This is a genomic window from Shewanella livingstonensis (assembly GCF_003855395.1).
Classification (GTDB): Bacteria; Pseudomonadota; Gammaproteobacteria; order Enterobacterales; family Shewanellaceae; genus Shewanella; species Shewanella livingstonensis.
This window is the reverse complement of sequence record NZ_CP034015.1, coordinates 2,187,126-2,244,796: the sequence shown is the minus strand read 5'-3', so window position 1 is coordinate 2,244,796 and position 57,671 is coordinate 2,187,126. Positions and strand designations below refer to the sequence as shown.

Here is a 57,671-nt window from a genome sequence, read left to right as displayed (position 1 = left end):
ACCTGTGCTTGGGGTGGGTTTGTGCTTTAAATGCGATGGCATTAAGTGTGGTTATCATAGTGTCCCCAGCCCTACTTTGTCCGGACTATGTCTCTGCTTAATACCTAATATAACTGTCAGCTCCTTTGCCATGTACAAGGCTTTCCCTTGCTCAGACTACTACGGGCTGATCTGACTTCCAAAGGGTCATCGTTCGCCTCGCTTTTAACTAGACTTCTCTACCATCGTCCTGATGGAACACCTTTGGATCTCTCAAGTTCCTGAAGCATCTCTTTATGCATGCCACGGCTTGATAACTCCGCTGACTCGCCACAACCTCACCCTTCATTTACATGAATAACGGCTGCTTTGCATGGACTTCGATGGCGTTACAAACCTCGTCAGTCAGTTCTAGTATTTATCGGAGCGATACCAGCACTTCAGGGCCACGACAGCCCCTATGGCCTACATAATTCTCTGTGTACGCTTCACCAATATTGTTCGCGTGATGCAGTCCTCACTGCTGAAAAGCATCTGCTAATCTCACACTCCGCCAAAGGTGCAACACTCGATACAGGTGGTTGGTTAAACCTTACCTGACAGGGACTTACACCCTGCAAGATGCATCAAGCTTTGCTTGACGCACTAACGCCGCCATAAGCGGACTAAAATTGTTGGCTATAATGTGTAGCGAAGCGAAACTAAGCCAACTGTTTTAGTTCCGTTTAATGGCCTTGTTAACTGCCTTTTTGGACAACATTACTGCCAGCACTAACTTGCTGATATTCGGTAACTTTACATTCTTTAGCGTTCAGAAACTAGTTCAATATTTTGAAAATATGACACATTCAATATTTAACAATCAGAAACTAAAAACAGAATTTCCGCTAGTGACCAAAACCAAGAAAAACGGAGCCTTAATCTACTTTGCATTCCGATATTAAAATTTACACTGGCGACTGTTAGTAAATAGTCTGCTTCAACGGAATGGGCGTATTTAGAAAAACCACAACGCACCAATTTACGAACGAAACACAATTCACTGAAACTCAAATACACAATTCAAAAACTAATACGTGCTATAGATTAGAGGCATTTAACGCCCAAATAACAGGCTAAAAATAGTGGGCTAAAATGGAGCGAAGCGAACAGCCCGCTGTTTTTAGTCCTTGTTTATTTGCTTGTTAGAGCTACTTACCAACACTGCAAATTTACCAGTTACTCTTTGTCCTTTCTGTTTAGAACAGATAAAAGAATATAAGGGATAAGAAATAGCCGAACTTATAAAGCTACTAAGGAAAAAGCCAACAAGCATATAAACAGCCATCCAAGTATTTAATGTTGATTCATTAATACCGGGTTCGGTTGTTGTAATAACTATTGTGCGAAGAAATACAGTTACGATAATTGCAAAGGTAAAACAAATTATCGAAGCTATTTTCATATAAGAAATAAAGCTCAGTTGAACCCTAGCTTCATAACCATATATTTCATTCAATTCCCTAGAATCCATCACCATCCTCTTGGTAGCTCTAACAGCTTATTCAACGGCTCGCCCAATAAAGCCGGCCGTTTAAGTTATTGATTAATATCATCCTACATTCTCTATCTCATTGATGTAAAGCCATTTAATGAAACGTAACCTCTGAGATAAAACTTCGATTGCGCGTTAAAAGTGCCAAAATTAAATACTAAAAAAATTAATCACCTAATATCAATAGATTAGATTTTATCTATTTATTCATCTCTAGCACTTTAGATTGCTTTTTGTACACGTTTTATTGTAATTCATTCAAAATCCATTATAACTGTATGGATGTACAGTACAGGTAACGTAAAGGGGGAAGTGATGGCGGGATCGGGATATACAGAGCAAACTATCTCCAAAACTCTCTTGGTAGCCGCTGCAATTAAATCTTATTGGCTAAATCGATTAATTTTATTCAACAAACGCATAAATTCATCCTGTTCAGCATGATTTAGCGCAGTTTAAAAGCGTTCATTTACCTACTCGGCTTCGTGTACTAAGTCTTGCTATAGTGCTTTACTGTTGTCAGTTGAAAAGCCCGACGATTGTCGGCCTCTTAATGGCAGGTAATAAACCCTTGAATTTGTAGATTGTCCAAAAGGCGCGTCATGGTGTAGTAGGCTATATCACAACGTTTAGATAACTCAGTTTTGCTCAAGCCTTCTTCTTGCCATAGTGCAAACAATATCGGCCAAAGTTTACAGTCCAACTCATAACGCTTTAAATGTGCATCGAGCTCTTGCTGTAAGGCAATATTAAGATGAGAAATCAGCTAACTTAAACTTTCAAAGCGTTTCAAATGATACCTCCTACATCGTCAGTGAGATAAATTGACTGTGTTAAAAAATACTAAGCCTACACTGAAATTCAGCCACACTTGAACAAATTTTAGATGACTATCTCTACAGGTTAAGAAAAGCTCTTTTAGTCAAAAGATAAGTACTGATTAATGTAACGATAATAGCAGGCTCGGTTTAATTGCCCTACCAAGCCCCGAACTAACGGTGCATAAATTCCCTCGTCTGTGACGATAATACCACTCGCGTCAATTGCCGGTAGTTGTGTGCCTATGCTGCTTGTAAAGACCAATTGAGTTAGCTTGTTCGCGGTTGCATCAATAACGTTTGCTTGGTAATCCACCAGCAATAAAGGGTAAGCTTCAACTGTTACTTTGACCTTTTCGACTGGTGTTATCAAAAAATACTCTGCATCAATACAATGCAAAATACTACTGAACAGGGAAGCAAACTTTGCAGGCAACGGACTGCCTAAATACAACCAATCACCATTGGCTTGAATATGAAACAGCGCATCATCACTGCACAATGCCATACCATCTGGCTGGATAAACGAACTTAATGCTGCTGTTTCATCTGTCATTATACTTATCCTTATGCCAGCAACTTAAGTAATGCTTCTATTGGATGTTGCGGTTTAAAACCAGCAAAACGTTTCACCTGGCTACGACAAGAATAACCTGATACCAATACCTGGCTGTGTTCAGCAATTTTTTCAATGCTGGGCTGCCAAGACATTTCAAACAGTTTTTCTGAACGTTCAAGATTTTCAAGTTCATGACCATAAGTGCCAGCCATACCACAACACCCCAAATTAACACTGTTCAACTTAGCGCCAAAATGACTAAAAATAGCTTTCCATTCATTCGCTGTATTTGGCTTGGCTGTAGATTCGGTGCAGTGACTAAACCAGGTATATTGTGGAGCATCTTTTGCTAACACTGGCGCTTCACATCGGCTAGCGACAACATCTGTTAACCATTCATTGGCTAATAACACCTCAAATGGACCACGGCGCTGACCTAATGCTTCTTTATATTCATCGCGATAACACAATACCAATGCTGGATCGATACCGACCATCGGCATACCAAGAGCATAAACAAGATTTAAGAAATCAGCACTGTTTTGTGCGGTCTTAGCAAACTTGTCTAAAAAACCTTTAATATGCGTCGGTTTACCATTAGGTTTAAACGGTAATAATATTGGTTTAAAGCCGAGCTTTTCGATTAACTGAATAAACCGATAAACTAATTCAGCGTCATAAAAGCTATTAAACGGGTCTTGTACTACCAGCACATATTGGCTGCGCTGATTTTCTGGGATGGTATACAAGGAATCTAAATCGTATCCACGGCTTGAATGACCGTCTAAACGCTGCTTAAGTGTTGGAACAGATAATTTTGGTGCATCGACATAACCAATGGCTTTTTTAATCACCCATTGACTCAGTGGATTTTGCGAGGCTAAGTTAGTTAATTTTGGCATTGCCGCCATCAGTGGCAATGAGTCTTCAATACCTGCCACTAAATAATCTTTTGCAGGCCGTAAATAACGTTTGTAATATATATTAAAAAATTGTGCTCTAAATTTGGGTACATCAACTTTAACCGGGCATTGACCAGAGCACGCTTTGCAGGCCAGGCAACCTTTAAGCGACTCCATCACTTCGTGTGAGTAGTCATAGTCGCGTTCGTTGTTGATGGTATTCTGAATCCGTTGCATCCACCCTAACGGTTTAGATTTTGCTAACGCGTCAACATCAACACCCTCAGCTTCAAGTAAGCGCAACCATTCACGCATTAAACCAGCACGGCCTTTAGGTGATTGCACTCTGTCACCAGTGACTTTAAACGACGGACACATTGGTGAATAACTGCTGTAATTAAAACATAAGCCATTGCCATTACAGTTCATTACATCAGGAAAAGCATTACGCACTTGCACAGGAATTTGCCGGTCGAAACTGCCGCGTTTGGCGCTGTCGACATTAAACATTAATGGGCCTGACTTTGGCGGCGCCACTAACTTGCCAGGATTAAGGCGGTTATCTGGATCAAACCAACCTTTAATTTGCTCAAGTACACCATAAAGCTCATCACCAAATACCGCTGGTCCGTATTCACCACGAACCCCTTTACCGTGTTCGCCCCACATTAAGCCGCCATACTTAAGCGTTAATGCGGCAACTTGATCTGATATCACTTTCAGTAATTGCTCGTCGGCAACATCACACATATCTAATGCGGGTCGCACGTGCAACACACCAGCATCCACATGACCAAACATACCGTATTGCAAATTATGGCTATCGAGCAGCGCACGAAACTCCATAATATAGTCGGCTAGATTTTCTGGCGGTACCGCAGTATCTTCAGCAAACGCTAACGGTTTACGCGTGCCTTTGGTGGCGCCTAATAAGCCAACGGCCTTTTTGCGCATGGCATAAATACTGTCAATATCATTTCTGTCGGTAATAATTTGAAAACCGACTAAGCCAACTTGCGGTTGTTTGAGTTGGCCACTGAGCATCTCTTCTAGTAACACAACCTTATGTTTTACATCAACATCTTCGCCAGCAAACTCAACCATATTAAGACCTTCAATAATCTTATTAGGTACGGCTTTAATTTGATCGGCAACCGAGTGCCAAATAATATCTTCGCGCGCAAGGTTAAGCACTTTAGAGTCTACGGTTTCAACAACGGTGGCATTGGCTTGTACTAATGATGGAGCATGACGTAATGCTGATTCAAATGAATCATATTTGATGTTGACCATCATGCGGGTTTTCGGCAATGGAGTCAGGTTTAGCTTGGTTTCGGTGATCACCGCAAGCGTACCTTCTGAGCCCGTTAAAATACGCGACAAATCAAACTGACTCAGGTCATCGTTCCACACATGTTTTAAATCATAACCGGTTAAAAAGCGGTTCAATTTAGGGAAGCGATCAATAATAGTGTCACGTTGTTGTAAGCAAATAGCCGCCACTTGGCTGGCGATACTATTGCCAAGTAAATTAGTGCCAAAAGGTTGTTGGTCAACCTTGTCATGATTAATCGGCATTGTGGTCAATACACTGCCATCGATGAGTACACTGGTTAGCCCTAACACGTGATCCGAGGTTTTGCCGTAAACCAGTGAGCCAGCACCAGAGGCATCGGTATTGACCATGCCGCCAACGGTAGCGCGATTAGACGTAGATAAATCTGGACTGAAGAAAAAACCATGTGGGCGTAATGCATCATTTAGCGCATCTTTTACCACACCAGCCTGTACCCTCGCCCATCCCTCTTTGGCATTAATCTCCAGCACTTGGTTTAAGTGGCGTGACACATCTAAAATTAATCCGTGAGTTAATGACTGGGCATTCGTGCCGGTACCGCCGCCGCGTGCACTAAAAGTGACTTGTTTGTATTGCGGTTGCGCTGCTAACGATAACACCAGCTCAACATCTTGTTGATGCAGCGGGTAAATCACCGCTTGTGGTAAGAATTGGTATACCGAGTTATCGGTTGCCTGAATAAGCCGCGCACTGTAACGCTTGTCTATTTCACCTTCAAACTCGCTTTGCTCAAGCGCGTCAAGATACTCAAGGTAGATAGGTTCTAATGTTTGTTTATGTGATAGCAAAGGTAACATAGAGGACTTATTATTTATTGGCACGTTATAGCCATTATAAACAAAAAAAAGCCGCTAAAAAGCGGCTTTTCTAACTACTTGATAAAAAGTACAGGTTTGAGACTAAAACACCTGTAATTTCAATGAAAGTTATGCGTTATCTTTGGCTAAATATAACCAAGTATCAATCACGGTGTCAGGGTTAAGTGACACGCTATCGATACCTTGTTCAACTAACCAAGATGCAAAATCAGCATGGTCCGATGGGCCTTGTCCACAAATACCAACATAAGCGCCTTTGGCTTTAGCCGCTTTAATGGCCATAGACAATAATGCTTTAACGGCATCATTACGCTCATCAAACAAGTGACTGATAATACCTGAGTCACGATCAAGGCCTAGTGTTAACTGAGTTAAGTCATTTGAGCCGATAGAGAAACCATCAAAATGCTCAAGGAACTGGTCTGCTAACAAAGCATTCGACGGTAGTTCACACATCATAATGACGCGTAAACCATCTTTACCGCGCTCTAGACCTTGCTCTTTGAGTAATTCAATCACCTGAGATGCTTCACTTACGGTACGAACAAATGGGATCATCACTTCAACGTTAGTTAAGCCCATTTTGTTTCGAACGCGTTTAATCGCTTCACATTCAAGCGCGAAACAATCGCGGAATGCTTCAGAGATATAACGGCTAGCACCACGGAAACCCAGCATTGGGTTTTCTTCGTCTGGCTCGTAGCGATCACCACCGACTAAGTTTGCATACTCGTTTGACTTAAAGTCTGACATACGCACGATGACTTTTTTCGGATAAAACGCCGATGCGATAGTAGCAATACCTTCAACAAGACGCGCAATGTAGAACTCAACAGGTGAGTCGTAACCCGCGATCATTTCGTTTATTTCAGTTTGCAGCTCAGCAGTTTGACCATTAAAATCAAGCAACGCTTTAGGATGAATACCAATCATGCGGTTTATGATGAACTCTAAACGCGCTAAACCAACACCTTCGTTAGGTAAACGAGCAAAATCAAATGCACGATCAGGGTTACCGACGTTCATCATAATTTTCATTGGTAAAGGCGGTAATGTATCAACACGGTTAGTGATGATTTCAAACTCTTGGGTACCAGAGTAAATTAAACCGGTATCACCTTCTGCACAAGATACAGTAACAATGTCGCCGGTTTTAATACGGTCAGTCACATCACCACAACCGACAACAGCCGGTACACCTAGTTCGCGTGCAATAATCGCAGCATGGCAAGTACGGCCACCACGGTTAGTCACAATCGCACTAGCGCGTTTCATAATAGGTTCCCAATCCGGGTCTGTCATGTCAGTCACCAGTACATCACCAGGCTTAATTTGGTCCATCTGATCAATCGAGGTTAATACCTTGGCAACGCCGGTACCAATCTTGTGGCCAATAGCACGGCCTTCACAGATTACGTCACCTTTAGTTTTTAAATGATAACGTTCAATTAACTGCACGTCTTCACGACTACGGACAGTTTCAGGACGAGCTTGAACAATATACAACTTACCGTCGTTACCGTCTTTTGCCCATTCTATATCCATCGCACGGCCATAATGCTTTTCAATAACCACGGCTTGTTTAGCAAGCTCCATGACTTCTTCATCATTAATAGAAAACATGCGACGCTGCTCAGCAGCAACATCTTCAATTTTAACTTGCTTGCCATGAGCCGCATCATCAGAGTAAACCATCTGAATCAACTTACTGCCGATATTACGACGCACAACGGCCTGATGCCCTTGCGCTAAAATCGGTTTGTGCACATAGAATTCATCTGGATTAACAGCACCCTGTACAACCATTTCACCTAAGCCAAAAGATGAAGTGATAAATACAACGTCATTGTTACCTGATTCAGTGTCCATGGTAAACATGACACCAGAAGCGGCTTTGTCTGAACGTACCATACGTTGTACGCCAGCAGATAAAGCAACGCCTTGATGTTCGTAACCTTGATGAACACGATAAGAAATTGCACGGTCGTTAAACAATGATGCATAGACATGCTTAATCGCTAGCATGACGGCATCAAAGCCTTTAACGTTTAAAAATGTTTCTTGTTGGCCAGCAAAAGATGCATCTGGCATATCTTCAGCTGTAGCTGATGAACGCACTGCAAATGATGCCTCTTTAGTTTCGCTCGACAATTGCTCGTAAGCTTCTCGAATAGCGACTTCTAATGCTGGTTGAAAAGGGGTATCGATAACCCATTGTCTGATCTGAGCACCTACTTTTGCCAGTTCATTGACATCATCAACATCCAATGTCGCCAGAATGTCGAAAATCTTCTGGTTAACTCCGCTTTGTTCAAGGAACTCATTGAACGCATGCGAGGTTGTTGCAAAACCGCCAGGAACTTGAACCCCTGCATTAGCCAGATTGCTGATCATCTCTCCAAGGGATGCGTTTTTTCCGCCAACCTTGTCTACATCACCCATGCCTAATTCTTGATACCAGAGTACGTATTGCTGCACAGTTTTATCTCCGCAAGTTTTTATTTCAGTGGCCACTTCACACGAGGGCAATAGCATCTTACACTCCCATACAAGACGCGTAAATCTATAATTTTATTTGTAATTTTATTACTACAAGAGGTCAGAATGACACCAAAAGTATTCTACATTTCAGATGGGACCGCGATCACAGCAGAGGTTTTTGGTCATGCCGTACTATCGCAATTTCCTATAGAATTTGAAGCACTTACGATTCCATTTGTGGAAACAATTCAAAAAGCCCAAAAAGTTAAGCAACAAATAAATGATTGTTTTATTACAACAGGCGAAAGACCACTTGTGTTCCACTCGATCATTAATCCAGAAATTCGCAATGTGATTTTTTCGAGTGAATGTGTTGATTACGACTTTTTGAACACCTTTGTTGCGCCACTCGAACAACACTTAGGTGTGCAAGCTAAACCTTTATTGCACAGAACTCATGGTAAAAGTAACCACGGTTACGAAACCCGTATAGATGCAATTAACTACACTATGGAAAATGATGACGGTCAAACCATGAAACATATGGATAAAGCCGACATTATTTTATTAGGCGTGTCGCGTTGCGGTAAAACCCCATCAAGCTTATATCTGTCAATGCAGTTTGGTATAAAGGCGGCAAACTACCCTTTTACTGAAGATGACATGGACAATCTGCATTTGCCTGAAGCATTGAAGCGCAATAAGTCTAAATTATTTGGCTTAACAATAGACCCGCATCGCTTACATGAAATTCGTCAAAGTCGCATGGAAAACAGCCGTTATTCATCATTAAGACAGTGTCGACTTGAAGTAAAAGAAGTCGAGATGATGTATAAAAAAGAGCGTATTCCGTTTGTGAATACCACGAATCATTCGGTTGAAGAAATTGCCACAAAAATTCTCGATATGACCGGTTTAGAACGCCATATGTTCTAATTTATAAACAATCATTTTTGACCTGAAATAGAATAAAAAACCTGCAAAAGACGAACTTAACCTAGGTTGATTCGTCTTTGTCTTTTACGGCAATCTGTTTTTTAACCGATAGAATCCGAGGCTAAGCCTCGCATCTTGAACTTCTTTGGGTATATAATCTCAGACAATATGATGCAGATGCATCTCACGATTTCTCGGTAATATGCATGACAATTAAAACAGATGAACTACGAACTACCCTTTTAAGCAAAGTCATTTCACCCGCTCAGCTGGCATCAGAATACCCTTTGACTCAAGATGCAGCAGATTATCTTGTCGCCCAGCGCCGAGAAGTTGAAGCGATTATTGCCGGCGAAGACCAACGCTTATTAGTGATTATTGGACCGTGCTCAATCCATGACACTAAAGCCGCACTCGAATATGCAGAGCGCTTATCGGCATTACACCACGAGTTAAAAGATGACTTATGCATTTTAATGCGTGTCTACTTTGAAAAACCTCGTACTATTGTTGGTTGGAAAGGATTAATTTCTGATCCCGATTTAGACGGCAGTTTTAGCCCAAATAAAGGCTTGCGCATGGCGCGTCAGTTATTACAACAAATCACTGAACTCAAGTTACCTATTGCCACGGAATTTTTAGACATGGTGAACGGTCAGTACATTGCAGACCTTATTACCTGGGGCGCCATTGGTGCTCGCACTACAGAAAGTCAAATTCACCGTGAAATGGCTTCTGCTTTATCTTGTCCTGTTGGTTTTAAAAATGGTACTGATGGCAATATCAATATCGCAGTTGATGCTGTTCGCGCAGCACAAGCACCGCATATTTTTTATTCCCCAGATAAAGATGGCGCTATGGCGGTTTATCGTACTCATGGCAACCCATTTGGGCATATTATTTTACGTGGTGGTAAAACGCCTAATTATTCAGCCGATGATATTGAAGTCGCGCGTGCCCAGCTTGAACAAGTTGGCGTAACACAACGCATGGTGGTTGATTTTAGCCATGGCAATAGTGAAAAGCAGCACAAAAACCAATTGAATGTTGCCGATAGCATCATCGCGCAGCTACGCAGTGGTAGTACCGCCATTGCCGGGATTATGGCAGAAAGCTTTATGATTGAAGGTAATCAGAAAGTCGTTAAAGGCGAGCCTTTAGTTTATGGCCAAAGTATTACCGATGCCTGTTTACATTGGGCTGACTCTGAAAAACTGTTGCGCGATTTAGCTCAAGCATCGAAAGAACGTAAAGCATTACTTGCAAAATAACCGCTAACGATCTTATTTACAGTGAAATAGCTTTTAACAATACCAGTCATTTATGACTGGTATTGTCATTTATAACCATTCATTTATAACCCTTCTGTTCTCGCTATTCAGTCCTCGCTATTCGTGAATTAGCCTAAACAATAAGCTTAAATGTCTTCCTGTAAAGACGCTTTTGATAACACGCCAAATTGTTCACTAATCACTAAAAAACTGTCGACCAATTTAGGGTCAAAGTGTTTACCTCTGCCTTCAATAATAAGCATCATCGCTTCTTCATGGCTAAAAGGCCTCTTATAACATCTTGGTGATGTTAACGCGTCATAAACATCGACAAGGGCAACAATTCTAGCCGACAAGGGAATAGACTCCCCGATTAACCCAACAGGGTAACCACTACCATCCCATTTTTCATGGTGAGCGCCTGCAATATCTCGTCCCATTCGAATAAAGGAACACTGAGGCGCATAGGCCAATAAACTATTAAGCACTTTTTCTCCAATCACAGGATGAGCCTTAATCTGTTCAAACTCTTCTGCTGTAAGGCGTCCAGGTTTTAATAGAATATTATCTGCAATACCCACTTTACCAATATCATGCAAAATGGCTGAAAGACTGATATCTTGAATAAAAGCTTCGGTTAACTCTTCGGGAACATGTTCATCGGTTAGTCTTTGTCTGGCCAACATATTGGCATACTGCTGCATTCTAATAAGATGCGCGCCGGTTTCATTATCACGGTATTCAGCCAATTTCGCTAACCCCATGACGGTCGCTTTACGTGACGCTAAGGTAGACTCTAAAGAGTGGGTTAGTTTACCCAATAAATATGACGTAGACTGAGTAACAATCGCATTTGTTACGAGAAAGTTAATCACTACGACATACCAAATTAAAGTCGAAAACCCGCTTATATTCGGCCAATCAACAAATTGGTAATGATAGGCAAGACCAATTAACAATAACGAAACCCCATTGGTTATTTGGGCCACTATCGCCATTTTCTCACCGAGCAAAATACTGCACAGAGGTGGAAATACAAATAGCCAAAAAAAACCAGCACCGGATGGGCCAATAGCAAGTAAAAAACCAATGCCAATACCAAATGAAAGATAGCAACCAATGGTAAACTTTTGTTTGTCGCTAATAGCAGGATAATACAAAATAAATAATAATATCGCGTAAGCTGCAGTATCAAATACAGCCATACCCCACAGGTTTTTAACCATACACAAATAAACGCTGGTGATATAAAGCGGAATAGATAACAACGCTAACACGCTAAACAGTCGCTTAAAAATAACTCGACGCCATGTTGGTAACGCATCATCAAAACCATCAAGAATAAGCTGTGCAGTTACACGAGAAGACATATTAATTCCTTTTAAAATGGCGTATTTCAAGCAGTATTGAATTTTATTCACGACGTAAACTAACTAATTTAAAACTAGATTAAACTCATTAGTACAACATACTTAAGCAGTATGTTGTCATCATCAGTATTGTTGCTGGACGAGCATTACGCAAAACTAGGATTAAAAATAATCCATAAAACCTACATTTGGTCCATATTCGATTATGATTGTCACTAAATAAGATGCTTATCTTTGTTGATAACGCATAATATCAACCATAATGATGAAGTTTCATGACTGGCCGAGACTCTAATTAAGACATAGTAACAAATAGTTGCATTAGGCTCAGTCCCAAATTAATCATTCCCCCCCTATTGATAAGGATATTGTTATGCCAAGTTCGTCTCGTAGTGCTGCTATTTTCGGAATATTAATGGCTTTGGGCTTAGGAGCATTGGGCATGTTGCTTAAGCAAGCCATTGTTGAGTATAAGTTACTCGACCGCAGTGTCACGGTTAAAGGCTTGGCAGAAAATGAATATCCTGCCGACATTGTCATTTGGCCTATTCAGTTTACAGCGGCTAATAATAATCTCGACGAACTCTACAAACAGCTTGAAGCACAAAACAACCAAGTGGTGAACTTTTTAGCTGAACAGCATATCGATCCAAAAGAAATCACCCTCACCGCGCCCACTATTACCGATAAATTGGCGCAACAATATGGTGGTAATCAACCAATAGAATTACGCTATACCGCGATACAAACCATTACGGTATATTCCAATGACATCGACAAAGTACGTGATGCAATGCCTAAATTAACTGAGCTAGGAAGAATGGGCATCGTTTTCGCTCAAAATAACTATGATGCTCAGGTCGAGTATATTTTTAGCCGATTAAATGACGTAAAACCTAAAATGATTGAAGAGTCGACCACTAATGCACGCTCTGTTGCTGAAAAGTTTGCCAAGGACTCACAAAGCCGCTTAGGGAAAATAAAAAAAGCCACACAGGGTCAATTTAGCATTAATAATAGAGATAAGAATACGCCCTACATCAAGCAGGTACGTGTGGTATCAACCATCGAATATTATTTAGCGGATTAATAACATGAGACAATCAACCACCAGAATACTTATCGGCTTTATGAGCTTAATAAGTGTATCGTTAATGGCGCAATCGCCAGTAACCGCTCAAGTTACGCTTAACAATGCCACCAGCAATCAAGTTATTTTTATAGTTCGACATGCAGAAAAACTTGACGGTAAAGATCCCGATTTATCCGAACAAGGAAAATTACGAGCCCTACGTTTAGCGACAGTGTTATCCAGCACGTCGTTAAATAAAGTGTACTCAACAGACTATAACCGAACTCGTGAAACGGCCACTGCCGTTACCCAAGATCAACAAGTGGAATTGAGTATTTATGATCCTCGCGATATGGCCGCTTTTACCCAACAGCTATTAACTGAGCAAGGGAATATTCTGGTGGTCGGTCACAGTAATACTTCGACAGGTTTAGTCGAAGGACTCGGAGCTGACAAGCAGCTACCAATTGATGACGCCAGTGAGTTTGATCGTTTATATATTGTGACTCTAAATGCAAACAAGCAAATGGTATCAACAGTATTACTACGTTATTAATCGCTAAATAGGAAATGACATGAGCCCTATTAAATGTGAGAGTTACGATTACATCGAGATCATCTGTTTATATCGCTATATGGTTAAGCTGACATTAACAGATGGAACCCATATACAAGGTCAATTTGATCGAACATTGTATATTAGCCGCGATCAACAAAAACACGAAGCCATCGCAGGCATTAATCAACAACAGCAAGCGGTAGAAGTGATTTTAACCGATATAAAATCAATTGACGTGCTCAGTAAAAATCCCTCATTTACCCACATTACGCTAATTGAATAATACCGTTGACACGATTCAGTAACGTAATTAACGATAAGGGTTTACACCTGTAGGCCCTTACCTGCTAAATAAGGACTACAACATCGACATTGATAAGCTCAATACAGTACAATACGCTGCTTTTTTCGCTTAATTCTTTATTGATCTGCATAACATTAGGTAGTTGTATGTCCCTTGCTCAAAACCCCGCACAAACACAAAACCATTTCCCTGATGACATTGCAGCACGTATTTCTCAATCTGAAGCGCGTGTTATTAAGGCCATTTTCCCTTCTAATACCAATCACCATAACACCTTATTTGGTGGTGATGCGTTAGCATGGATGGACGAAACAGCCTTTATCGCCGCCACCCGTTTTTGCCGTAAATCGTTAGTGACTGTGAGTTCCGATCGTATCGATTTTAAAAAGGCGATACCCGCTGGCAGCTTGGCAGAACTCATTGCCAATGTGATTTATGTCGGTAATACATCCCTCAAAGTTGAAGTGAACATTTATGTAGAAGATATGTACACAGATCATCGCGAACATGCCATACGTGGAGTGTTTACTTTTGTTGCAGTAGATGAAGACAGAAATCCAACCCAAGTGTGGCCGCACAATTAATATACGCGTTTTCTAATGCAGCCTGTTGGCTGCATTATCATTTTATTCACTCGACTAAAGTCTATAGTTTTACTGTTTTTATTCAAAATCAATCACAAAGTGGTATAAAGCAATAGAATACTCGATTACTTTTCTGTTACATTGAGTTTATCTTCACGTGCAACATAGAATAAAAAACGCCATGAAGCTCGAAAATTTAAACATCATCATTGCCGATGACCATCCATTATTTCGTAACGCCTTAAGGCTAGCACTGAGTAATGCATTTGAAAACACGCAATGGTTTGAGGCAGACAGTGCCGAAGCATTACAAAAGGTTCTTGATGAAAAAGAGACCTCATTTGACTTGATTTTACTTGACCTACAAATGCCAGGTTCACACGGTTACTCAACACTTATCCACCTTAGAACTCATCATCCTGACATCCCTGTAGTTGTGATTTCTGCCCATGAAGACATCAATACCATAAGCAGAGCAATTCATTATGGTAGCAGTGGCTTTATTCCTAAGTCAGCTTCCATGGAAGCCTTGACCGATGCGCTAAATGCGGTATTAGATGGTGATATTTGGTTACCAAAAGGGACTCAGATTGTGAAAGTCCCTGATGATCCAACTGACAAAATGGCTAATCGATTATCTGATTTAACCCCGCAACAATATCGGGTGTTACAGATGTTTGCTGAAGGTTTACTCAACAAACAAATTGCTTATGATTTTGGGGTGTCAGAAGCTACTATTAAAGCGCATGCAACGGCAATATTTCGTAAACTAGGCGTTCGCAATCGTACCCAAGCGGTGATAGCATTACAGCAATTAGAAATGGATAGAATTGATATCTCGTAATGCCTCAATCATTATCATTAGAACAACTGCCTTTTTCACAAGCTTGTGACAATAATAAGCAGCCAATATTAACTCTATTAGCAGAGTGGTTTGCCAATAGGGTTAATATACTCGAAATAGGCAGTGGCACAGGTCAACACAGCGTCTACTTTGCCAAGCATCTTCCGCATGCACGCTGGCAACCCAGCGATCAACAACATTATTTGCCTACCCTGCAATCTCGGCTCAATATACAAACATCACCCAATTTACAACATGCTATCCCACTGGATGTAATACAACCTTGGCCTCAGTTTACGTCACAAATTGACGCTATATTCACCGCAAATACGCTGCATATTATGAGTAAGACAATGGTTGAAGCTTTTTTTGTCGGTGTTGGTCATGTATTGGCTGACTCCGGCTCACTGGTCATCTATGGTCCATTTAATTATCAGGGCCAATTTACCAGTGACAGTAATCAACAATTTAATTTATGGCTGCAACATAATAACCCTGATAGTGGTATCCGCGATATTGAATGGATCAGCCAATTAGCAAAGCTACAAGGGCTAACACTTCAAGAAGATATTGCTATGCCTGCCAATAATAGACTGCTACATTTTATTAAATAAACACGACACGACGTTGAGATACGACAAATTGATAATAGACTAAATGTTTGATATCAAATTTGCGTTTTATATTACTCGTGTGCTCACCTAAGCTTATTGCACATTAATAGCCTATTGATGCTAAGTGAATACAAAACACTTTTAGCTTCATCAATCGCTATTTGATAACAGCTTATTATTAATAGAGCTGAAGTTAAACGTAAATCATCCAAACGATGAGTGACTTGCTTACGAGAAACCTTGTAAGCTATCTGCTAGGGTCAAAATACACAAGGACACAGGTTTATGGGTTCAGTTACCACTAAAAGACATCCCAATGGTCTTGATTATGTTGCTATTGATACAGCACTTTGCCAAGCACGAATTTTTATGCAGGGAGCACAAATAGATCAATTTACCCCCGCGAACAAAGCTCCACTTTTATGGGTATCAAGTGCAGATGATTATCAACCCGGTAATGGTATAAGAGGTGGAATCCCCATTTGCTGGCCTTGGTTTGGCATGAGCGACACTCCAGGATTTCCGCAGCATGGCTTTGCACGAAACAAAACCTGGTCGCTTGAATCTGTCAAAATGCGTAACCAATTAGTAGACTTAGTATTCACCCTGCCTGCCAGTGAAATGGATAAACAATATTGGCCCCATAATACCCAAGTAAAGGTGTTATTCACTTTAGGCGAAACCTTATCAGTCAGCTTGGTGAATACTAATAATGGAGATGATGAGGTAAAGCTTACCCAAGCATTGCATAGCTACTTTCCTATTGAAGATATTCACCAATTGAAAGCGAGTGGCTTTACTGGGTCGCAATACATCGAGTTTGGTGAAGGGCCGTTTAAACAAGTCGATGATGTCGTCAAGTTTGAACGAGAAACCGATAGAGTTTACACCCAATTAGGTAATTCTCAGGAGTTACATACACAAAATGGTACTATTGTGGTCAGTCGTGAAAACAGCCAATCGGCGGTGTTATGGAATCCTTGGATTGATAAGTCGACGCGTTTGTCTCGGTTTAATCACGATGATTATTTAACCATGGTGTGTTTAGAGGCGGCCAACGTACTAGGCGACAGCGTGGTATTAGCGCCAGGACAAAGCCACACATTAACCACTCATATCGGCTGGAAATAACATACCTCATTGAGTGAGATAAACAGCGATAATTAACCGCCATTAAAAAAGTGTCATCGCTTTATAGTAGACAAGGCAACCAAAGTTGCCTTGTCTACTTTCAAATATCCATTTGCAATTTCAATACTCTGCTCACTATCATAGTAAGAAAATCAACAAGCAGCATCTTATAACCGAAGGTTAACTAATGCTTGTATTTTTAGACCGTCTAAACAAGCCAAACCAAAAGGCTGATTCAAGTAATGCTCCAGCCACAAAAAAAGTGACCGCTCCCGTTTGGCTACCGGCTAAATAACACGTTAGTGCAAGCACGATTAAAGTGACTAACAACAATAATCTGTAGGTACCTTTCATATTAATTTCTCTCAACCCTATAAATGTACTGTTCAATAATAGTAACAAAGAATATTGATTACATTATCGCTTTACTAAATCGTGAGTCAACCAAACTATCACCAATAAAAAAGGCAGCCGAAGCTGCCTTTGTTTGTAATCTAACCTTAACTCAGAATAATGAATGGGCACCCATCTATTAACCTAAATTGAGTTTAATTAGTTTGCCGTAACTTCACAACCTAGTGGGCTGTTTGAGTTTTCATAAACAATGTCACCCATTGGCGCATAATCTGCTGCAACAATAGTGCCTTTGTCTTTGAAGAAAGTGTATAACACTTCAGCGTCAACATAGCCTGTTTGTACTGGGTTAAGTTTTGGATAACCGTCACCGCCAGCAGCGTTAAAGCTTGGCACTGTGAAGCTATAAGAATCAGTGGCACTGTAATCTTTACCATTGATTTCGCTGATAGCGACTGTTTGTGCAGTACAATCTACCGTCATTTTCACACCCGTGATTTGTGCATAAGCACCAGAACCACGTTGGAAAGATGCTACTGTGTTTAAGTATTCAGTGACTTCTGCACCAGTCATTGTGCTTAGCGTTACCATGTTACCAAAAGGCTGCACAGTTAGTACGTCACGGTAAGAAATATTACCAGCTTGAATAGAGGCACGAACGCCACCAGAGTTCATCACACCAATGTCAGCGTTAACTTTTGTGCGCTGTGCATCTGCAAGTAAACGGCCTAAATTAGTTTGCATGTTACGTACATTTGCACGCTCACCATCTAACAATCCATCAGTGGTTGCAATCACTTCGCCTAACTTAGCGCTACCTTGATCTTGATAGTATTTTAGCAATTCTTTTAATGCTGCATCTTCTTCGATTGCATCAGCAACCAATACCTTAGTTTTAACACCAGCAGCATCGGTTACTGATTTTTTCAAATTAACAGGTATTAGCTTATAGCTTACTAAATGCATTTCACCGTTGAAGTATTCAAAATCAGCACGGCCTACGTACTTACCCCATTCGTGAGCTTGCATGATGTAAGTGCCATTTTGCATATCAGGTGTACAGTCAGCACCTGGAGTAAACTCAGCATCATAGTTATTGGTGCCTGGCTCCATACATACTGGATTCTGTGAGTGGCCTCCGATAACAGCTTGTAAATCACCTTTAGCTAACGCACGAGCCATGGCGACATCACCTGGGGCGTTGCTGCCATTTGCAGCATCAGCATAGTGACCCATGTGAGTCGTTGCGAAGATTAAATCTGCAGATTTTGCTTCTTTAATTTCTGCTATTACTTTGACAATTTCCTCTTTTGGATCTTTAAAATCTAAATCACCGATAAATTCTGGGTTACCAATTTTAGCGGTATCTTCGGTGGTTAGACCGATAACAGCAATTTTAACGCCATTAACATCAAATACTTTGTAGGCATCAAAATAACGTGTGCCATCTTTCTTATAAATGTTTGCCGCAAGCATTGGGAAATTAGCAATTGAACGTTGTGAATCTAATACAGCTAATGGGTTATCAAACTCATGGTTACCTACTGCCATAGCATCGTAACCAATTTCATTCATACCAATAAAATCAGGCACAGCATCTTGTAAATCAGACTCTGGAACACCTGTGTTGATGTCACCGCCAGATAACAATAATGTTTCGCCACCATTTGAACTGACTTCAGCACGAATTTGGTCGATCAACGTCTTGCGCGCTGACATACCATATTCGCCATCACTGTTAGACCAGAAACGGCCATGGTTATCATTAGTGTGTAATACGGTGAATATTTTACAATCTGCGCCCGCTTCGGCACATGTTGTCGGTTCGACGACGGCTGCTTTGTCGTCGTCACTGCCACAACCGGTTAACGCTGCTAGTACAGCCGTTGCGACTAATCCTTTAATTAACATATTTGTCATGATTTACCCCGATGTTATAATTTATATTTTTAAATCCGTGAATTATCCTATCCACGGCCAGAATGATAACAAAGATTGACGCTTTTTGATGTCATTTTTATGACAGAATGTGATTCTTAATACACTATTTAACAATGACTTATCACTTTGACAATTTCTTGAGCAAAACAATTGTCATGTTAATAGACATGTTAACTTAAAGTAAAAAAAATGGCTTCAGCATTTTAATTGCTAAGCCACTTAAATAGAATGGTTTTTTAAATCATACACAATGTCAGCCATTGTCTTTAAATAAGAACAATGTTGAAAGTGTGTTATTTCAATACTTGCTGTAACCATTGACCAATATCAACAAGTTGATTAGGTAATACGCTATGAGCCATCGGATAGGTTTTCCAAATACTCTGATAATTTTGCGCAATCAATGCATCATTTGCCATTTTACCTGCAAACATGGGGACAACATCGTCTTGCTCACCATGGTTTTGTAATATTGGTGTAGTACGATTGGCTTCAGCGAGTTGTTCTGGTAATTTATCACCACCGGGTAAGTAACAAGAAAGAGCCATAATACCTGCAAGCTGCTGTTCAAAACGCAGCCCCGTAAACAAACTCATTACCCCACCTTGACTAAAACCGGCTAAGACGATTTTATTCGCAGGTATACCACTATTAATTTGATCGACAACTAACTGACGGATAGCTTGCTCAGACGCCATAACGCCTTGTATATCGGCGCGATCATGTAAATCCATACTTTTAATGTCGTACCATGAACGCATCACAAAACCGCCATTGATGGTTACGGCTTGCTCTGGTGCATGGGGGAAAATAAAACGAATACTATGAGCAGCAGCTAAACCCAGTACAGGAACTACTGGCACAAAGCCTGCACCTGAATCACCCAAACCATGGAGCCAAATAACGCATGCCGTAGCAGATGTTTGCGGTTCGATTACCATTTTTTCTAAAGAAGCCATCAACATTATCCTATTTATTCGCACACTATTGATTAAATCAAATGGCTGACTTGCCACTTAAATAAAACAGTAATGATTAGTCTGTCTGATTACTCTTGCATATCTATAAGGTTAAATATTACTGTGCTTGAATACCAGTAACATCTAATACTTGTTCCAATTGCACTGCATTGTCGAGCTTGATACTCCACCTCACAGTACCGCCGTCAGCAGCAATAACTAAACCCTGATGAAAACAACTGATATCATCAACCGAAGCGGTCAAAACAATCTGGTTATCATGAAAACGGCATTGAATTTCATTGATTGTAACAATGAGTTTGCCGATTGAAAAATCGATGACCATGCCCTATCCTCGTAATAATAGATAGCCATAAAATGAAAATCCCAAGTGATTCACCTGGGATTTAAGAATATAAACACGCTTGCAGATTAGTGGTGATGACCACCAGCGCCATGGGCATGGCCATGAGCAATCTCTTCATCTGACGCATCTCGAGCACCGACAATTTCGATGTCGAATGTTAATTCACGGCCAGATAGAGGATGATTGACATCAACCGTTGCCATAAACTTACCCACTTTTAAGATGGTCACTTGACGTTGGCCTTGTTCAGTGTTCACCACTGCTGCCATACCCGGCTTCCATACTTTAGCGCCGACAAGATGTTTAACTGATACACGTTGCTCTGAATCTTCTTGGCGTTCACCATAAGTGTCAGCGGCTGGCGGAGTAATAGTAAACTTCTCGCCAATTTCTTTACCATTAATAGCAGCTTCGATACCAGGCATCATATTGTCGTGTCCGTGCAAATATGCAATCGGCTCACGACCTTCATTTGATTCAAGCACATCGCCTTTTTCATCACGTAGCGTGTAATTAAACTGCACTACCATATCGTCTTTAATGCTCATTATCGTTCCTTAAATCTAAAATTTGCCGAAGCTTAGCAAAAGCATGCTAATGCATCCACAAAAAAGTGGCCATTTAGGTGGCCATTATAATTTGATGCCTAATGCGTTAAATGTTTCTACATCAGGAAATCCATCCGCAATTAGCCCTTTTTGCTGTTGAAAGGCTTGCAAACCTAACACCGAGTTACGGCCTAAAATACCGTCTGGTTTACCGACATCAAATCCAGCGTCATTGAGTTTTTGTTGTAACTGCTTTACGATTTCTCGACTTAATTTTGGTTGTTGAGGTACGGCTCGAGTTAATGGCAAACCACCATTAATACGATCGGCCAAATGGCCCACGGCAATGGCATAAAATTCTGATCGATTCCAACGCATGATCACGTTAAAGTTGTCATACCCTAAAAACGCTGGCCCTGTATGTCCTGCTGGTAAATAAAGGGCTGCTTGCATGTCTGGTGTAGCCAATGGCTGACCATTAGTTTGCTTTATATTAAGCTCACGCCACTTAACTAGTGATAAAGGATGTTTTCCACCTAAATAAGTAAACGAATAATCGGCAGGTAAAGACACTTCACGTCCCCATCGCTCATCCGCTTTCCAACCTAAGTGTTGTAAAAAGTTAGCCGCCGATGTCAGGGCATCATCAGTACTATTCCACAAGTCTGCAATACCGTCACCATCGCCATCAACTGCATACTTTCGATAATTAGTGGGCATAAATTGAGTATGCCCCATCGCACCAGCCCATGAACCGACCATTTTACTATCGTCAAACTGATACTGTTGCTTTAACTTAAGCGCTTGTAGTAATTCACCAGTAAAATAGTCGCTTCGGCGTGGGTCACAAGCCAATGTAGCCAAAGAGTTCAAAACCGGCATGCTACCTTTGTAACTGCCAAAATTGGTTTCTAAACCCCAAAAAGCGACAATATACTGGCCAGGTACACCATATTGTTGCGTTAATCGGCTTAGTAATAAATGGTGTTCAGCCATAAGCTTGCGGCCTTGATCAACTCGCCATGAAGTAACGCGTTTGTCAAAGTAATCACCGAAGGTGGTGGTAAATTCAGGTTGTTGATTATCTAATTCAATCACCCTAGGGACATATTTTAAATTAGCCACCGTAGTGTCAATAATCTGTTGTGAAATGCCTGCATCTTTCGCCTTTTGCTGTAAATTAACCACGCAAGTAGCAAAATCTGTTTGTACTTGAACAGGAGTAACTTTAACTTCAGCAACAGGTTCGGGAGATGCTGACGCAGCGCAGGCACTTAAGAAAGTGCTAGATACAAACATTGAAGCAATAAACACCGATAAACGTCTTTTATGAGCCATGAACAACACTTAATTTACACAAAATGAATATTGAATATCGTGACGCATCGGCTTTCAGGAAACAAGAGCTGATAACATTAAACCCTGTTTATTTATGTGAAATTTAATTAAAAACAAAAATATGCTGCATAACATTGTTAATAATGATGAGTTCACTCACTATCATGTGAGTTTGTCGTTTACCTCGACTGGCTCGAACGATATTGACAAGCTAGTCCGCTATAAAAAAATTGGATTTATCCTCAAAAGTGAACCAATAATGAATCGATTTAGTCTCTAAATATCCATTCACCACCCAGAGAAACATAATTGTCATTAATTAAGCCTTTTCCTTATTCTTTGAGTCCGTATAATGAAGCTAATTCTAACTTATTTAAGCGATTTATCATGACAGAACAGACTGCAGCACTATCAAGCTTTATCGAAAGCGTAAGACAACATCAAGTCTTATGGGGCTTACAAGATGAAACAGGTGAAGGTTGGGTTGTATGTGACTCATCAGAATTTGAAGAAACTGATGTTATGCCACTTTGGTCAAGCGAAGCTGCAGCAAGAAGTCATTGCACAGACGAATGGGCTGACTACAACCCGGTCACGATTACGCTCACTGATTTTTTAGAATACTGGGTTAGTGATTTAAATGATGATGGCGTACTTATTGGTGTTAACTGGGAAGCTGAGCAAGAGTGCTTAGAAATCGACCCTATTGTATTAGCTAAAGAATTAGTTGATTTCGAAAAAGAATAATCGATATTCATCTAACCTGAATTTGGAATAACAAACGCACGATAAGGAATCTATTTACCATTTATTGTGTTTAGTTTTTATCGCTAAATTTGCTCTTGTTATTGATACAAGGTGCATACTTAAGAGGTGATAGAACATTGAGCTGCTGCTTGGTGAATTATAGCCTCTGTTTATGCTCACTGTTATAGCAACTCAATTATTCCAAATCTCAGGTTGATTTATGCTTATTCGCTAAGTTAATCCATCATTTTATCACCCACTGATACTGCGCCCATGCCTACACTGATAGATATTCCTTTTGACAAACGCCACACCTGTTGGTTTTGCAACGAACCCAGTAATCATATATTTGATTACTATAGAATGACTCATACTCCCCATCCCTCTCTAGCCATTCCAGCTTGTAAAGAATGCCATATGTTAGCTAAGAAAAACCTGTTGACCTCTATTTGGGATTGTCGCGATGCGGTCAAAGATAATTTAATGAACATTTATAGTAAAGACTTGGCCATTGGCATTAACTGGACTGAACAAGAACTCAAAGAATCGGAATTTGATTGTATGATTTTTGGTGGCTTTAAAAAAAGTGCCTGGATGATGTATCAAATTGCTCAAAGTAGAATGAATGCTAGAGGTTGGCCATTAAGCCTTGACGGAGTATTACTCGAGGGGGAAATAGCAGGTGACAGTAGTCAATATCAGACTGGTTTTGAGTTTGACGATATTGTCTTTACCTCATTAACAAAAGCGATTAGCCATTACAGCCAAACCTTATCTTTAGACAGTGGATTTTTACAGCAACTCATTACTTTGCTCGGCAAAGCCAAATTTGGCCATGCGGTTAAAATAGCTCGGCTTAATATCGGTATTAGCCCAGGAAACCAACGGCGTATCCTTGATGAATTAACAGAAGATATGGATCAATAATTGACAAGTAACGCTCTATCACTATCCAATTATCGTGCGTAAACGATCTTGGACCACGCTGACTAATAAGTCGGGTTGAAATTTAGAAATAAACTCATTACAACCGACTTTTTTCACCATAGCTTGGTTAAAGCTGCCACTGAGTGAAGTATTAAGTGTAATAAATAATGCCGCCATTCGAGGATCATTACGGACTTCGGATGTTAATTTATAACCATCCATTTCCGGCATTTCGGCATCGGTAATCATCATTAATAATTCATCTGCGACATGTCGACCTTCATCAGCCCAAGATTGTAATAATCGTAATGCTTGTAGACCATCTGACGCTTCAATAATCTCCAAACCAAGTTGACTTAATGTGTCTCTAACTTGCTTTCGTGCAGTAGATGAATCATCAACAATGAGCACTTTGCGACCAGGCATGTAAGACACAAGAGCTTCATCAAGCACACCATCTGATAACTTAACATCGTAGTCAATAATCTCCGCTAAAACTTTCTCTACATCAATAATAGACACGAGTCGAGATTGTCCTTGGTCTTCAATTTTGGTTATCGCGGTTAAGTAATTATGTGCACCTGAGGTTTTAGGCGGAGGCATAATATCACTCCAAGTCATGTTAATTATATTCTCGACTTTACCCACTAAAAAGCCCTGCACACTGCGATTATACTCGGTAATAATCAAGTTGCTGTCGTCAGTTACTGGCATAGGTGAAAAACCAATTGCTTCGCGTAAATTTATCACCGGGATTGATATACCTCTAATATTAGCAACGCCATAAATATTATGATTACTGCCCGGTAAGGTATTTAACAGCGGTAACTTAACCACCTCTTTGACTTTGAATACATTGATGGCAAATAACTGGGTTGAGTTAATGCGAAATAACAATAGTTCTAGTCGATTTTCACCCACTAACTTAGTTCTTTGATCAACTGTATCGAGCACTTTTCTCATAAACGAGTTCCACCTACAAATGTTCAAGCAACGTCAAAGATGCATCATGATTAGTCGTTACAATTATACTTAAAAAATATCAATAAACAGTATTAAACCAAGAGCGACTCTACAAAAAGTGAAAAAATAGGCACATAAGATCGAAAAAACCTTAATATCAGTAATATTTTAGCCGAGGCACAAGCTATCTTATCCCCATAAAACGCTAGTAAAGATAATATTTATCAAACGATTTTTAAAATCTGTACACCATTTTAGCGTCGGTATTTTATCATTGAGTTTATCGGCTGGTACATTAATCGATAAGACCTGTCTCTTGATCAGATCTCATAAGCTCTCGCCATCAGCAATCATTTCTTTCGCGACTCGGTAGCCTACAACATGAGACTGTAATGTACTCCAACCTTCCCAAACCGCCGTCCAGCTTGCGATCCCTGTTCGTTTGGTATCGGTGAAACCACCCAGCTTTGCGATTGATTGATACGCCCACTTCAGACTCGGCGCTCCTTTATCTTTATGCCCTCTAGGCTTATTAAACCGCATTAGCACCTTCCATTCATCTTCTTCGAGCACCGTGTCACAGCGTTGAGCCTCCACTGCTTTGGCCTCCTCAAGCAGCCCTTTTTTACGTAAATAATAAGGGAGGGTGATGGCTTCTCTGAGTTGCAGTAAACGGACGCCGATAAACGCTAAGATTGAAACCGCTCTTTCTAAATTCTTAGGCTCTGTCATTCTTTGGCGCTCAGCTCCTGCACCCGTTTTCCATGCTTTATGAAAATCTTCAATTCGCCATCTTGCGGTGTAAATATCAATAATATGAAGTGCTTGAATTAACGTATCGATTGGCTCTGTTGTTAATAACATCCAGCGCAACGGCTCGGTCACGTTTTTTGATGTTTTTTCTTGAGCGTACACCACATTGACAGGCTGAGTTTCACCTTTTGCTTTGAAGGTAACCTGTGCCACTTTAATGGTTAGCTTGGCTTTTCTGGCTACGCGGTTTACAGGCTTCCCTTTACTATTTTTTGTCCCTTTCTGGGCGATATCGATAGTGTATTCACCCAGTTCTGCTTGTGACTCAAGGTGTTCAAATAACTTAGGTCCTGTCTCAACCAGTGCTCTTGAATGTTTCGCTCGAACAACGAAACGTTCATTATGCTTCTGCTTATCTTGAATATAACTCAATATATCTGCTTCTCTGTCACACACTGAAATGACCCGTGACATGATGTCTCCCAAGCGTTGACGGCAGAAATAGGACGCTTCTGACCACTTACCACTTTCTTTTTCGTCAGCATCTTCAGGGTTATTAGGACGAAGCCAGTATTCTTGATGAATAAGCCCGATAGTCTGAGTCGTGAAGCTGTCTAATAGCAGGGTTGAATGAACCCACCAACCACGTGATTTATCTGTCGTCGTCCCAAGTTTGCCAAGCTCTTGTGCTACTTGGTGTTTGTAACTCAACGCAGTGGTGTCATCAATGGCTAATATCTCAGCATAGGGCTGGGCAAGCTCTGCAGTATGTTGAAAACCAGAAGCTCTAATCACTTCTGGAGAAATGTTGTCATTACGGATCAATCGATAAGCCCCTTCAACTTTAGCTTCATTACCTCGACATGATAAAGCGATTGACTTACCGCTACAACGCGCCATGTCGGCAGCAACTTCGATGACACGGTCAGTGCGACGTGAGTCACCAAATGAACCGTTTTTAAAGTGATTGTATGACCATTGCTCTGCGTTGAAAATAGACATTATTAATCTGCAAATTGATTGAGTTACCAGATCTGATCATCGATTTGTCACAAAGTTCATTTTGCTTCAGATTTGTGTAGAAGAGTCAGCGATAAGACCGTTGAAGTGGTTAACCCATTTGAGCCAAATCAATACTTAGCTACTTGTTGGTATGACATTGCCTGGCTTAATCATTCATTTGAGCGCTACACACCCCATATAATTGCACAATATAGGCCTAAAAATAATAAGGTAGTTATTATCAGTCGTAGATTTAAAAAAGAAAATAACAATAAAATCAATCGCCTTGGAAGAATATGTTATTGACAAAAATGAATACCCAAAGCTTAGTGAAAGTATCATTTTGGGTGGCCTTTTTATGGCGCACCAAATACATGACATGGTTCAATCTGTTGATGGACTATATACAGATGAAATTATCATTGAGCTTAATAGCCAACATGTGTGGAATTTATCGACAAACCTTCGATTCACGTTGCTGTTAAAAAGCGTTTATGATCGAACTATCCGCTTTTGATTGTTGATATGAATAATATCATTTGGGGGTGATTAGCTCCCAATGAAAGGTGATCGTTAAGCCAACGCTGCGCGTATAACAATTAAGAATATTTATTAAAATGCATACAGAGGCCGTTATGATTATCCCACTATTTCCACTTCCGGTTTGCCTATTGCCTCAGGGATATACGCAATTACGTATTTTTGAAGCAAGATATAAACGCTTAGTTGCTGAATCGCTCAAAAGTGGCAGCGGATTCGGTTTGTGCATGCTGGCTGATGATAAAAAAACGATTTTACCTATTGGTACTTTAACCCAGATTATTGACTTTGAAACCCTTGAAGATGGATTACTTGGTATCAGTGTACAGGGACAACAAACATTCACTATTAATCAAATCAGCGTTGAAAGTGACGGTTTAAAGCGCGCGGATGTTAGTTTAATTGATACTTGGCCGAGCGATATCATGGAACCTCAGAACAAGCAGTCAAATGAGAACACTGCTGACCGTGAGATAGATAAAAAATTGAGCCATACTTTAAAGCAGATATTACAGCAATATCCACAACATCTTGCCCACTACTCTGATGAAAGCTTTAATGATATGTCGTGGGTATGCCAGCGTTGGATTGAAATTATCCCATTGAGTTCAAAGGAAAAATACCAATGTATTAACAGCTATGATCATCAATTAGCTAAATCATTGTTATTCGACATTATAAAATAATACTCAACAGTGATCCGAATATAATATCGTTACGTATAACATCATCAAACCGGACATTGCTTAGAAAGGTTTAAGCTCAGACTAGCCACAGCATAAATGACACAATGACTTATGCTCGATGACTTATTTATTGGATGCGAGTGAAAATAATGGAAAATATTCAATCACAAAGCACACAAAGTCGTTATGATAAGGGGCATCTTGCACAAAGATCCTTAATAAAACGAAACGGTGCTATGAAATCAGACGAACCTAATCCAATGGCAGATGAACTTGCTGCATTAATTATGCAAGTGGCTAATCATCGATGTAAAACTTCTTTTGCAAAACTTTTTTCGCATTTCGGCCCTAAAATTAATTCTTTTGGCGTTCAGCGCTTAAGCCAACAAGGTTTAGCAATGGATTTAGTTCAAGAGACAATGACTCGAGTATGGACAAAAGCCCATCTTTACAATGCCGACAAGGCTGCTGTGAGTACCTGGGTATTTACCATTATGCGTAATCAGTGTTTTGACATGCTAAGAAAGGTGCAACACAACCGAGAAGATGCATTCGGTGATGAAATTTGGCCTTTATTTGAGTCTGATGATGCTGAAAATAACGATGATGATTTTTTATTATCGGCAACATTATTACAGCATGTAGAGGAACTCCCCCCTCTTCAAAGACAAGTAGTACAAGGTATTTATATGCAAGAGCTTACTCAGCAAGAGCTGGCTGACAAACTGAATATCCCAATTGGAACCGTTAAATCTCGACTTAGATTAGGTTTAGAAAAATTAAAAAGCTTTATGGAGAAACATTATGATTAATTATCACCCAGACCAGCATCTGCTGTCTCTCCATGCTAAAGGTGAATTACCGTTATCGATGTCGATAGCTATTTCCGCCCACGCTGAATTGTGCCAACACTGCCAACAACAACTTGATCAGATGACGATTGCGTTTTCTGAGCAACAATTTGAGTCTACAGCGACACATCAATCTGTGGACACTAATGACAATCATCAATTAGATGAATTACTCAACCAGTTGTTAAATTCAACATTAGACACCTTAGTGGCCGAGCAGCCGAATAAAGTCAATAGTATTGAAGATAATAGTGTCAGTATTAAAGGTCAGTTTTACCCACTACCGAGAGTATTTCGCAAACAAATTAATGCATCATGGCAAGGTATCGGCAAAGTGAGTCGTTTAAGACTCGATACAGGCGAATCACAGGCTAGAGCAAGTTTATTGCACATTGCCCCAAATGGTGAAATACCCGAACATACTCACAAAGGAGCTGAGTTAACCTTGCTTCTTGCTGGTGAATTTAGCGACTGTTACAACACCTATAAGCCTGGTGATTTTATGTTGCTTGATAAAGATCATCAACATTCACCTAAAACACTTGAAGGCTGTTTGTGTTATACCATTGTTGATGCACCTTTATATTTCACTAAAGGTATCAGCAAGTTATTAAACCCAATTGGCGATTTGCTTTATTAATGTTGAGTGTTTTCTGCGATACATTTCATTTTTGTGTGTGATTTATATCGATAATACATATACTTAGAGAACATGATGAGCTTAAGTTCATCATGTTCTTAGGGTAAAGTAGGTTATTACAATGTAATTATTGAGTCTGAGTAAGCACTATAATTTTTCTCGATTAAGATTTTTTTATCAAAAACAGCATTAATTTGATTAAAATATGAAAAAGACTATTGCCATATGCAAACACTCAGTATATTATCCACACAGATTTAGTTTTCTTGTTAATTTTGGTCACCTACCAGTAAGTCTGCTCAACTTCACTTCGTAAATAAACCCAAGACAAGCTTCTGTACATCGTTTTTGATATGCAATTAATTTATGTTGATATGATAATGTCTATCCACGTAATATTGTTGTCATAAAACTGTGTTTAACTTATAAAATTAAGTGCTCGTATGTATTAGGTCCCTTAAGGTCATGTCGTAACGTCAACGTTACCGACACAAAATAGACCTTAATCAACTATTTACATAACAACACTTGATTAGTGAGTTAAGGATAGGTTAAGTTAAATCTCGAAACATTAATCTTTTGCAACACTAAAAAATGCCAAGGATATTTTATTGAACAATTTTCTCACCTAATTGGTGGATATATATAAAGGAGTGTGACCAATGTCATACAACATGAATGGACACGAAATTTCAGTTAGCTTTCCGGTTAATTCTATTTCGTCAAACAAGAACTCAATTGCTTTTACCGACAGCCTAGGTAAAAACAAAAAAACCTTTTCAAAGCGTATTGAAGCAATAAACTTTATGAAATGGTTATTGTCAGCTAATAAGTAATCCCCCTAACGCTTTGCGTTAATCATTTACTCTGTTATTTAATAAACTCATTTCTCGGTATTCTCCTCTCAATTACCGATGTTTATTAAAACAGAGTAAAATGAATAACTCGCTAATCTCACAGCACACAATTCCTGTTTACGACTCTTTAATTCACTATTAAAAAACTCTATATACCAACGTTTTACAACACCCACTAATGCCTGCACTCACTATATAGTTAAACAGTGCTTGGGAACTTTCGTTGGTACCTAGGTAACATAGTTTTATTTCCCAATAATCCTCCCTGGTGGATATAAAGAATATTGCTAGCACTAACAGCACTACTTTTTAAATAATGTTGTAATACTAGAAAACCAACGGGATCATACAACAATTCAAATTCAATTCCCGACTGACATACAGTATTCCACATATCAAAACAACGTCGTGATAATTTCCCAAAATGATATTTATGACCATCATTAATAATTTTAGGAAAATAAACCTCATCGACTAATTGTGAGAGTTGTTGACGTAAATATCCATCTCCTCCTACGGTACTGCAAGTTAATACCTCTATGGCAATAACATCCATTAATAGTAATTTAGCCTGTTGTTGAATAATTTGTTTATTTAAATAAGCTGCAGTAGTGCCGGTACCTGAGGGTAAAAATATCATTAGCTTATTTTTTTGTTGATCTTGTGCCCATTGAATAATTTCACTGGCGAGTTGTGCTATCCCAGTTTCGGCATACTCACAACGGCCACCTTCCGGAATAAAAAGTACGTTGTTTTTATCTGCATAGCTTGGGTCTGATGAAACAATATGTCGCATCGCATCGTCTAAATGCAAACCTTCAAGGTTTTCAGCATCAGTCAAATGACGAACATCTATAATATTGGCGCCATTTTGTATCGCTGCAGCATAATTCCCCTGAGGATGTTGTAATAAAAACTCGCTGATGTGGCTTACGTAATAATCAAATTTCCACCCCTGCCGCTTTGCAAGTACAGACAATGAGTACAAGGAGTTTGCTTGTGCAGAGCCCGAAGCCACGAGCTGGGTAACATGTGAATAATCATGATGTAAGAAATGATAAAATTTACGCGCTTTATTACCACTAAAATCAGCATGTAATAAATCATCCCGCTTAATGTAGATACTGCGTCCTTCAAAGTTCATCGCTTGTACTGGGCTTATCGAAAACATAAATTGTCTCAATCAACTGTAATATGAGCATTTTAACTAAAAAATGATAAATCTCATCGATTCATTTGTATTAATCTTCACACTACATTAACCATACAGTATAAAAACAAACTTTAACTCATAAAAATCAGTTGGTTAAAAATATGGCACGAATATGGCTTACATTAAGTAATATTGACTATTGATAGGATTGAAAATGTCACTTTTACGCTTAATCTTTAATATTGCTTGGTTTTTAATGGGTGGTTTTGTTATGGGGCTAGCCTGGTGGTTTGTAGGGATACTGTGCTTTATTAGTATTATTGGCATCCCATTTGGCCGTGCTTGTTTTGTTATTGGCGAATTAGCTTTTTGGCCATTTGGACAAGAAACCGTTAACCGAAAACATATTTCAGGCCAAGAAGATATTGGCACTGGCACGTTAGGTTTGGTCGGTAATGTCATATGGTTTTTGTGCTTTGGTATTTGGCTCGCGATTGGTCATCTAGTCCATGCTCTAGCTTGTTTTGTAACTATTATAGGTATTCCTTTCGCGTTACAGCATCTTAAGTTGGCCCTGTTAAGTTTAACCCCTATTGGCCAAACTGTTATTGCCAAACCAATTTATTAACATTCATTAATAACCGTTGAATGACCACTGTTGTAAAAAGCCGATAGTATAATACTATCGGCTTTTTTATTTGCCTAATCGCATCAGCAACGTGTACATTGCCATCTTTAAGCGCTAAAAGGTTATTCAGCCTCTTTAATGACAAGTAATGGGATCACATGAACTATTGGTTAATGAAGTCTGAACCAGATGACTTTAGTATTGATGATCTACAGATGAGTGAGCAGCAAACCGTTGCTTGGCAGGGTATTCGTAACTATCAAGCACGTAATTATATTCGCGATCAAATTGCCTTAGGCGATGTAGTGTTGTTTTACCACTCTAGCTGTAAAGTACCTGCCATTGTGGGTTTAGCAAAAATTAGCAGTGATGCTCAAATCGATATCAGTGCTTTTGATAACCGTTCACCGTATTTTGATGTGAAATCTAACACTAATACGCCTCGATGGTGGCAAGTCGATATCCAATTTATGGCCAAACTTTCTCAGCCAGTGAGCTTGAAACAATTGAAAGCTGATCTCGCACTGCAAAACATGGTATTAGTGGCTAAAGGTGCTCGCTTGAGTGTACAACCGGTTTCCCAAGAGCAATATCAACACATTATTAAATTAACAACCCCGAATTAATAACCTTAAATAATGCTTTTGATGAACAACTGGAGGGGATCAATAAACAGTCAGTAAACACCTTAACTCATAGACTCTTTATTCGCAGGATAGCCGCTCAGACTTATATAATATTTAATTATCTAAATAAGCCTGAGCATATAATGTCCGTATTAGTTAATCATTCGTCCTATTCCACCAAGAACAGAGCCTTCGCCTTTATCTTTACCACCACTAGATGGTGCATGAGCAATAATACGGTCAGCCATGCGAGAAAACGGTAAGCTTTGTAACCATACCGTACCATGGCCTTTTAAGGTGGCAAGAAACAAGCCTTCGCCACCAAACACCATTGATTTTAATGAACCTGAACGCTGAATATCATAATCAATACCAGGAGTAAATCCGACTAAGCAGCCAGTATCAACCCGCAATGTTTCACCGTGTAATTCTTTTTTAATTAATGTCCCACCAGCATGCACAAACGCCATGCCATCGCCTTTTAGGCTTTGTAGAATGAATCCTTCGCCACCAAAAAAACCGCTTCCTAAGCGCTTATTAAACTTCATGCTCACCTGCGTACCAAGTGCTGCGGCTAAAAAACTGTCCTTTTGACAAATAAGCTCGCCTTGATACTGAGCTAAGTCAATCGCCAAAATAGTTCCAGGATACGGCGCGGCAAATGCCACTTTTCGTTTCTGCTGGCCCTCATTGGTAAAGTGAGTCATAAAAATACCTTCACCCGAAATAGCACGTTTACCTGCGCCAAGTAACTTGCCAAAAAAGCCTGATTCCGGCTCTGACCCGTCACCCATTTTAGCCTCAAAACAAATATCTTCTTCAACATAGGTCATGGCGCCAGCTTCAGCGATGACGGTTTCATTTGGATCCAGTTCAACTTCAACAAGTTGCATACTAGAACCGATAATCTCATAATCTACTTCATGGCTTTTTCTGGTCATTTTCATTCCTTAAAAATTAATCTATTCATTGTGGTCGGCTAACACGGCGAGGCATTATTCGATGAGTATATTTAAGGTAACAAAATGAACCGCCATTTAACACGATAACATTTCAGTATGTTATGGCAGCAATGTATTATTGATGCCCGCGAGAACAGACTGACGCCAATATTTAGCCTAATCCTGCTCCACTTAAGCCTAATTGTTGTTGCAGTTGATATTGTGCAAACTCTTCTAGAATCAATTCGGTAAATAATTGCCCCGCTCGGCCAAGTGGGCGTTCTAACGTTGACACTAATTGCGGCGTAAAACTAAATCTATTGCCGCCAATAAAATCAATCGCGATAAGCTCTTGCTTAACTAACTCTTCAGCAATTAAAAAATCTGGCATCCAGCCAAAACCTAAGCCTTTTAACAACGCATTTTTTTTCATTATGAAGCCCGATAAATAAAATACTTTATCACCGCCAAATTGCATTTCATCACGGTCACGTTTACCAGGAGATGAGTCTTCAATGGTTAACTCAACATGTTGTTGTAACTCAGGTAAACTAATCCCTTTAAGCTGACTTAATGGATGTTGTGATGATGCCACTAGCACACTGGTAATGGTTGGCAGAGCTTTAGGATGATACGAGGGGCCAGTACGATAATCCTTAACCAGCATTAAGTCTGCTTGCTCACGCTCAAAGCGATGTTGCACCCCGCCTAAAAATTCCATATTAAGTTGAATTTTGGTAGGGATATTATGTTCTGACATCCGCTTAAGCGCGGTCATAATCGGTTCCATCGGTAACGCACCGTCGATAACCAATTCAAGCTTTGGCTCCCAGCCCTGGCTAAAGCGACTGGCAAGATGTTCAATATTGGCTAAATGTTGTAACAGCCGTTGCCCTTCGGCCAAAATAACCTTACCTTCTGGTGTTAATTCCGCTCGATAATGATCTCGATTAAATAATGTTACGCCTAAATGTTGCTCCAGTTTTTTAACCTGATAGCTCACTGCCGACTGGGCCTTATGTAATCGCTCCGAAGCTTTTGAAAAACTCCCTTCCTCAACAAGCACTTGCAGTACATTAAAGGCATCAATATCTATTCGCATATGGTTTCCACTGTCTTGTTATCGATACACTAATGTAAAGCTAACATAACAATCTAAAAAATCGATAGTATTGCGCTATTTATTATTCTTTTTTTTGTTGATCTTTACCACTAAATTGTTAATAAGATCACATATTGGTTTAACCTATGCGATTAGGCCCTAACAAAAATAATATTACGCCACGACACTCGTAGTCGATTCACCGTAGGACATCACATGCCATTCTATGTTAAGCAGGGTCAAATCCCGACCAAACGTCACATTGCCTTTGAAAAGGACAACGGCGAGTTGTACCGTGAAGAATTATTCTCGACCCATGGTTTTTCGAATATTTATTCCAATAAATATCATCACAACATGCCAACTAAAGCGATAGACGTTCAACCTTACTCGTTATCTCATGGTGAACAATGGCAAGACTCGTTAATTCAAAATTACAAATTAGACTCGCGCCAAGCCGACTGCCAAGGCAACTTTTTTAGCGCCCGAAATAAAATATTTTTCAATAATGATGTTGCGATGTATACAGCGAAAGTAACTGAAGACACCAAAGAGTTTTACCGCAATGCGTATGCTGACGAAGTGGTGTTTATTCACGAAGGTGAAGGCCAATTATTGAGTGAATACGGCATCATTGATACCAAAAAATGGGATTACTTAATTATTCCACGCGGGACCACTTACCAACTTAAATTTAACGATTATCAAAATGTACGCTTATTTGTTATCGAATCGTCTTCAATGGTAGAAGTGCCTAAGCATTTTAGAAACGAATACGGCCAAATGCTGGAATCGGCCCCTTATTGTGAGCGAGATATTCGTACCCCAACCTTGGCTGATGCCGTGGTCGAAAAAGGTCAGTTCCCATTAATGTGTAAGTTTGGTGATCGCTACCAGAAAATGACTCTGCAATGGCATCCATTTGACCTAGTGGGCTGGGATGGTTGCGTATATCCATGGGCATTTAATATTACCGAATATGCACCCAAAGTAGGCAAAATTCATTTACCACCGTCTGAGCATTTAGTCTTCAGTGCACACAATTTTGTCATTTGTAACTTTGTGCCACGCCCATACGATTTTCATCCGAAATCGATCCCAGCACCTTATTATCACAACAACATCGACAGTGATGAAGTGTTGTATTACGTCGACGGTGACTTTATGAGCCGCACTGGTATTGAAGCAGGTTATATGACCTTACATCAAAAAGGTGTGCCCCATGGGCCTCAACCTGGGCGCACAGAAGCCTCTATAGGCAAAACTGAAACCTACGAATATGCGGTGATGGTTGATACCTTCGCCCCACTTAATTTAACAACTCATGTAAAAAATTGCATGAGTGATGATTACAACCGCTCTTGGTTAGAAAACTAAGACCACATTTATCTTTAACCAAAGTCACCAAAGAGTGATGGCGTGTTGACATAACATAAAGGAAAACAAAATGGCTAGCGAACTTAATCCACTGGGACTTTTAGGCATTGAATTTACTGAATTTGCCAGTCCAGATACTGAATATATGCATCAAGTGTTTATTGATTTTGGTTTTTCAATGTTAAAAAAAGCTAAAGATAACGACATTGTTTACTACCAACAGAATGATATTAACTTTTTATTGAATAAAGGCCGTGCAGGGTTTTCTGCTGAATTTGCTAAATCTCATGGTCCGGCTATTTGTTCAATGGGCTGGCGTGTTGAAGATGCACAATTTGCATTTACAGAAGCAGTAGCCCGTGGCGCAAAACCGGCTGATGATGCCAATAAAGACATGCCTTATCCGGCTATTTATGGCATTGGCGACAGCTTAATTTATTTTATCGATGTCTTTGGCGAACAAAACAATATTTATCAAACTGACTTTATTGATTTAGAGCAACCGATTGTCACACCAGAGAAAGGCTTTATGGAAGTCGACCATTTAACCAATAATGTCTATAAAGGCACCATGGAAAAATGGGCTAACTTTTATAAGGATATTTTTGGTTTTACCGAAGTACGTTATTTTGACATTAGTGGTGCACAAACAGCACTGGTGTCTTATGCGCTACGTTCTCCAGATGGCAGCTTCTGTATCCCGATAAACGAAGGCAAAGGCAATAACAAAAATCAAATTGATGAATATTTAGGTGAATACAACGGCCCAGGTGTTCAACATCTGGCGTTCAGAAGCCGCGATATTGTAGCCTCATTAGATGCTATGGAAGGTACATCGATCAAGACATTGGATATTATTCCAGAATATTACGATACCATTTTCGACAAGTTGCCACAGGTGAGCGAAGATCACGATCGTATCAAGCATCACCAGATTTTGGTTGATGGTGATGATGATGGTTACTTGTTACAAATTTTCACTAAAAATTTGTTTGGCCCAATCTTCATTGAAATCATTCAGCGTAAAAATAACCTTGGCTTTGGTGAGGGTAACTTTACCGCATTATTTGAATCGATTGAACGCGATCAAATGAAACGCGGCGTGCTGTAATTTTATAGACACGAAGTGATACATAAAAACCAGCAAATTGCTGGTTTTTATCATTTTAGCCTATTACACTCTGCCATCCATATCGTTAATCAAAGACTTTACTCATGCCAGATTATGCTGTGCTTGCCGTTTTTATCCCGACGTTCTTTTTTGTGTCTATCACCCCTGGAATGTGCATGACATTGGCCATGACCCTAGGGATGAGTATTGGTGTACGTAAAACGTTATGGATGATGCTGGGTGAATTAGTCGGTGTGGCCTTAGTCGCTATTGCAGCAGTACTTGGGGTTGCCAGCATCATGCTCAATTACCCACAGGTATTTGATATCCTTAAGTGGGTTGGAGGGGCATACCTTGGCTACATTGGTGTTAATATGTGGCGCGCAAAAGGCAGAATGGCCATCATTAATAATATTGAAGTAAAAACCAGTCGTGTCAGTTTAATCAGCCAAGGATTTATTACCGCTATAGCCAATCCTAAAGGTTGGGCTTTTATGATTTCGTTATTACCACCATTTATAAATGTCGATAATGCCGTAGGCCCGCAACTTGCTGTGTTACTCGGAATTATAATGATCACCGAAAGTGTCTCTATGCTGGCTTATGCTAGTGGCGGTAAAAGCTTACGGCTATTTTTAAGCCGCGGCGATAATATCCGTTGGATGAACCGTATCGCCGGAAGTTTAATGATAGTGGTTGGTATTTGGTTAGCACTAGGCTAACCGATACAGAATAACTATGACTGAGCTTCAATCGACTTATACGGCAGTTGCTGACACATTTGTTGCATATAAATATCAATGTGCGCTTGTTCTTGCTGACAAAAGTGGCTAATTGCACTATTAAAGCCTTCATGAGCAATAAAGTGGTTGGAGTAAGTTTTCACCGGTAGAAATCCTCGCATCACTTTATGCTCACCTTGTGCGCCGGCATCAAATACGCTTAATTGATTGGCAATAGCAAACTCAATTCCTTGGTAGTAACATGCCTCAAAATGCAATCCATCACATTCGGTTAAGGCTCCCCAATAGCGGCCAAATAAATGTGTGTCTGACACTAAGTACAATGCCGAAGCAACGAGTTCTCCGACTGTATCCTCAATAATCAATAAACGTATCGACGCGCCCATGGTTGCCGCTATTTGCTCAAAAAATGCAGGTGATAAATAACCTGCATGACCAGAACGTTTTAAATAAGTACTTTGATAACAACGAACAAAACTCTGCCACTGTTCATTACTGGCCTTATCGCCATCAACAAAACGGAACTGTAACGCATGCCTGGCTAAAGTCCGCTCTTTGAGAATATTTTTACGTTTGCGTGAAGTTAATGTGGCTAAAAAATCATTAAAGTCAGTGTAAGCTTGGTTGTGCCAATGAAACTGGCAACCCACTCGTTGCATAACTCCTGCTTGAGAAAACTGCTGCTGTTGTACAGTATCGGTAAATAAGCAATGCCAAGACGACCAGTTCTGTTCAATCACGGTCTGCGATAAAAAGTGTTGAATACTCTCTATTACCGATTGCTGCTCTGTTATTGCTAAAGCAGTACTAAAACCCACACGCCGACCTGTGGTGGGCGTAAACGGAATACTGCCAACAAGTTTAGGATAGTATTCTATATCATTGCGCTCGTAGGCTTCAGCCCAAGCCCAATCAAACACATACTCACCCCAAGAATGCGTTTTAAGGTACAAAGGCATCAAGGCAATAATATTATCAATATCCAGCACCACAAGATGCATCGGTGTCCAACCCGTTTCAGTGCTGACACAACCACTCATTTCAAGTGCAGATAAATATTCATGGCGGGTAAAAGGGTGAGACACCCCAAAAATCTCATTCCATATAGAACAATCTATGGTGTTAATACTATTAACAAACTTATATTGATACCCTTGTGATTTTACTTGTTTCACCCACACCTACCCTATAATAATTAACGCTTTGCTACTAAAACTCATACCAATTTTTGTTATCATGTGGCATGTTCTACCACAATATCTTTTCTATTTACGCCAAGGATTAATCGTGACACGATTCCCTAAATTAACACCACTTCTATTAAGCAGCGCATTAACGCTGACGCTTTGTTACCCCGCAGTTCATATTGCTAACAGCCAAGCAAACGACATTTCAATTTTCAGTGAAATGGCAACGGCTCAGCCAATCTATGCTAAGCACGGCATGGTTTCAAGCCAAGAAGCATTAGCCAGCCAAATTGGCGTTGATATTTTAAAACAAGGTGGCAACGCGGTCGATGCGGCCGTAGCAGTGGCCTATGCCCTTGCAGTAACCTTACCTCGAGCGGGTAATATCGGTGGCGGTGGTTTCATGCTGGTGCATATAGCAGAGCAAAATAAAACCATTGCTATCGATTACCGTGAAACGGCTCCGGCAAAAGCACACAAAGACATCTTCCTTGATAAACAAGGCAATGCCGTCGATAAGCTCAGTCGTGAGCATGGTTTAGCGGTTGGTGTTCCGGGGACCGTCATGGGGATGGAAGTAGCATTAACACAGTATGGCACCATGACCATGGCTCAAGTCATTAAGCCTGCTATTAAGCTTGCCAAAGAGGGTATATTAGTCACTTCAGATCTATCAAACTCTTTAGCTGGTCTTAAAACTCGTATTACCCAATGGCCAAGTTCAGCAGAAATCTTCTACCATGCCGATGGCAGTAATTATCAGGTCAATGAATTATTCAAGCAACCTGAATTAGCGCAGTCATTATCATTAATTGCCCAGAAAGGCAGCAAAGGATTTTACCAGGGTAAAACAGCAGAAAAAATTGTCTCCGCGGTCAAAAATGCTGGCGGTGTGATGAGTTTAACTGATCTCGCTAACTATAAAGTGGTTGAGCGCGAACCGGTTAGAGGTAATTATCGCGGCTACGAAGTGGTATCAATGCCACCGCCATCATCTGGTGGGATTCATATTATCGAAATGCTCAATGTACTTGAACAATTCCCTATTGATAAATTAGGCCACAATACCGCAGATACCTTACATCTTATGGCGGAGACGATGAAATACGCCTATGCCGACCGTAGTGAGTATTTAGGTGACCCTGATTTTGTTACCGTGCCAGTTAAACAATTGACTAGCAAAGAATACGCTAAAGAGATTGCCAGCAAAATCTCGATAAATAAAACGACACCCAGCAGTGAAATTAAACCGGGGAAACTGGCACCCTATGAAAGCGATCAAACTACCCACTTCTCGGTTATCGATAAATGGGGCAATGCCGTTGCGAATACCTATACCCTTAATTTTAGTTATGGTTCGGGCTTAGTCGCTAAAGGCACGGGGATTTTATTAAACAATGAAATGGATGATTTTTCGGTTAAACCAGGTATCCCTAATGGTTATGGCTTAATTGGTGGAGAAGCCAATGCAGTGCAAGGAAATAAGCGCCCTCTTAGCTCGATGAGTCCAACCATGGTGATGAAAGATGGTAAACCTTTCATTGTTACCGGCAGCCCTGGTGGCTCGCGAATTATTACAATTACCTTGCAAATGATTATGAACATTATTGATCATAACTTAAACATTGCAGAAGCAACCGCTGCTGCACGTATGCATCACCAATGGTTACCTGATTTTATTTGGGTGGAACATACATTGAATCGCGATACAATTTCATTACTTGAAGCCAAAGGTCACAAAGTGAAAGTGCAAGAGTCGATCGGCAGTACTCAATCGATAATGATGACAGAACAAGGTCTTTTTGGTGCTTCAGACCCAAGACGCGCAGGTTCTGCGGCGATTGGCTACTAGATCACTAAGCCATAGCTTATAAAAGTGAGAACGGTTTTACATAATGTAAAGCTGTTCTCATTAATTATTAATAACAACAATAAATAACTTATAACTCGACTTAATATTTATCAGCTTAGTGTTACTCAACCGTAACACTTTGCATAATAATTTTATAGCCAAAATCATCCTAACCAACCTCAAAATATAAACAGATTTAATGATAACCCTCCCCAGGTAACAACAAAAAAAACTATCTAAATCAAATTATTAGTAAAAAAAACAGTTACAGCAACAACCGTTTTAAACGCTATAACGAATAACAACTCACTTTTCTATCCGCCACAACTCTTTTTACACCTATATATTAACCGTTAAGCAAACGTTAATAATTTTAAGTAACAATCGAAACTGTTATTATTGTCCACCAGTTTCGACTTAACTAAATTAACACAAGGCCATATGCAGCTAATTAATTTAAAAATCAGGCATAGAATTGCCCTGCTAACGTTTGTCGCTATCGTGTCATTTGTCATTTCGATTATCATCAATAATCAAACCGGCAAAAATAATGCACAACGCTTAAATGGACTTCAAAATCAACTTTATCCAGCCTTAAATCTTGCGACAGTGAATCAAGGCCTAATATTACAATTAGATCAAACTATCCAGTCGGCAATTACCACGGGGGAAGAGGATGCCTTAGACGTCGCCAATACTATGGTATTGCAAATTTCAACTAATTTGCGCCAACTTGTTGAACTACTGCCAGAAGAAGCCAGTACTGCTAGACAACTGAATAATGACGTTAGCATCTATTATAATAATGCTCGTAGTTTAGCCGCTGAATTTATTAAAGATGATGTCGACTTTAGCAAAATACAGCTTCAAGCGGCTGAAAATGCAAAGCGATACCAAACATTAGTCAAACAATTTGCCGATAAAAAATCACTTTTATCTGAACAATTTCAGCAAAGTATTCAAGCAACTATCGCCAGTTCAAGCCAGGCAGAAAATAGTGTCCTACTGATTGGTGTAATTGCGACTGTGTTGATGGTTATCATGGGCTTATTAGTTAATAGCTCCATCATTAATACTATTGACAGTGTGACTCAGTCTTTACGTAATATCTCCGAAGGTGAAGGTGATCTGCGTGCACGGATCCACTATGCAGGCAAAGATGAAATAGCCCAACTTGTTTACTGGTTTAATCAATTTGTATCTAAACTTCAATCATCTATTGCCGATACAAAGAATACCACTGAACATTTAACCGAAGTTGCGGCAACGTTACTTAGTGGCAGTCAGTACAGTGAACTCAATGTACAACAACAAAATGAGGCCATAGAGCAGATATCGCAAGCGATGAAAGAAATGTTTGTAAGCGTCACTCATATTGCTGAATATGCTTCCAGCGCGGCATTGGAAGCAGAGAATGCCAACACAGAAGCAAAAAAAGGGTTTGTGATTGTCAATGATGCGGTAAATACCATCAAAGAGTTGGCGGATGAAGTACAAACAACAGCTGTTGTAGTGAACCAATTAGATGCTTTTACTCATAAAGTAAACGATATCTTGGGGAGCATAAGCAGCATTGCAGACCAAACAAATTTATTGGCTTTAAATGCCGCCATTGAAGCAGCCAGAGCGGGTGAACATGGTCGTGGATTTGCTGTGGTTGCCGACGAAGTAAGAACATTAGCGTCTCGCACTCAAACATCGACACAAGAAATACAAAAAGTACTTAAAGAGTTAACGACGACCTCAAAACAAGCTGTTGATGCTATGCAGCGTGGTATTAAAACTGCGGATAAAGGTGTTAAATCAACGTCAATGGCAGGTGATGCTCTTACCAGTATTACGCATAAAGTCAGTGCAATATCTGAAGTAAATGACCAAATTGCCACCGCAACTGAAGAGCAACACAATACTTCAGTTTTGATCCAGCAATATGTGACCGAAATGGAAAGCGGCGCACAAAAAGTTAGGGCGACTACCGCTGATATGGGCGGTATTAGTGTCGACATCCAAAATATTAGTGAAAAATTACAATCAATTACAAATCAATTTAAGGTGTGAGATTGATTGTAAATGCTGTACCAGAAACAAAAAAGATAAGCCCTAAGGGCATGATGATTGATGATCAAGGAGTAACACTATGCAGTTTAATTTAAAAGTATTATCTGTTGCAATATCAATGGCAATGGTTCCAAGTTTAGCAGTAGCAGTAGCAGATGAAGCTGCTGATGCTAAAATCGCTAAACTAGAACAGCAAGTACAAGCTTTGCAATCGCAGCAAAATGCGAGCCTAACAGACAAAGTTAAATTTAATGGTTTTGTTAGCGGCGCTTATATTAGCTCAGACAATGACGTTGGCTATAACAGTGCTGATTCAAGTGCAAACTTTAGTGAAGACAGCAAAGTTGGCTTACAAGCAACATTCGATATTTCTGACAGCACTCAAGCTGTTTTACAGTTAATGATGCGTGGCGAATATGACTGGGAAGTTGAAGCTGAATGGGCTTATTTATCACACCGTTTTGAGAATGGTATTAAGCTTCGTGGTGGTAAACTTCGTGTGCCATTATTCATGTATTCTGACTATTTAGATGTGGGATACGCACAACCATTTGCGCGCCCACCAGAAGAAGTTTACGGTGCAGTGCCGTTCTCATCATACACAGGTGCAGGTGCATCATATGATGTCGACTATGATGACTCAACCCTAACAATGCAAATATTTGGCGGCGAATCAACAGTTAAAAGTACTGGCACTGATGTCAGTAATTTAATGGGTGCTAATGTCAGCTGGACAGATGAAATATGGACTTTACGTGCTGTGTACGGTCAAGCACAGCTTGATGGTAGCGCTAACAGTGAAATAGATGTTGAATTAGCGCCAGGTGTGATTACCCAAGCAGATTATATCGTTTTAGAACTCAATGATGAGAAAGGTACTTTCGCAGGTGTAGGTGCAAGTTATGATAACGGTGAAGTTATCGCTGTGACAGAATTGACCCGTGTTGAAGTTGATGGGGCATACCCAGATACTGATTCAGGTTATTTGACACTAGGTTATCGTATTAAAGAATTTACGCCTTATGTGACTGTTGCTTACATGAAAACTCAGGATAATGACGAGCGTCTGCCACTATCTCAAGCGGCTGCAGTTCAAATGGTTGCCTTTAATGCTGAACGTATGGCTTACAGCCTAGGTTTACGTTGGGATGCTATTGATAACGTCGCGGTAAAATTTGATGTCACTTATGCTGATGATTTTGGTGACACTTCAGGCGGATTCTCGGGCAACAGCATCGACACATCAACAGGTAAGTTTACCTATGATGACACCTTGATTTACACCGTTAAATTCGACGCAGTATTTTAAGGGGTATGATAATGAACAAGTTACTGACTATTTTAGTACTAAGTTTAACCGCCGTTACCTCAGCTAATGCTGCGGTTGTGGTCATTGGCAATCCTGCTGCTGCAGACATCTCAATTAATGATGTTAAAAAAGCTTTTTTAGGTAAAGGTGATTCTTCAGTCGTGGTTTACGAGTTAGAAGAAGGCAATCCAGTACGCAGCGAGTTTCATCAAGCCGTAACCGGTAAATCAGATGCACAGCTTAAAGCATTTTGGTCTAAGCAAGTTTTTACCGGTAAAGGTACTCCACCCGCGACTGTTGCAGGTGCCAGTGCAATGAAATCTGTAATAGCCACTAATCCTAATGCTATTGGCTATATTGATGAAGCTGATGTTGATGCCACAGTAAAAGTTATTATTAAGCCATAATAACAAGGTGTTAATTCACTCCTAAAGTCATTGTTGCAAAGCCGAACAGCCAAATGGTTGCTCGGCTTTTTTTGTTACACGCTAATGAAAACCTTTATGCCCCAATAGGTAGCATAAGATTTTAAAAGCATGCAAACGATTAAATTAGCAACATCTTATGACTCGATTTCGAATATAAAATCAAAAGGATTTCATAATAACGTTTTCTTTCTAAACTGCGGCAGCCCAACATTGCCATAGTGTTAGGCCAAAATGCCTGCTCAATGTCACTATTTCAATATACACCAGTGACATATGATTTAACGCAGAACTGATAACGCCACATGATATAGAAAATCCTTTTTTATCTCATAAGACATCATCAACCCAATTTCCTTTTGCCTACATCAACACTGTAGATTATTTACTCGTATGTAAGCAAAAATTGCATTATTACTGCAATAAATCATGATAATAGTTAATGTCCAGCAAGCCCTACTTTGGTGAATACTATTGAGGTTAATTATATTTGGTATTGTGGCCATCCAGGTAAAATACATTCCAACACCTTGCCACCTAGTTGAAACAATAAGCTAAACAATTTATATCGTATCCCTATTTTTAAGCATCATTATTCATTGCCTGAGCTAATGACCATGGTGGGATCAACGTTAATCGAATGAGTAACCATCTCATCAATAGAGGGTATTGACACTGTTTCGTTGTCAGTTACTGGCGGTATACTTGGTGGACTTAGCATATATCTCGCTAGCCATGCCGTCAGTGGAATCGTAAGCACAATCCCTACACTACCCGCTAATGCATGGATAATTGCCAATGCGATAACCGGAGTATTGATAAATTGTGTCAGAGGCATATCTAAGCCCCACACCATCATAATGGTAGTGAGAGAGCTACCTGCAAAAGCTAAGATTAGCGTATTTGTCATCGTTCCCATAATATCTCTACCGATGTTCATACTGGCTCGCATTAACTGGGTTGGTGAAAGTTTTGGGTCAGTAATTCTCAGCTCGTTATAAGCAGAAGCAATGGAGATGGCTACGTCCATAACCGCACCTAATGCCGATATCATAATGGCAACAAACATTAACCATCTAACCTGTATGACTTGATTAGATATATAGATAACGTCCTCGCCTTTATCGAGGTAAATACCAGATAGATGAGCAAATTCACCGAATACTTGCGCCATTACGCCTGCAGCAATAACCCCCAGCAAGGTTCCACCCATAGCGCAAAAACTTTTGCGGTTATAGCCCGATACTAAAATAAAATTAACCACAATTTTAATACCCATCAACACGATAGTGATAGGCACAGGATTGAATCCTGCAAAAATACTTGGAATCAGTACTCCAATAATAAGCGCTGCGGTAAAGTAAAGTGACACAATAGAATGAAGCCCCTCCTTTTTACCGAAGGAAAGTAGCAGTAGTACAAAAGAAAATCCCATCCAATAAATGGCCGTTGAGCGTTTGTGATTATAGGCCCAGTAAACTTTTTCTCGATCTGTAGTACGGATCATCAAGATAAAAACATCATCAGTTTCAACCAACACATTATGTTGGCGACTCAGTGGATTTTGAATTTCGACTATTGTTCCTATTTCAGGGCCTTCCAATATTTCAGCATTAAAAACTTGTTTACCGGTTAATATTGAAGGTACTTTGACATCAGGAGCCAGTTCGTTGCTGATAATGTTCGTCACTCTAGCGTCAACAAAACTCTGTTTCAATGACGATTTTGCTTTAAAGTTATCACTCAAGCTAGGAGAGAAGTAAAACAACATTGTTGAAATGAGGGTGATCAGGATAGCAAAACGGTAGTCTTTTAACATAGGCTGCCTTTAATTAAAAAGCCTCAATAAAGTAAGTATGATTGACGTTGATTGACGTTGATTCAAATTTGGTGATGAATTTTATTAGCAAGGGCATCAAATTATTTACAGGCTCCAAAATCTATAATTAAATAACCTCCACTAAAACCTTAAGCTGTTATAGATAAAAAGTTGTAAAATTTGTTATCTGTAACCTGCCTCCAGTAGAGTTGAAGTGATATAAAAGCTTATTATTTATGATATTTTTAAAACAAACGTACTTGTCAGTAGAGTCAAATTGGAAATAGAGTCAAAAAAAGGCCCGTTACCGAGCCTTTGAGTATGTTATGTGTAGCTTATTCAGCTTCTACACAACCTTCATAGACTTTATTTTGATCTGCATTACCTTTGTTAGGATTCGCAAAGTAACTTGTAGCATCATTAAAGTTAACTGAGTAAAGGATCCCTGGATATTTAGGGTTTTCTGGATCAATCTTGACACAAATTTCCTTGTTCACCAGTTGAGTCCAAAGAGCTTGACCTGCACCTTTATCGGTACGTGCAAGTGTAATGGCACCGTTCGCTTGGTACTGTTTAAATTCCCAGTTGTTGTTAGTGTAGTCACTTGCATTAACTGACTGATTGGTGAGTATATATTCCGTTAACATGTCACGAATTGCGTAGACGCTTTCATTGACCGAATCAAAGAATTTATCTTCTCCAGTCGCAGAGACCCAACCATACATTTTTAATTGAGAACCGTAACGGTAGCTGTTAATTGCTAGTTTATATGTCGCCTTAGGATCAAATGGCTCGCCATTAATTTCAGAAATATCAATCCGGCTACCTTCATTAGTAACTTGATACTTGCCATCATCTCCCTTAGTTTGTGCCAGTGCATCACCAGTAAGATCTACGACAAACTTAATGTTGCCATCAAATTGGTCATAGTTGTAAGACTTAGCGCCCTTACGGAATGACACCGTAATGTCACCATCTTGGTATGGGTTGAAATAGCTATATGACCATTCCATATAACGTTTTAGATTCTCACCTGTAATATTGACACCGATTAAGGTGTTATCGTAGAGGTACAAACGAGTAGAATCTTTTTTAGCGTACTCTTGGCCGTCAATAAGATTTGAGCCATCAGAGAACAATGATGCAGCTGAAATATCAGCACCAGACTTTTGCATTTGAATAGTGTTAATGAAATCCATTAACGGGGTATCTTGTACTTTAGCGGTATGAATAGTGGTATAAAGTCTGCCTACTTCATTATTAAGATCTTCATGAACCGCTTCATCTGCGCCTATACCTGGAGTAAACACACCAACAACTTTACCAATCACTTCTTGTGCATCAGTTTTAGCCATATCATCGACATATTGGTACTGTGCACTTATATCTGCATCTTGTTCTATATCCTTGGTTGAAATATTTGCAAGCGTGGTGTCGACCATTTCCCACTTACCAGCAGTATTCTTTTTAAGCTTAATATCTGCTGTAGCTAATGCTGAGCCCCATTTACCAGGTTCAATAATTTTAACGCTATTAGCGCGGTTAGATTCATCATAAACACCGGCTAGACTTTTATCTTCAGCATAGTGTTTAGCTTCTACTGAAATATCTTTGGTCACAACATCGGCGCCAACGTCACCTTTAGTGATACTTTCAATATACGTTGCGTGTTCATGGCCAGCGAGAATAACATCGAATTGATCAGCCATTACAGCCGCTACTTTATAAACACCGGTGCCACCACCAGACGTTCTGCCTAAATGGAAAGCGCCAACGATAACATCAGGCTGAAACTCTTTTACTAATGTAGCCACTGCAGCTTGGGTTGATGCTAATTCTTCCTCAAACTTTAACCCTTTAAAATGTTCTGGAGCGGAAGCTTCCCAGTTAGGTATATTTGAAGGCGTTAGACCCACAATGGCAACTTTCGCCCCATTAACTTCAAATACTTGGAAAGAGCGTAAATAATTAGTATTACTCTCTTCCCACTTGATATTGTTTGATACTACAGCACCATTGAAATGTTCTAGATTGCGGTCTACAAACTCTCTTTCAAAGTTAAATTCATGGTTACCAGGCACCCATAAATCATAATCTAAGGCGTTTAGTGTTGAAACCACTGGATGGGTGGGATGATCATTAAATAACTGTGCAGAGTTTCCTTGAACTGTATCACCGATATCGATCAAGATTATATTAGGATTTTTAGCACGCTCTGCCTTCAACAAAGTGGCGATACGCGTTAGACCGGCATCTTTGTCTTCGCCATCGATAGCATAATCATAACCAAACAGACGCCCATGTAAATCAGATGTGGCCGCGATAGTGATAGTCACTTCGTTCGCATCTTGAATCGCACTTTTTACAATGACATCAGGGGTGTTCGAAAGTGTCTTACCTTCAACAGCCACTGACGATGTAGCACTATCTACCGGTTTATCAACATAAACAATCTCATCATCACCATTACAAGCCGTTAGTCCCAGTGCAGCAGAAATCACTACCGCTAATACTTTTTTATTTAGCATATCCATTACTCTTAATGTGTCATTTGACCCCAGAAGAAATCCCTTCTGAACTTTGTCAGCCTATTGTAATTATCTATTTGACGTATTGTTCGCCATGACCAACTAGTGTTCGATTATAAGAACGTTAGTCAAAAATAACGTGACCTAGTGCAAAAACTCTAATTAATAAGGATGGCGGACTCACATTCTGGCAACTAAGTTAATATTTTTAGAAAATGTAGCCATTATTTTTACTTAAGCATATTGCCGTCACTAAGAGACATATTGAATTAATAGACCAATAAATAAAATTGATATAAATCACTTTTCAAAGAATGAAATATAATCAATTTACTATTTATTAGCTTGAAAAGTAAACTATCAAGTGCTTAAGTTGGTGTTGTAATATCCTTAAAAAACCTACTTCACGATTGCTGCCCAACAGCGTTAGTTGAGCAGTATCCATAATGAAATCAATTTATTAAAATAAAAATATGTTTAAAAACGTTAATTTTTTGAATGTTTAACACTATTTAGTCTTATCTCATACAAACATTTTTTATCTTGCGTCAAAGTAAGTGTCTATATAAAGCTGAAATGTTTAACTGAATAAAATCATATTAATTTAAGCAACATGCAATTTATTACCTATCATCTTTCACGTTCAAAAATCGTGCGACATCACTTATTAATTAATTTTATTTAGCGCTTCATCACAATTAGTTCATTTATTAGGTTTATAATCGCCTAGGTGTTTTCATTTTATTATCAAAATAGATAAAGAATGTTAACACTACGTTAGAGGCAAATAATAATAAATACGCCTCGGGGTCAAACAAACAGAGAGACTAATATGTTAAATAAAAAAATACTTGCCGTAGTCATCGCTAGCGCAATGGGACTGGGCGGTTGTAATTCAGATAATAACGATGAAAAAATCACCGTTGCTGCTGATATCAAATTAAGAGTTATGGAAACGACTGATCTTCATACTAATATGATGGATTATAACTATTATTCAGGTAAAGAAGACAAGACAATTGGACTTGTACGTACCGCCAGTTTAATCAATGCTGCACGAGCTGAAGTCACCAACTCAGTATTGGTTGATAACGGCGATTTATTACAAGGCAGCCCTATGGGCGACTATATTGCCAATAAATTCAAAACTGATAGCAACATGCTTACCGATACCCACCCAGTTTACAAAGCAATGAATACCTTAGACTATGAAGTCGGTAATATCGGTAACCACGAATTTAACTATGGTTTATCATTCCTAGAGCAATCAATAGACGGTGCAAACTTCCCTTATATTAATGCTAACGTTATTTGTGCTGACAAAGACGGTTGTTGGGATGACGTATTATTTAATGAAAACATGTTCACGCCTTATATCATCAAAGAGAAAGTCGTGACTGACGTAGACGGTAATGAGCAAACCATTAAAATTGGTTATATCGGTTTTGTTCCACCACAGATTTTACAATGGGACAAAGCAAACTTAGACGGTAAAGTTGAAGTACTAGGTATTGTTCAAGCGGCCAATAAATTTGTGCCACAAATGAAAGCTGAAGGCGCTGATATTATTTTAGCGATTCCGCACTCTGGTATTGGTTCAAGCGAAAACCCTGGCGACCCATGGGCAGAAAACGCAACCTATGCATTAACCAACGTCGATGGTATTGATGCTATTTTCTTTGGTCACAGCCACTCTGTGTTCCCTTCTGCAACCTATAGCGATTTACCAAACACCGATGTCACTAAAGGCTTATTAAACGGCGTACCAGCAGTAATGCCAGGACGTTGGGGTGATAACCTAGGTGTGGTTGATTTAGTCGTACGTCAAGTAGAAGGTAAATGGACTGTTATTCATGAGGAATCAACAGCAAAAGCGCGTCCTATTTACGACAATGCTAATAAAGTTGAATTAGTCACTGGCGAAGCAAGCTTACGCGATGCGATTGAAGTTGAACATAATGGCACTATCGAATATGTCAGCCAACCTATTGGTGTTGCAGCGGCTGACATGTACAGCTTCTTAACCTTAGTACAAGATGATCCAACCGTTCAGATTGTATCTAATGCTCAAATAGCGCGTGTTAAAACATTAATCACTGATGATCTAAAAGATTTGCCAATCTTGTCAGCATCGGCACCATTTAAAGCCGGTGGACGTTATGCCGAAGGAGATGCAAGCCAATATGTACAAGTTGATGCTGGCGACCTTTCATACAAGAACGCAGCAGACTTATACCTTTACCCAAATACCATGGTTGCAGTTAAAGCGACCGGTGCGGAGTTAAAAGATTGGTTAGAATGTTCTGCAAATCAGTTTAATCAAATTGACCCAAGCGTTAGTGCTCCACAAAATTTGATTAATCGCGCAGGTCACCCAACCTATAATTTCGATGTTATCGATGGCTTAACGTACAAAATTGATGTAACTCAACCCACTAAGTTTGACCGTAACTGCGCAGTTGTTAATGCTGACGCAAATCGTATTGTTGACTTAACATACACAGCACCTGACGGAACGGTTATTACGGGTGATGAATTAGCAGCGATGTCATTTGTTGTGGCATCAAATAACTACCGTGCTTTTGGTGGTTCATTTGCCGGTACCGGTTCTGACCACGTGGTGCTTGAACTGCCTGATACTAACCGTGATGCATTGTCTGCTTATATCACTGAACAATCACAACCTAATGCTACCGGCGGATATGATGCTATGGTTGATCCATCAGCTGATTACAACTGGGATTTTAAAACTATTGATAATGCGACTGTTGCATTAGACATTCGTTTTGAAACCCAAGACAGCGATGTTGCCGACAAGTTCGTTGCTGATAATCAACAACGTAAAATGGTGAAGTTACCTAAAACAGCTGATGTTGTAGCTGGCTTTGCGATTTATAGCATCGACTTAACAACACCTGTTGCCGCGAAATAGTTACTCGCAAATCAACCATAAAAAAGGCGCATTATGCGCCTTTTTTATCTAAACAACTCTGACTGTAACGACTATGGTTCAAACAACTGAGCCATTTTTTTAATATGCACTAATGAAACGTGATGTTGATTTCGTTGGGCGCAAAGTTGTTGATGTTGATCATTATTAGGTTGTCCTATCTGCACCACGTTAACTTGATAACCCAATGCTTTGGCTGCAGCCTCATAAGCCATAAACTCCCACTTTGCGATATTAGTATTATCACAAATCACAATCGGTTCACTATTGGCCATGGCCTGAATAAATGCGGTTAAATTAGCCTGATGAAATTGACCAATTTTCTGTGGATTAAAACGATAGTGCCCTTGCTCATAAAAATACCTATCCGTTGAAAATAGGCCACATTGACGGATATGAATAGCCCGTTCAACACCTTGAGTCGTTATAAATTGTTCAACCCAATAAGACTTACCACTGCCAGGCAAACCACGCATAATAATCGCCAGCTTTGTCGGCATCACGTCACTAACGGCTTGCTCTAATAATGTTTCACTCACTACCAATCACCTTACCCGCTAAAATATCGTCGACTAACTTAGGTAAGATAGCACCCGCTTTACCGGTAAAATGGTATTGAAATTGGCTATGGCGATCTGCAGGATCAAGGTTAACCTCCACGGTTTGAGCACCTTGATGATTGGCACTATCGACAAAACCTGCCGCAGGGTAAACCGTACCCGATGTACCAATCGCAATAAATAAGTCACAATTATCTAAGGCATCGTGAATTCTGTCCATACCAAAAGGCATTTCCCCAAACCACACAATATGTGGCCGCAGGCGCTTACCGGGTATGCAACAGGTGCAGCAATTATCAACACCGAAAGGTTCACGTAATACAAAGGTTTGCAGCGATTGTGGGCATCGACCTTTTGCTAATTCACCGTGCATATGCAGTAATCGTTTAGAGCCTGCTCGCTCATGTAAATCGTCAACATTTTGAGTTATGACTAACAGTTCGCCGGTAAATTCTGTTTCAAGTTTCGCTAGTGCTAAATGGGCTGCATTAGGAGTAACGTCATCACTGAGTAATTGCTGCCAGCGACTATTATAGAAACGCTCGACTAATTCGATATCTCTAGCATAGCCTTCAGGAGTAGCAACATCTTCAATATGATGCTGCTCCCATAAACCATGTTGGTCTCTAAATGTGCTCATTCCCGATTCAGCTGAAATACCTGCGCCGGTCAGCACGACAATTTGCCGGTACATTGTTTGTCCTTTATTTTGATGGTGTAAAATACAATGCCATTAACGTTCTATAACCATATCAAAAATACGCTCTCACGTTACAAAATGTTGTCATTAGAGAATATAAAAAATCACAAACAAATCATTTTATAGATCTCATCATGATATCGGATAACAAAATTATCACAATAATCCCTTAGTATAAGTAAGTTTATTGAGCGATGTATAACAAATAATATCAACTTAAGTGGATGTTTTACTAAATATCTTCCATATTGGTTGATTAAGCACCTTAAGAGGTTTATGTTTTGAGACTCAAGACATATAATGATTAGAATATCCACCGATGAACCGATTGGTTCTGCAATCAAGAGATTAGCAATGACAGATGGAAATCAAACGCTAAAAAAAGCCGGATTAAAAATAACTCTGCCGCGAGTTAAAATTCTAGAACTGATGCAAGAAACTGATAATCAGCACATCAGTGCAGAAGACTTATACAAAAAGTTACTCGAAATTGGCGAAGAAATTGGCCTTGCTACAGTGTATAGAGTATTAAACCAGTTTGATGATGCGGGCATTCTTAATCGTCATCATTTTGAAAGTGGTAAAGCGGTGTTTGAATTATCCACTCAACAACACCATGATCATTTGGTGTGTTTAACCTGCGATAAAGTAATTGAGTTTACTGACGATGTCATTGAACGTCGCCAAGACGAAATCGCCATGCGACACAATATCAAACTGACTCACCATAGCCTGTACCTTTATGGACGTTGTACCAATGATACCTGTGATCATGCTGACGAATAGTCTATATTTGGATAACAAATAAACCAGCAATTTTGCTGGTTTTTTATTGGCTGATATTTATCATCTGTTTGACTCATTTTGTATAAATAGCATGGCACAAAAACGTTTAGCAGACAGTATCAAAATTTATTCATATAGCAAATATAATCCATTGATAAAGAAAGATTATTGAAAAGTATTATCAAATCAACAATGTTAGCCATAAACTAAAACTCAATACCGATAACAGTGTCGATAATACCACCGTGCTACCTAAGGTTGATTCATGCTGCTTAAGCTCTGCAGCAATTAAATAAGCATTAACGCCAAGTGGTGAGGCGCTTAGCAACACCAACATCGCTGTATTTTGCGATGCTAACCCAAATACAACATGCGCCATCACATACACTAGTGCGGGTAACAGTATAATTTTCAAACTGCTGGCGATTAATGCTAAGCGCCAATGATCGCCGATCCTATAAAAACTTAAATTAGCTCCTAAGACAAATAATGCACATGCTAATGCTGGTTTAGCCAGTAGCGCTAGACCCTCATTAAGTTGCTGTCCTAACTGAAGACGTAATGCATTAGCGAGGATCCCCAAACCAATACTCATCACCACCGGATTAAGTAGCATAGAACGAGTAAAGCGACGCCATGAAAAACCTTGGCTTTGTCCGCGTGCGGCTAAGATAAAGGTTAACGCAAACAAGGTTGCACTATGAAAAGTAATGATCATAAAAACCTGCCCTATCATCGCTTCACCTAAAGCGGCGATAATAATCGGCAATCCTACCAATACGGTATTAGAATAACTGCTGCCTAAGGCAAAAACGGCACTGGCATCACGGCCTTGCTCTGCAGTAGGACTACAATACCGATTGATGTGATAACCAATAGCAAACACCAATACTACTGGTAGATAAAAAGCCAGCAACGCGAACGGATCAATACTTTGTGCTAGCGGCGCGGCTAACATATTGATAAATAAAAACGCTGGAATACTGACATAAAAAGTGAATTTACTAATGCCTGCAATATGTTGTTGAGTAAAAAAGCCCGCTCGAGTTAATCCATAGCCAAGAGTTACCATAAACATTAATGGGAAAATAATACTGACTATGTGCATAACAACCTTATTAATACTGAAAAACTACCACAAAGAATAAACAATAACGATTAGCGGTGCAGAAAAACCAGCAACAAAAAAGGCGCCTAAGCGCCTTTTAAACTAGTAAGGTAATAATTACCAACCAGTACGGATACGCAATGCTTTACCAATGTCAGCTAAAGAGCGAACAGTTGTTACGCCTGCAGCTTCAAGAGCGGCAAACTTATCTTCAGCAGTACCTTTACCGCCGGCGATAATTGCGCCAGCATGACCCATACGCTTACCTTCTGGTGCAGTAACACCAGCAATGTAAGATACCACAGGCTTAGTCACGTGTGCTTTGATATAAGCAGCCGCTTCTTCTTCAGCATTACCACCGATTTCACCGATCATAACAATCGCTTCAGTCTGTGGATCGTTTTGGAACATTTCCAATACGTCGATGAAGTTAGTACCAGGAATTGGGTCGCCACCGATACCTACACAAGTAGATTGGCCGAAACCTTCATCAGTCGTTTGCTTAACCGCTTCGTACGTTAATGTACCAGAGCGAGAAACAATACCGACTTTTCCAGGTAAGTGAATGTGACCAGGCATAATACCAATCTTACATTCACCCGGAGTGATAACACCTGGACAGTTAGGACCGATCATGCGAACGCCAGTTTCTTCTAGCTTCACTTTCACTTGTAGCATATCAAGTGTAGGGATGCCTTCAGTGATACAAACGATTAGCTCAATGCCAGCATCGATTGCTTCAAGGATAGCGTCTTTACAAAATGGTGCAGGTACATAGATAACAGAGGCAGTTGCACCTGTTTGAGCTACTGCATCTTTAACAGTGTTAAATACTGGAAGGCCTAAATGAACTTGACCACCTTTGCCAGGAGAAACACCACCAACCATTTGCGTGCCATAAGCAATCGCCTGCTCAGAGTGGAAAGTACCCTGACCACCAGTGAAACCTTGACAGATTACCTTGGTATCTTTGTTAATTAAAACAGACATTATTTGCCTCCCGCAGCTTTAACAACTTGTTCAGCCGCGTCAGTAAGACTTGTAGCCGCGATGATATCAAGACCAGATTTCGCCAATACTTCACGACCTAATTCGGCGTTAGTACCTTCAAGACGTACAACTACTGGCACTTTAACGCCAACTTCTTTAACCGCACCGATAATACCTTCAGCGATCATATCGCAACGTACGATACCACCGAAGATGTTAACCAATACCGCTTTAACATTGCTATCAGAAAGAATGATCTTAAAGGCTTCAGCAACACGTTCTTTCGTTGCTCCACCGCCAACGTCTAAGAAGTTAGCTGGCTTGCCGCCGTGTAGATTTACGATGTCCATTGTACCCATTGCTAGGCCGGCACCGTTAACCATACAACCTACGTTACCGTCTAAAGCAACATAGTTTAATTCAAATTTAGCAGCATGCGCTTCACGAGCATCATCTTGTGATGGATCGTGCATCGCTTTGATTTTTGGCTGACGATATAATGCATTGCCATCAATACCGATTTTGCCATCTAAACAGTGAAGGTTGCCTTCGGTTGTGATAACAAGTGGATTGATTTCTAATAATGCAAAATCATGGTCGTTGAACATGTTCGCCAGACCCATAAAGATCTTAGTGAACTGCTTCATTTGAGTTGGGTTTAAACCTAACTTGAAGCCAAGATCACGAGCCTGGAAAGCTTGAGGACCTGTTAACGGATCAATGATAGCTGTGTGGATAAGCTCTGGCGTATGTTCAGCCACAGTTTCGATATCAACACCACCTTCAGTCGACGCCATAAACACAACGCGACGAGTGCTACGGTCAACTACTGCACCTAGGTACAATTCGTTAGCGATGTCAGTACAGCTTTCAACTAGAATTTTAGCAACTGGCTGACCTTTAGCGTCAGTCTGGTACGTTACTAAGTTCTTGCCTAACCAGTTTTCAGCGAATGCTCTGATTTCGTCTTTACTACCGGTAACTTTAACGCCACCTGCTTTACCACGGCCGCCTGCGTGTACTTGACACTTAACAACCCATAAGTTTCCGCCAATGTGGCCAGCTGCTTCAACTGCTTCTTGAGCAGTATCACACGCAAAGCCTTCAGAGAC

General features: G+C 40.0%; 51 protein-coding genes and 1 pseudogene (2 of these 52 cut by a window edge). 26 read left to right on the top strand and 26 right to left on the bottom strand.

Features of this window, described 5'->3' with window-relative positions; genetic code table 11:
- The 6 genes and pseudogenes from ltrA to ppsA all read right to left on the bottom strand — a co-directional run.
- Positions 1-58, bottom strand: the start of a protein-coding gene (gene ltrA, locus EGC82_RS09695; protein WP_124730575.1) for a group II intron reverse transcriptase/maturase. Its footprint begins 1,232 nt before the window's first position; the window shows 58 of its 1,290 coding nt (coding positions 1-58); the start codon lies at positions 56-58; the stop codon falls past the left edge of the window.
- Positions 59-1,141: 1,083 nt separating this feature from the next.
- Positions 1,142-1,492, bottom strand: coding sequence for a hypothetical protein (locus EGC82_RS09690; RefSeq protein ID WP_124730574.1), 351 nt, complete (start codon positions 1,490-1,492; stop codon positions 1,142-1,144).
- Between the two features lie 404 nt (positions 1,493-1,896).
- A pseudogene (locus EGC82_RS21530) lies at positions 1,897-2,279 on the bottom strand (MarR family winged helix-turn-helix transcriptional regulator).
- Between the two features lie 152 nt (positions 2,280-2,431).
- Positions 2,432-2,887, bottom strand: a complete 456-nt coding sequence (locus EGC82_RS09680) for a DUF1285 domain-containing protein (protein WP_124730573.1) — start codon at positions 2,885-2,887, stop codon at positions 2,432-2,434.
- Positions 2,888-2,898: 11 nt separating this feature from the next.
- Positions 2,899-5,946 carry a D-2-hydroxyglutarate dehydrogenase YdiJ gene (ydiJ, locus tag EGC82_RS09675; protein ID WP_124732617.1) on the bottom strand — a complete coding sequence of 1,016 codons (3,048 nt, stop codon included), beginning with the start codon at positions 5,944-5,946 and terminating at the stop codon, positions 2,899-2,901.
- A 129-nt stretch (positions 5,947-6,075) separates the two neighbouring features.
- Positions 6,076-8,445: a phosphoenolpyruvate synthase gene (gene ppsA, locus EGC82_RS09670; RefSeq protein ID WP_124732616.1), complete on the bottom strand. Its 2,370-nt coding sequence runs from the start codon at positions 8,443-8,445 to the stop codon at positions 6,076-6,078.
- A gap of 126 nt (positions 8,446-8,571) precedes the next feature.
- Here ppsA and ppsR point away from each other — a divergent pair, with 126 nt between their 5' ends.
- Positions 8,572-9,384, top strand: a complete 813-nt coding sequence (ppsR, locus tag EGC82_RS09665) for a posphoenolpyruvate synthetase regulatory kinase/phosphorylase PpsR (protein ID WP_124730572.1) — start codon at positions 8,572-8,574, stop codon at positions 9,382-9,384.
- Positions 9,385-9,590: 206 nt separating this feature from the next.
- Positions 9,591-10,655: a 3-deoxy-7-phosphoheptulonate synthase gene (locus EGC82_RS09660; protein WP_124730571.1), complete on the top strand. Its 1,065-nt coding sequence runs from the start codon at positions 9,591-9,593 to the stop codon at positions 10,653-10,655.
- A gap of 146 nt (positions 10,656-10,801) precedes the next feature.
- On the opposite strand, the gene EGC82_RS09655 is transcribed toward EGC82_RS09660, so the two are convergent.
- The gene (locus EGC82_RS09655) at positions 10,802-12,025 is read right to left on the bottom strand and encodes an HD-GYP domain-containing protein (RefSeq protein ID WP_124730570.1); all 1,224 of its coding nucleotides are present in this window, start codon (positions 12,023-12,025) and stop codon (positions 10,802-10,804) included.
- A 373-nt stretch (positions 12,026-12,398) separates the two neighbouring features.
- Between EGC82_RS09655 and EGC82_RS09650 the strand changes: the two genes are divergently transcribed.
- The 7 genes from EGC82_RS09650 to EGC82_RS09620 all read left to right on the top strand — a co-directional run bounded on the left by EGC82_RS09650 (position 12,399) and on the right by EGC82_RS09620 (position 17,133).
- Entirely contained in the window at positions 12,399-13,115 is a 717-nt protein-coding gene (locus tag EGC82_RS09650; protein WP_124730569.1) for an SIMPL domain-containing protein, read from the top strand.
- Positions 13,116-13,119: 4 nt separating this feature from the next.
- Positions 13,120-13,653 (top strand): SixA phosphatase family protein, encoded by a 534-nt coding sequence (locus EGC82_RS09645; RefSeq protein ID WP_124730568.1) that lies wholly within the window; start codon positions 13,120-13,122, stop codon positions 13,651-13,653.
- 19 nt (positions 13,654-13,672) lie between these two features.
- A complete protein-coding gene (locus EGC82_RS09640; RefSeq protein WP_124730567.1) occupies positions 13,673-13,939 on the top strand; it encodes a Rho-binding antiterminator in 267 nt (88 codons plus the stop codon).
- Positions 13,940-14,106: 167 nt separating this feature from the next.
- The gene (locus EGC82_RS09635) at positions 14,107-14,544 is read left to right on the top strand and encodes an acyl-CoA thioesterase (protein ID WP_124730566.1); all 438 of its coding nucleotides are present in this window, start codon (positions 14,107-14,109) and stop codon (positions 14,542-14,544) included.
- 181 nt (positions 14,545-14,725) lie between these two features.
- Positions 14,726-15,388, top strand: a complete 663-nt coding sequence (locus EGC82_RS09630; RefSeq protein ID WP_124730565.1) for a response regulator transcription factor — start codon at positions 14,726-14,728, stop codon at positions 15,386-15,388.
- Positions 15,388-16,002 (top strand): DUF938 domain-containing protein, encoded by a 615-nt coding sequence (locus EGC82_RS09625; RefSeq protein WP_124730564.1) that lies wholly within the window; start codon positions 15,388-15,390, stop codon positions 16,000-16,002. Before EGC82_RS09630 ends, EGC82_RS09625 begins: the two co-directional genes overlap by 1 nt.
- A gap of 285 nt (positions 16,003-16,287) precedes the next feature.
- Positions 16,288-17,133, top strand: a complete 846-nt coding sequence (locus EGC82_RS09620) for a D-hexose-6-phosphate mutarotase (protein WP_124730563.1) — start codon at positions 16,288-16,290, stop codon at positions 17,131-17,133.
- Between the two features lie 180 nt (positions 17,134-17,313).
- Here the strand turns inward: EGC82_RS09620 and EGC82_RS21240 are convergent, their stop codons facing one another.
- The 6 genes from EGC82_RS21240 to EGC82_RS09595 all read right to left on the bottom strand — a co-directional run bounded on the left by EGC82_RS21240 (position 17,314) and on the right by EGC82_RS09595 (position 22,640).
- The gene (locus tag EGC82_RS21240; RefSeq protein WP_164839120.1) at positions 17,314-17,487 is read right to left on the bottom strand and encodes a hypothetical protein; all 174 of its coding nucleotides are present in this window, start codon (positions 17,485-17,487) and stop codon (positions 17,314-17,316) included.
- 198 nt (positions 17,488-17,685) lie between these two features.
- Positions 17,686-19,407, bottom strand: a complete 1,722-nt coding sequence (gene ushA, locus EGC82_RS09615) for a bifunctional UDP-sugar hydrolase/5'-nucleotidase UshA (RefSeq protein WP_124730562.1) — start codon at positions 19,405-19,407, stop codon at positions 17,686-17,688.
- A 314-nt stretch (positions 19,408-19,721) separates the two neighbouring features.
- Complete coding sequence (locus tag EGC82_RS09610) at positions 19,722-20,393, bottom strand: alpha/beta hydrolase (protein ID WP_124730561.1); 672 nt, start codon at positions 20,391-20,393, stop codon at positions 19,722-19,724.
- A 112-nt stretch (positions 20,394-20,505) separates the two neighbouring features.
- A complete protein-coding gene (locus EGC82_RS09605; RefSeq protein WP_124730560.1) occupies positions 20,506-20,733 on the bottom strand; it encodes a DUF3389 family protein in 228 nt (75 codons plus the stop codon).
- An 86-nt stretch (positions 20,734-20,819) separates the two neighbouring features.
- Positions 20,820-21,302 (bottom strand): FKBP-type peptidyl-prolyl cis-trans isomerase, encoded by a 483-nt coding sequence (locus EGC82_RS09600; RefSeq protein ID WP_124730559.1) that lies wholly within the window; start codon positions 21,300-21,302, stop codon positions 20,820-20,822.
- Between the two features lie 84 nt (positions 21,303-21,386).
- A complete protein-coding gene (locus EGC82_RS09595; RefSeq protein WP_124730558.1) occupies positions 21,387-22,640 on the bottom strand; it encodes a lytic murein transglycosylase in 1,254 nt (417 codons plus the stop codon).
- A gap of 387 nt (positions 22,641-23,027) precedes the next feature.
- Between EGC82_RS09595 and EGC82_RS09590 the strand changes: the two genes are divergently transcribed.
- Entirely contained in the window at positions 23,028-23,387 is a 360-nt protein-coding gene (locus EGC82_RS09590) for a DUF2750 domain-containing protein (protein WP_124730557.1), read from the top strand.
- 273 nt (positions 23,388-23,660) lie between these two features.
- Positions 23,661-24,314 carry a hypothetical protein gene (locus tag EGC82_RS09585; protein WP_124730556.1) on the top strand — a complete coding sequence of 218 codons (654 nt, stop codon included), beginning with the start codon at positions 23,661-23,663 and terminating at the stop codon, positions 24,312-24,314.
- A 21-nt stretch (positions 24,315-24,335) separates the two neighbouring features.
- Here the strand turns inward: EGC82_RS09585 and EGC82_RS09580 are convergent, their stop codons facing one another.
- Both EGC82_RS09580 and EGC82_RS09575 read right to left on the bottom strand, forming a co-directional pair.
- A complete protein-coding gene (locus EGC82_RS09580; RefSeq protein WP_124730555.1) occupies positions 24,336-25,277 on the bottom strand; it encodes a chemotaxis protein CheV in 942 nt (313 codons plus the stop codon).
- Positions 25,278-25,604: 327 nt separating this feature from the next.
- The gene (locus EGC82_RS09575) at positions 25,605-27,032 is read right to left on the bottom strand and encodes an IS4 family transposase (protein WP_124729089.1); all 1,428 of its coding nucleotides are present in this window, start codon (positions 27,030-27,032) and stop codon (positions 25,605-25,607) included.
- Positions 27,033-27,667: 635 nt separating this feature from the next.
- Here EGC82_RS09575 and EGC82_RS09570 point away from each other — a divergent pair.
- The 4 genes from EGC82_RS09570 (at position 27,668) to EGC82_RS09555 (ending at position 30,585) form a co-directional block, all read left to right on the top strand.
- A complete protein-coding gene (locus EGC82_RS09570) occupies positions 27,668-28,258 on the top strand; it encodes an LON peptidase substrate-binding domain-containing protein (RefSeq protein WP_124730554.1) in 591 nt (196 codons plus the stop codon).
- Between the two features lie 149 nt (positions 28,259-28,407).
- Entirely contained in the window at positions 28,408-29,070 is a 663-nt protein-coding gene (locus tag EGC82_RS09565) for a sigma-70 family RNA polymerase sigma factor (protein WP_124730553.1), read from the top strand.
- Positions 29,063-29,749, top strand: coding sequence for a ChrR family anti-sigma-E factor (locus tag EGC82_RS09560; protein ID WP_124730552.1), 687 nt, complete (start codon positions 29,063-29,065; stop codon positions 29,747-29,749). Before EGC82_RS09565 ends, EGC82_RS09560 begins: the two co-directional genes overlap by 8 nt.
- A gap of 662 nt (positions 29,750-30,411) precedes the next feature.
- Positions 30,412-30,585, top strand: a complete 174-nt coding sequence (locus tag EGC82_RS09555; RefSeq protein ID WP_124730551.1) for a hypothetical protein — start codon at positions 30,412-30,414, stop codon at positions 30,583-30,585.
- A 220-nt stretch (positions 30,586-30,805) separates the two neighbouring features.
- On the opposite strand, the gene EGC82_RS09550 is transcribed toward EGC82_RS09555, so the two are convergent.
- Positions 30,806-31,777, bottom strand: coding sequence for a 1-aminocyclopropane-1-carboxylate deaminase/D-cysteine desulfhydrase (locus EGC82_RS09550; protein ID WP_124730550.1), 972 nt, complete (start codon positions 31,775-31,777; stop codon positions 30,806-30,808).
- A 196-nt stretch (positions 31,778-31,973) separates the two neighbouring features.
- Between EGC82_RS09550 and EGC82_RS09545 the strand changes: the two genes are divergently transcribed.
- Both EGC82_RS09545 and EGC82_RS09540 read left to right on the top strand, forming a co-directional pair.
- Positions 31,974-32,387: a YccF domain-containing protein gene (locus EGC82_RS09545; RefSeq protein ID WP_124730549.1), complete on the top strand. Its 414-nt coding sequence runs from the start codon at positions 31,974-31,976 to the stop codon at positions 32,385-32,387.
- A gap of 158 nt (positions 32,388-32,545) precedes the next feature.
- Positions 32,546-33,013 carry an EVE domain-containing protein gene (locus EGC82_RS09540; RefSeq protein ID WP_124730548.1) on the top strand — a complete coding sequence of 156 codons (468 nt, stop codon included), beginning with the start codon at positions 32,546-32,548 and terminating at the stop codon, positions 33,011-33,013.
- A 152-nt stretch (positions 33,014-33,165) separates the two neighbouring features.
- Here the strand turns inward: EGC82_RS09540 and EGC82_RS09535 are convergent, their stop codons facing one another.
- On the bottom strand, positions 33,166-33,954 hold the full coding sequence (locus EGC82_RS09535; protein ID WP_124730547.1) for a TIGR00266 family protein: 789 nt from the start codon (positions 33,952-33,954) through the stop codon (positions 33,166-33,168).
- A gap of 172 nt (positions 33,955-34,126) precedes the next feature.
- Positions 34,127-35,056 carry a LysR family transcriptional regulator gene (locus EGC82_RS09530; RefSeq protein WP_124730546.1) on the bottom strand — a complete coding sequence of 310 codons (930 nt, stop codon included), beginning with the start codon at positions 35,054-35,056 and terminating at the stop codon, positions 34,127-34,129.
- A gap of 216 nt (positions 35,057-35,272) precedes the next feature.
- Between EGC82_RS09530 and EGC82_RS09525 the strand changes: the two genes are divergently transcribed.
- The 3 genes from EGC82_RS09525 to EGC82_RS09515 all read left to right on the top strand — a co-directional run bounded on the left by EGC82_RS09525 (position 35,273) and on the right by EGC82_RS09515 (position 38,266).
- Positions 35,273-36,433, top strand: a complete 1,161-nt coding sequence (locus EGC82_RS09525; RefSeq protein ID WP_124730545.1) for a homogentisate 1,2-dioxygenase — start codon at positions 35,273-35,275, stop codon at positions 36,431-36,433.
- A gap of 70 nt (positions 36,434-36,503) precedes the next feature.
- Entirely contained in the window at positions 36,504-37,544 is a 1,041-nt protein-coding gene (hppD, locus tag EGC82_RS09520) for a 4-hydroxyphenylpyruvate dioxygenase (protein ID WP_124730544.1), read from the top strand.
- A 104-nt stretch (positions 37,545-37,648) separates the two neighbouring features.
- Positions 37,649-38,266 carry a LysE family translocator gene (locus EGC82_RS09515; RefSeq protein WP_124730543.1) on the top strand — a complete coding sequence of 206 codons (618 nt, stop codon included), beginning with the start codon at positions 37,649-37,651 and terminating at the stop codon, positions 38,264-38,266.
- A gap of 14 nt (positions 38,267-38,280) precedes the next feature.
- Here the strand turns inward: EGC82_RS09515 and EGC82_RS09510 are convergent, their stop codons facing one another.
- A complete protein-coding gene (locus EGC82_RS09510) occupies positions 38,281-39,462 on the bottom strand; it encodes a GNAT family N-acetyltransferase (protein ID WP_124730542.1) in 1,182 nt (393 codons plus the stop codon).
- 112 nt (positions 39,463-39,574) lie between these two features.
- Between EGC82_RS09510 and ggt the strand changes: the two genes are divergently transcribed.
- From ggt to EGC82_RS09490, 4 genes are all read left to right on the top strand, one after another.
- Entirely contained in the window at positions 39,575-41,326 is a 1,752-nt protein-coding gene (gene ggt / locus EGC82_RS09505; RefSeq protein WP_124730541.1) for a gamma-glutamyltransferase, read from the top strand.
- A gap of 441 nt (positions 41,327-41,767) precedes the next feature.
- On the top strand, positions 41,768-43,384 hold the full coding sequence (locus EGC82_RS09500) for a methyl-accepting chemotaxis protein (protein WP_124730540.1): 1,617 nt from the start codon (positions 41,768-41,770) through the stop codon (positions 43,382-43,384).
- Positions 43,385-43,463: 79 nt separating this feature from the next.
- On the top strand, positions 43,464-44,693 hold the full coding sequence (locus tag EGC82_RS09495; RefSeq protein WP_124730539.1) for a hypothetical protein: 1,230 nt from the start codon (positions 43,464-43,466) through the stop codon (positions 44,691-44,693).
- An 11-nt stretch (positions 44,694-44,704) separates the two neighbouring features.
- On the top strand, positions 44,705-45,100 hold the full coding sequence (locus tag EGC82_RS09490; protein ID WP_124730538.1) for a type 2 periplasmic-binding domain-containing protein: 396 nt from the start codon (positions 44,705-44,707) through the stop codon (positions 45,098-45,100).
- A gap of 610 nt (positions 45,101-45,710) precedes the next feature.
- On the opposite strand, the gene EGC82_RS09485 is transcribed toward EGC82_RS09490, so the two are convergent.
- Both EGC82_RS09485 and EGC82_RS09480 read right to left on the bottom strand, forming a co-directional pair.
- Complete coding sequence (locus tag EGC82_RS09485; RefSeq protein WP_124730537.1) at positions 45,711-46,937, bottom strand: YibE/F family protein; 1,227 nt, start codon at positions 46,935-46,937, stop codon at positions 45,711-45,713.
- Between the two features lie 335 nt (positions 46,938-47,272).
- Positions 47,273-49,465, bottom strand: coding sequence for a bifunctional metallophosphatase/5'-nucleotidase (locus tag EGC82_RS09480; RefSeq protein ID WP_244212565.1), 2,193 nt, complete (start codon positions 49,463-49,465; stop codon positions 47,273-47,275).
- A gap of 832 nt (positions 49,466-50,297) precedes the next feature.
- On the opposite strand from EGC82_RS09480, the gene EGC82_RS09475 reads away from it, so the two are divergent.
- Positions 50,298-52,397 carry a bifunctional 2',3'-cyclic-nucleotide 2'-phosphodiesterase/3'-nucleotidase gene (locus tag EGC82_RS09475; RefSeq protein WP_124730535.1) on the top strand — a complete coding sequence of 700 codons (2,100 nt, stop codon included), beginning with the start codon at positions 50,298-50,300 and terminating at the stop codon, positions 52,395-52,397.
- Positions 52,398-52,468: 71 nt separating this feature from the next.
- Here EGC82_RS09475 and EGC82_RS09470 read toward each other — a convergent pair whose 3' ends face one another.
- On the bottom strand, positions 52,469-52,915 hold the full coding sequence (locus EGC82_RS09470; protein ID WP_124732615.1) for an AAA family ATPase: 447 nt from the start codon (positions 52,913-52,915) through the stop codon (positions 52,469-52,471).
- 31 nt (positions 52,916-52,946) lie between these two features.
- Positions 52,947-53,669 (bottom strand): Sir2 family NAD+-dependent deacetylase, encoded by a 723-nt coding sequence (gene cobB / locus EGC82_RS09465; protein ID WP_124730534.1) that lies wholly within the window; start codon positions 53,667-53,669, stop codon positions 52,947-52,949.
- 360 nt (positions 53,670-54,029) lie between these two features.
- Here cobB and fur point away from each other — a divergent pair, with 360 nt between their 5' ends.
- Positions 54,030-54,461: a ferric iron uptake transcriptional regulator gene (gene fur / locus EGC82_RS09460; RefSeq protein WP_124732614.1), complete on the top strand. Its 432-nt coding sequence runs from the start codon at positions 54,030-54,032 to the stop codon at positions 54,459-54,461.
- A 181-nt stretch (positions 54,462-54,642) separates the two neighbouring features.
- Here the strand turns inward: fur and EGC82_RS09455 are convergent, their stop codons facing one another.
- From EGC82_RS09455 to sucC, 3 genes are all read right to left on the bottom strand, one after another.
- Positions 54,643-55,569: an AEC family transporter gene (locus tag EGC82_RS09455; RefSeq protein ID WP_124730533.1), complete on the bottom strand. Its 927-nt coding sequence runs from the start codon at positions 55,567-55,569 to the stop codon at positions 54,643-54,645.
- A 117-nt stretch (positions 55,570-55,686) separates the two neighbouring features.
- A complete protein-coding gene (gene sucD, locus EGC82_RS09450; RefSeq protein WP_124730532.1) occupies positions 55,687-56,559 on the bottom strand; it encodes a succinate--CoA ligase subunit alpha in 873 nt (290 codons plus the stop codon).
- Positions 56,559-57,671, bottom strand: the 3' portion of a protein-coding gene (sucC, locus tag EGC82_RS09445; protein ID WP_124730531.1) for an ADP-forming succinate--CoA ligase subunit beta. It continues 54 nt past the right edge of the window; the window shows 1,113 of its 1,167 coding nt (coding positions 55-1,167); the start codon falls outside the window, past its right edge — the gene reads right to left on this strand; it ends in the stop codon at positions 56,559-56,561. Before sucC ends, sucD begins: the two co-directional genes overlap by 1 nt.

Bases quoted from the DNA above. Each gene is read 5' to 3' on its own strand.
- EGC82_RS09455 (WP_124730533.1), bottom strand. From the start codon at position 55,569: ATGCACATAGTCAGTATTATTTTCCCATTAATGTTTATGGTAACTCTT.
- EGC82_RS09530 (WP_124730546.1), bottom strand. From the start codon at position 35,056: ATGCGAATAGATATTGATGCCTTTAATGTACTGCAAGTGCTTGTTGAG.
- EGC82_RS09635 (WP_124730566.1), top strand. From the start codon at position 14,107: ATGTCCCTTGCTCAAAACCCCGCACAAACACAAAACCATTTCCCTGAT.
- EGC82_RS09480 (WP_244212565.1), bottom strand. From the start codon at position 49,465: ATGCTAAATAAAAAAGTATTAGCGGTAGTGATTTCTGCTGCACTGGGA.
- EGC82_RS09655 (WP_124730570.1), bottom strand. From the start codon at position 12,025: ATGTCTTCTCGTGTAACTGCACAGCTTATTCTTGATGGTTTTGATGAT.
- ydiJ (WP_124732617.1), bottom strand. From the start codon at position 5,946: ATGTTACCTTTGCTATCACATAAACAAACATTAGAACCTATCTACCTT.
- EGC82_RS09490 (WP_124730538.1), top strand. From the start codon at position 44,705: ATGAACAAGTTACTGACTATTTTAGTACTAAGTTTAACCGCCGTTACC.
- EGC82_RS09475 (WP_124730535.1), top strand. From the start codon at position 50,298: ATGTTAAATAAAAAAATACTTGCCGTAGTCATCGCTAGCGCAATGGGA.
- EGC82_RS09550 (WP_124730550.1), bottom strand. From the start codon at position 31,777: ATGTTTTCGATAAGCCCAGTACAAGCGATGAACTTTGAAGGACGCAGT.
- EGC82_RS09575 (WP_124729089.1), bottom strand. From the start codon at position 27,032: ATGTCTATTTTCAACGCAGAGCAATGGTCATACAATCACTTTAAAAAC.
- EGC82_RS09565 (WP_124730553.1), top strand. From the start codon at position 28,408: ATGGAAAATATTCAATCACAAAGCACACAAAGTCGTTATGATAAGGGG.
- EGC82_RS09570 (WP_124730554.1), top strand. From the start codon at position 27,668: ATGATTATCCCACTATTTCCACTTCCGGTTTGCCTATTGCCTCAGGGA.
- EGC82_RS09470 (WP_124732615.1), bottom strand. From the start codon at position 52,915: ATGCCGACAAAGCTGGCGATTATTATGCGTGGTTTGCCTGGCAGTGGT.
- EGC82_RS09495 (WP_124730539.1), top strand. From the start codon at position 43,464: ATGCAGTTTAATTTAAAAGTATTATCTGTTGCAATATCAATGGCAATG.
- EGC82_RS09610 (WP_124730561.1), bottom strand. From the start codon at position 20,393: ATGTTGATGGCTTCTTTAGAAAAAATGGTAATCGAACCGCAAACATCT.
- EGC82_RS09690 (WP_124730574.1), bottom strand. From the start codon at position 1,492: ATGGATTCTAGGGAATTGAATGAAATATATGGTTATGAAGCTAGGGTT.
- EGC82_RS09595 (WP_124730558.1), bottom strand. From the start codon at position 22,640: ATGGCTCATAAAAGACGTTTATCGGTGTTTATTGCTTCAATGTTTGTA.
- EGC82_RS09535 (WP_124730547.1), bottom strand. From the start codon at position 33,954: ATGACCAGAAAAAGCCATGAAGTAGATTATGAGATTATCGGTTCTAGT.
- EGC82_RS09680 (WP_124730573.1), bottom strand. From the start codon at position 2,887: ATGACAGATGAAACAGCAGCATTAAGTTCGTTTATCCAGCCAGATGGT.
- EGC82_RS09650 (WP_124730569.1), top strand. From the start codon at position 12,399: ATGCCAAGTTCGTCTCGTAGTGCTGCTATTTTCGGAATATTAATGGCT.
- EGC82_RS09605 (WP_124730560.1), bottom strand. From the start codon at position 20,733: ATGGTCATCGATTTTTCAATCGGCAAACTCATTGTTACAATCAATGAA.
- EGC82_RS09645 (WP_124730568.1), top strand. From the start codon at position 13,120: ATGAGACAATCAACCACCAGAATACTTATCGGCTTTATGAGCTTAATA.
- ppsR (WP_124730572.1), top strand. From the start codon at position 8,572: ATGACACCAAAAGTATTCTACATTTCAGATGGGACCGCGATCACAGCA.
- EGC82_RS09660 (WP_124730571.1), top strand. From the start codon at position 9,591: ATGACAATTAAAACAGATGAACTACGAACTACCCTTTTAAGCAAAGTC.
- EGC82_RS09620 (WP_124730563.1), top strand. From the start codon at position 16,288: ATGGGTTCAGTTACCACTAAAAGACATCCCAATGGTCTTGATTATGTT.
- EGC82_RS09545 (WP_124730549.1), top strand. From the start codon at position 31,974: ATGTCACTTTTACGCTTAATCTTTAATATTGCTTGGTTTTTAATGGGT.
- EGC82_RS09625 (WP_124730564.1), top strand. From the start codon at position 15,388: ATGCCTCAATCATTATCATTAGAACAACTGCCTTTTTCACAAGCTTGT.
- EGC82_RS09630 (WP_124730565.1), top strand. From the start codon at position 14,726: ATGAAGCTCGAAAATTTAAACATCATCATTGCCGATGACCATCCATTA.
- EGC82_RS21240 (WP_164839120.1), bottom strand. From the start codon at position 17,487: ATGAAAGGTACCTACAGATTATTGTTGTTAGTCACTTTAATCGTGCTT.
- EGC82_RS09600 (WP_124730559.1), bottom strand. From the start codon at position 21,302: ATGAGCATTAAAGACGATATGGTAGTGCAGTTTAATTACACGCTACGT.
- cobB (WP_124730534.1), bottom strand. From the start codon at position 53,669: ATGTACCGGCAAATTGTCGTGCTGACCGGCGCAGGTATTTCAGCTGAA.
- EGC82_RS09585 (WP_124730556.1), top strand. From the start codon at position 23,661: ATGCCTACACTGATAGATATTCCTTTTGACAAACGCCACACCTGTTGG.
- EGC82_RS09525 (WP_124730545.1), top strand. From the start codon at position 35,273: ATGCCATTCTATGTTAAGCAGGGTCAAATCCCGACCAAACGTCACATT.
- EGC82_RS09540 (WP_124730548.1), top strand. From the start codon at position 32,546: ATGAACTATTGGTTAATGAAGTCTGAACCAGATGACTTTAGTATTGAT.
- EGC82_RS09590 (WP_124730557.1), top strand. From the start codon at position 23,028: ATGACAGAACAGACTGCAGCACTATCAAGCTTTATCGAAAGCGTAAGA.
- EGC82_RS09560 (WP_124730552.1), top strand. From the start codon at position 29,063: ATGATTAATTATCACCCAGACCAGCATCTGCTGTCTCTCCATGCTAAA.
- EGC82_RS09515 (WP_124730543.1), top strand. From the start codon at position 37,649: ATGCCAGATTATGCTGTGCTTGCCGTTTTTATCCCGACGTTCTTTTTT.
- EGC82_RS09500 (WP_124730540.1), top strand. From the start codon at position 41,768: ATGCAGCTAATTAATTTAAAAATCAGGCATAGAATTGCCCTGCTAACG.
- ushA (WP_124730562.1), bottom strand. From the start codon at position 19,407: ATGACAAATATGTTAATTAAAGGATTAGTCGCAACGGCTGTACTAGCA.
- hppD (WP_124730544.1), top strand. From the start codon at position 36,504: ATGGCTAGCGAACTTAATCCACTGGGACTTTTAGGCATTGAATTTACT.
- EGC82_RS09555 (WP_124730551.1), top strand. From the start codon at position 30,412: ATGTCATACAACATGAATGGACACGAAATTTCAGTTAGCTTTCCGGTT.
- fur (WP_124732614.1), top strand. From the start codon at position 54,030: ATGACAGATGGAAATCAAACGCTAAAAAAAGCCGGATTAAAAATAACT.
- EGC82_RS09485 (WP_124730537.1), bottom strand. From the start codon at position 46,937: ATGTTAAAAGACTACCGTTTTGCTATCCTGATCACCCTCATTTCAACA.
- EGC82_RS09580 (WP_124730555.1), bottom strand. From the start codon at position 25,277: ATGAGAAAAGTGCTCGATACAGTTGATCAAAGAACTAAGTTAGTGGGT.
- EGC82_RS09640 (WP_124730567.1), top strand. From the start codon at position 13,673: ATGAGCCCTATTAAATGTGAGAGTTACGATTACATCGAGATCATCTGT.
- sucD (WP_124730532.1), bottom strand. From the start codon at position 56,559: ATGTCTGTTTTAATTAACAAAGATACCAAGGTAATCTGTCAAGGTTTC.